General features: G+C 71.7%; 53 protein-coding genes (1 of these 53 cut by a window edge). 32 read left to right on the forward strand and 21 right to left on the reverse strand.

The features are described from left to right. Nucleotides 1–44: 44 nt before the first annotated feature. From pssA to ACFU5F_RS28675, 9 genes are all read right to left on the reverse strand, one after another. Nucleotides 45–863, reverse strand: coding sequence for a CDP-diacylglycerol--serine O-phosphatidyltransferase (gene pssA / locus ACFU5F_RS28635; protein ID WP_383893282.1), 819 nt, complete (start codon nt 861–863; stop codon nt 45–47). A 37-nt stretch (nt 864–900) separates the two neighbouring features. Then, entirely contained in the window at nt 901–1,557 is a 657-nt protein-coding gene (locus ACFU5F_RS28640) for a phosphatidylserine decarboxylase (protein ID WP_078531507.1), read from the reverse strand. A gap of 191 nt (nt 1,558–1,748) precedes the next feature. Further along, the gene (locus tag ACFU5F_RS28645) at nt 1,749–2,954 is read right to left on the reverse strand and encodes an acyl-CoA dehydrogenase family protein (RefSeq protein ID WP_383893137.1); all 1,206 of its coding nucleotides are present in this window, start codon (nt 2,952–2,954) and stop codon (nt 1,749–1,751) included. A 2-nt stretch (nt 2,955–2,956) separates the two neighbouring features. After that, a complete protein-coding gene (locus ACFU5F_RS28650) occupies nt 2,957–3,469 on the reverse strand; it encodes a MaoC family dehydratase (RefSeq protein WP_383893140.1) in 513 nt (170 codons plus the stop codon). 5 nt (nt 3,470–3,474) lie between these two features. Next, complete coding sequence (locus ACFU5F_RS28655) at nt 3,475–4,449, reverse strand: HpcH/HpaI aldolase/citrate lyase family protein (RefSeq protein WP_383893143.1); 975 nt, start codon at nt 4,447–4,449, stop codon at nt 3,475–3,477. Next, nucleotides 4,446–6,521: a protein meaA gene (locus ACFU5F_RS28660; RefSeq protein ID WP_383893146.1), complete on the reverse strand. Its 2,076-nt coding sequence runs from the start codon at nt 6,519–6,521 to the stop codon at nt 4,446–4,448. Before ACFU5F_RS28660 ends, ACFU5F_RS28655 begins: the two co-directional genes overlap by 4 nt. Nucleotides 6,522–6,530: 9 nt before the next feature. Further along, on the reverse strand, nt 6,531–7,868 hold the full coding sequence (gene ccrA / locus ACFU5F_RS28665; RefSeq protein WP_383893149.1) for a crotonyl-CoA carboxylase/reductase: 1,338 nt from the start codon (nt 7,866–7,868) through the stop codon (nt 6,531–6,533). Nucleotides 7,869–8,291: 423 nt separating this feature from the next. Beyond that, entirely contained in the window at nt 8,292–9,101 is an 810-nt protein-coding gene (locus tag ACFU5F_RS28670; protein ID WP_383893152.1) for a TetR family transcriptional regulator, read from the reverse strand. Nucleotides 9,102–9,375: 274 nt separating this feature from the next. Beyond that, nucleotides 9,376–11,190: a 3-hydroxyacyl-CoA dehydrogenase family protein gene (locus ACFU5F_RS28675; protein ID WP_383893155.1), complete on the reverse strand. Its 1,815-nt coding sequence runs from the start codon at nt 11,188–11,190 to the stop codon at nt 9,376–9,378. Nucleotides 11,191–11,563: 373 nt separating this feature from the next. On the opposite strand from ACFU5F_RS28675, the gene ACFU5F_RS28680 reads away from it, so the two are divergent. Then, nucleotides 11,564–12,139, forward strand: a complete 576-nt coding sequence (locus ACFU5F_RS28680; RefSeq protein ID WP_383893158.1) for an adenylosuccinate lyase — start codon at nt 11,564–11,566, stop codon at nt 12,137–12,139. Here ACFU5F_RS28680 and ACFU5F_RS28685 read toward each other — a convergent pair. From ACFU5F_RS28685 to ACFU5F_RS28695, 3 genes are all read right to left on the reverse strand, one after another. After that, entirely contained in the window at nt 12,136–12,690 is a 555-nt protein-coding gene (locus ACFU5F_RS28685) for a GNAT family N-acetyltransferase (RefSeq protein ID WP_383893161.1), read from the reverse strand. The two genes, ACFU5F_RS28680 and ACFU5F_RS28685, sit on opposite strands and share 4 nt — an antisense overlap. Nucleotides 12,691–12,754: 64 nt before the next feature. Next, nucleotides 12,755–14,326, reverse strand: a complete 1,572-nt coding sequence (locus tag ACFU5F_RS28690; protein WP_383893163.1) for an alpha/beta hydrolase — start codon at nt 14,324–14,326, stop codon at nt 12,755–12,757. A 150-nt stretch (nt 14,327–14,476) separates the two neighbouring features. Continuing rightward, nucleotides 14,477–15,520, reverse strand: a complete 1,044-nt coding sequence (locus ACFU5F_RS28695) for an Rv2578c family radical SAM protein (RefSeq protein WP_383893166.1) — start codon at nt 15,518–15,520, stop codon at nt 14,477–14,479. Between the two features lie 209 nt (nt 15,521–15,729). Between ACFU5F_RS28695 and ACFU5F_RS28700 the strand changes: the two genes are divergently transcribed. From ACFU5F_RS28700 to ACFU5F_RS28745, 10 genes are all read left to right on the forward strand, one after another. Then, nucleotides 15,730–16,173: an SRPBCC family protein gene (locus tag ACFU5F_RS28700; RefSeq protein WP_012999610.1), complete on the forward strand. Its 444-nt coding sequence runs from the start codon at nt 15,730–15,732 to the stop codon at nt 16,171–16,173. A 192-nt stretch (nt 16,174–16,365) separates the two neighbouring features. Beyond that, complete coding sequence (locus tag ACFU5F_RS28705; protein WP_383893170.1) at nt 16,366–18,738, forward strand: MFS transporter; 2,373 nt, start codon at nt 16,366–16,368, stop codon at nt 18,736–18,738. Between the two features lie 244 nt (nt 18,739–18,982). Beyond that, nucleotides 18,983–21,448: a SpoIIE family protein phosphatase gene (locus tag ACFU5F_RS28710; protein ID WP_383893285.1), complete on the forward strand. Its 2,466-nt coding sequence runs from the start codon at nt 18,983–18,985 to the stop codon at nt 21,446–21,448. Nucleotides 21,449–21,660: 212 nt separating this feature from the next. After that, nucleotides 21,661–22,386 (forward strand): class I SAM-dependent methyltransferase, encoded by a 726-nt coding sequence (locus ACFU5F_RS28715; protein ID WP_383893173.1) that lies wholly within the window; start codon nt 21,661–21,663, stop codon nt 22,384–22,386. Between the two features lie 113 nt (nt 22,387–22,499). After that, nucleotides 22,500–23,333 (forward strand): M55 family metallopeptidase, encoded by an 834-nt coding sequence (locus ACFU5F_RS28720; protein ID WP_383893175.1) that lies wholly within the window; start codon nt 22,500–22,502, stop codon nt 23,331–23,333. After that, nucleotides 23,326–24,672 carry a M20/M25/M40 family metallo-hydrolase gene (locus ACFU5F_RS28725; RefSeq protein ID WP_383893178.1) on the forward strand — a complete coding sequence of 449 codons (1,347 nt, stop codon included), beginning with the start codon at nt 23,326–23,328 and terminating at the stop codon, nt 24,670–24,672. Before ACFU5F_RS28720 ends, ACFU5F_RS28725 begins: the two co-directional genes overlap by 8 nt. Nucleotides 24,673–24,711: 39 nt before the next feature. After that, the gene (locus ACFU5F_RS28730) at nt 24,712–26,682 is read left to right on the forward strand and encodes an LpqB family beta-propeller domain-containing protein (protein ID WP_383893181.1); all 1,971 of its coding nucleotides are present in this window, start codon (nt 24,712–24,714) and stop codon (nt 26,680–26,682) included. Continuing rightward, nucleotides 26,679–27,608: an LD-carboxypeptidase gene (locus tag ACFU5F_RS28735; protein WP_383893184.1), complete on the forward strand. Its 930-nt coding sequence runs from the start codon at nt 26,679–26,681 to the stop codon at nt 27,606–27,608. Before ACFU5F_RS28730 ends, ACFU5F_RS28735 begins: the two co-directional genes overlap by 4 nt. A gap of 70 nt (nt 27,609–27,678) precedes the next feature. After that, nucleotides 27,679–27,927 carry a lipopolysaccharide assembly protein LapA domain-containing protein gene (locus ACFU5F_RS28740; RefSeq protein WP_383893187.1) on the forward strand — a complete coding sequence of 83 codons (249 nt, stop codon included), beginning with the start codon at nt 27,679–27,681 and terminating at the stop codon, nt 27,925–27,927. A 26-nt stretch (nt 27,928–27,953) separates the two neighbouring features. Beyond that, on the forward strand, nt 27,954–28,601 hold the full coding sequence (locus tag ACFU5F_RS28745; RefSeq protein ID WP_383893191.1) for a GNAT family N-acetyltransferase: 648 nt from the start codon (nt 27,954–27,956) through the stop codon (nt 28,599–28,601). Here the strand turns inward: ACFU5F_RS28745 and ACFU5F_RS28750 are convergent. Together ACFU5F_RS28750 and ACFU5F_RS28755 are read right to left on the reverse strand one after the other, a co-directional pair. Continuing rightward, nucleotides 28,540–28,893, reverse strand: a complete 354-nt coding sequence (locus tag ACFU5F_RS28750) for a VOC family protein (RefSeq protein WP_383893195.1) — start codon at nt 28,891–28,893, stop codon at nt 28,540–28,542. The two genes, ACFU5F_RS28745 and ACFU5F_RS28750, sit on opposite strands and share 62 nt — an antisense overlap. Before the next feature lie 210 nt (nt 28,894–29,103). Then, nucleotides 29,104–30,066: an LLM class F420-dependent oxidoreductase gene (locus tag ACFU5F_RS28755; RefSeq protein WP_383893197.1), complete on the reverse strand. Its 963-nt coding sequence runs from the start codon at nt 30,064–30,066 to the stop codon at nt 29,104–29,106. Nucleotides 30,067–30,345: 279 nt separating this feature from the next. Here ACFU5F_RS28755 and ACFU5F_RS28760 point away from each other — a divergent pair, with 279 nt between their 5' ends. The 13 genes from ACFU5F_RS28760 to ACFU5F_RS28820 all read left to right on the forward strand — a co-directional run bounded on the left by ACFU5F_RS28760 (nt 30,346) and on the right by ACFU5F_RS28820 (nt 40,140). Beyond that, a complete protein-coding gene (locus tag ACFU5F_RS28760) occupies nt 30,346–31,722 on the forward strand; it encodes an NAD(P)/FAD-dependent oxidoreductase (protein ID WP_383893200.1) in 1,377 nt (458 codons plus the stop codon). Further along, complete coding sequence (locus ACFU5F_RS28765; RefSeq protein WP_383893203.1) at nt 31,719–33,566, forward strand: transketolase; 1,848 nt, start codon at nt 31,719–31,721, stop codon at nt 33,564–33,566. Before ACFU5F_RS28760 ends, ACFU5F_RS28765 begins: the two co-directional genes overlap by 4 nt. A 28-nt stretch (nt 33,567–33,594) precedes the next feature. Continuing rightward, the gene (gene ligD, locus ACFU5F_RS28770; RefSeq protein WP_383893206.1) at nt 33,595–34,545 is read left to right on the forward strand and encodes a non-homologous end-joining DNA ligase; all 951 of its coding nucleotides are present in this window, start codon (nt 33,595–33,597) and stop codon (nt 34,543–34,545) included. Between the two features lie 77 nt (nt 34,546–34,622). Further along, on the forward strand, nt 34,623–35,039 hold the full coding sequence (locus ACFU5F_RS28775; protein ID WP_383893209.1) for a gas vesicle protein: 417 nt from the start codon (nt 34,623–34,625) through the stop codon (nt 35,037–35,039). Between the two features lie 111 nt (nt 35,040–35,150). After that, a complete protein-coding gene (locus tag ACFU5F_RS28780) occupies nt 35,151–35,576 on the forward strand; it encodes a gas vesicle structural protein GvpA (RefSeq protein WP_383893212.1) in 426 nt (141 codons plus the stop codon). After that, entirely contained in the window at nt 35,573–36,325 is a 753-nt protein-coding gene (locus ACFU5F_RS28785) for a GvpL/GvpF family gas vesicle protein (protein ID WP_383893215.1), read from the forward strand. Before ACFU5F_RS28780 ends, ACFU5F_RS28785 begins: the two co-directional genes overlap by 4 nt. A gap of 66 nt (nt 36,326–36,391) precedes the next feature. After that, a complete protein-coding gene (locus ACFU5F_RS28790) occupies nt 36,392–36,655 on the forward strand; it encodes a gas vesicle protein GvpG (protein WP_383893218.1) in 264 nt (87 codons plus the stop codon). Next, on the forward strand, nt 36,652–37,320 hold the full coding sequence (locus tag ACFU5F_RS28795; RefSeq protein ID WP_383893221.1) for a DNA primase: 669 nt from the start codon (nt 36,652–36,654) through the stop codon (nt 37,318–37,320). Before ACFU5F_RS28790 ends, ACFU5F_RS28795 begins: the two co-directional genes overlap by 4 nt. Then, nucleotides 37,313–38,530 carry an SRPBCC family protein gene (locus ACFU5F_RS28800; protein WP_383893224.1) on the forward strand — a complete coding sequence of 406 codons (1,218 nt, stop codon included), beginning with the start codon at nt 37,313–37,315 and terminating at the stop codon, nt 38,528–38,530. The genes ACFU5F_RS28795 and ACFU5F_RS28800 overlap by 8 nt, the downstream gene beginning before the upstream one ends. Continuing rightward, complete coding sequence (locus ACFU5F_RS28805) at nt 38,527–38,895, forward strand: gas vesicle protein (RefSeq protein ID WP_383893227.1); 369 nt, start codon at nt 38,527–38,529, stop codon at nt 38,893–38,895. The genes ACFU5F_RS28800 and ACFU5F_RS28805 overlap by 4 nt, the downstream gene beginning before the upstream one ends. After that, nucleotides 38,892–39,677, forward strand: coding sequence for a GvpL/GvpF family gas vesicle protein (locus ACFU5F_RS28810; RefSeq protein ID WP_383893230.1), 786 nt, complete (start codon nt 38,892–38,894; stop codon nt 39,675–39,677). The genes ACFU5F_RS28805 and ACFU5F_RS28810 overlap by 4 nt, the downstream gene beginning before the upstream one ends. Continuing rightward, on the forward strand, nt 39,674–39,862 hold the full coding sequence (locus ACFU5F_RS28815) for a gas vesicle protein (protein ID WP_059082263.1): 189 nt from the start codon (nt 39,674–39,676) through the stop codon (nt 39,860–39,862). Before ACFU5F_RS28810 ends, ACFU5F_RS28815 begins: the two co-directional genes overlap by 4 nt. After that, nucleotides 39,859–40,140 carry a gas vesicle protein K gene (locus ACFU5F_RS28820; protein WP_005482371.1) on the forward strand — a complete coding sequence of 94 codons (282 nt, stop codon included), beginning with the start codon at nt 39,859–39,861 and terminating at the stop codon, nt 40,138–40,140. The genes ACFU5F_RS28815 and ACFU5F_RS28820 overlap by 4 nt, the downstream gene beginning before the upstream one ends. A gap of 20 nt (nt 40,141–40,160) precedes the next feature. Here the strand turns inward: ACFU5F_RS28820 and ACFU5F_RS28825 are convergent, their stop codons facing one another. From ACFU5F_RS28825 to ACFU5F_RS28835, 3 genes are all read right to left on the reverse strand, one after another. Then, entirely contained in the window at nt 40,161–40,331 is a 171-nt protein-coding gene (locus tag ACFU5F_RS28825; protein ID WP_383893233.1) for a hydrophobic protein, read from the reverse strand. A gap of 43 nt (nt 40,332–40,374) precedes the next feature. After that, nucleotides 40,375–41,196, reverse strand: coding sequence for a class I SAM-dependent methyltransferase (locus ACFU5F_RS28830; protein WP_383893234.1), 822 nt, complete (start codon nt 41,194–41,196; stop codon nt 40,375–40,377). A gap of 113 nt (nt 41,197–41,309) precedes the next feature. Next, nucleotides 41,310–42,803 carry a bifunctional phosphatase PAP2/diacylglycerol kinase family protein gene (locus ACFU5F_RS28835; protein WP_383893236.1) on the reverse strand — a complete coding sequence of 498 codons (1,494 nt, stop codon included), beginning with the start codon at nt 42,801–42,803 and terminating at the stop codon, nt 41,310–41,312. A gap of 163 nt (nt 42,804–42,966) precedes the next feature. Here ACFU5F_RS28835 and ACFU5F_RS28840 point away from each other — a divergent pair, with 163 nt between their 5' ends. The 8 genes from ACFU5F_RS28840 (at nt 42,967) to ACFU5F_RS28875 (ending at nt 51,349) form a co-directional block, all read left to right on the forward strand. Further along, nucleotides 42,967–43,773 carry a sensor histidine kinase gene (locus ACFU5F_RS28840; protein WP_383893239.1) on the forward strand — a complete coding sequence of 269 codons (807 nt, stop codon included), beginning with the start codon at nt 42,967–42,969 and terminating at the stop codon, nt 43,771–43,773. Beyond that, the gene (locus ACFU5F_RS28845) at nt 43,770–44,546 is read left to right on the forward strand and encodes a response regulator transcription factor (RefSeq protein ID WP_383893242.1); all 777 of its coding nucleotides are present in this window, start codon (nt 43,770–43,772) and stop codon (nt 44,544–44,546) included. Before ACFU5F_RS28840 ends, ACFU5F_RS28845 begins: the two co-directional genes overlap by 4 nt. A gap of 161 nt (nt 44,547–44,707) precedes the next feature. Beyond that, nucleotides 44,708–45,778, forward strand: a complete 1,071-nt coding sequence (locus tag ACFU5F_RS28850; protein ID WP_383893245.1) for an ABC transporter substrate-binding protein — start codon at nt 44,708–44,710, stop codon at nt 45,776–45,778. After that, nucleotides 45,775–47,523: an ABC transporter permease gene (locus ACFU5F_RS28855; protein WP_383893247.1), complete on the forward strand. Its 1,749-nt coding sequence runs from the start codon at nt 45,775–45,777 to the stop codon at nt 47,521–47,523. Before ACFU5F_RS28850 ends, ACFU5F_RS28855 begins: the two co-directional genes overlap by 4 nt. Beyond that, complete coding sequence (locus ACFU5F_RS28860; RefSeq protein ID WP_383893250.1) at nt 47,520–48,653, forward strand: ABC transporter ATP-binding protein; 1,134 nt, start codon at nt 47,520–47,522, stop codon at nt 48,651–48,653. The genes ACFU5F_RS28855 and ACFU5F_RS28860 overlap by 4 nt, the downstream gene beginning before the upstream one ends. Nucleotides 48,654–48,808: 155 nt before the next feature. Beyond that, nucleotides 48,809–50,428 (forward strand): ABC-F family ATP-binding cassette domain-containing protein, encoded by a 1,620-nt coding sequence (locus ACFU5F_RS28865; RefSeq protein WP_383893253.1) that lies wholly within the window; start codon nt 48,809–48,811, stop codon nt 50,426–50,428. Between the two features lie 97 nt (nt 50,429–50,525). Further along, nucleotides 50,526–50,759, forward strand: a complete 234-nt coding sequence (locus ACFU5F_RS28870) for a DUF6158 family protein (protein WP_383893256.1) — start codon at nt 50,526–50,528, stop codon at nt 50,757–50,759. Further along, on the forward strand, nt 50,756–51,349 hold the full coding sequence (locus tag ACFU5F_RS28875; protein WP_383893259.1) for a TIGR03086 family metal-binding protein: 594 nt from the start codon (nt 50,756–50,758) through the stop codon (nt 51,347–51,349). Before ACFU5F_RS28870 ends, ACFU5F_RS28875 begins: the two co-directional genes overlap by 4 nt. Nucleotides 51,350–51,492: 143 nt before the next feature. Here the strand turns inward: ACFU5F_RS28875 and ACFU5F_RS28880 are convergent, their stop codons facing one another. The 4 genes from ACFU5F_RS28880 to ACFU5F_RS28895 all read right to left on the reverse strand — a co-directional run. Continuing rightward, nucleotides 51,493–53,598: a catalase gene (locus ACFU5F_RS28880; protein ID WP_383893262.1), complete on the reverse strand. Its 2,106-nt coding sequence runs from the start codon at nt 53,596–53,598 to the stop codon at nt 51,493–51,495. Continuing rightward, a complete protein-coding gene (locus ACFU5F_RS28885) occupies nt 53,595–54,140 on the reverse strand; it encodes a type 1 glutamine amidotransferase domain-containing protein (protein ID WP_383893264.1) in 546 nt (181 codons plus the stop codon). The genes ACFU5F_RS28880 and ACFU5F_RS28885 overlap by 4 nt, the downstream gene beginning before the upstream one ends. Before the next feature lie 25 nt (nt 54,141–54,165). After that, nucleotides 54,166–54,606, reverse strand: a complete 441-nt coding sequence (locus ACFU5F_RS28890; RefSeq protein WP_383893267.1) for a CBS domain-containing protein — start codon at nt 54,604–54,606, stop codon at nt 54,166–54,168. A 92-nt stretch (nt 54,607–54,698) separates the two neighbouring features. Then, nucleotides 54,699–55,138 carry the 3' portion of a DUF2795 domain-containing protein gene (locus ACFU5F_RS28895; RefSeq protein WP_383893270.1) on the reverse strand. Its footprint extends 4 nt past the window's final position, so 440 of the gene's 444 nt are visible here — the last part of the coding sequence; its start codon lies beyond the right edge, outside the window; the stop codon is at nt 54,699–54,701.

A 55,138-nucleotide genomic window follows, 5' to 3' on the forward strand; every position in this document is an offset into this window, starting at 1 on the left:
GAGCCATGAAGGCTCGGGCCACACCCGTCAGTGCGGAGCGAAGGTCAGGGCAGCTGTGCCGCGCGGGCCTCGCGTCGGTTGTCGCGGAAGTTGTTCACGCGTCGAGCCGTGGCGAAGAGGGGGATCACCGCGCCCATGACGAGCTGCAGGGCGCAGCCGGTCTGGAGGAGCAGCTGACCGCCGGGGGCGTCGAAGGCCCAGGCCATCAGCAGACCCATCGACAGGACGATCCAGGAGAGCATCGCCACCGCGAGCGGACCTCGCGGCTTCGGGTACTCGACCCGGCTCACCATCAGCCACGCCGTACCGATGATCGCCAGGAGCGTCGCCACGAAGGGCAGCTCCAGGAGCACGATCGACACCACGGTCAGCGCGCCGAACGGCGACGGCATGCCCTGGAAGGTGCCGTCCTTCACCGTCACGCAGGAGAATCTGGCGAGCCTCAGCACCACGGCCAGCAGCACCACGATCGCCCCCACCGCCGCCACCCGCTGGTGCGCGTCGTCGGCGACCATGCCGTAGACGAGGACGAAGTACGCCGGCGCCAGGCCGAAGCTGATCAGGTCGGAGAGGTTGTCCAGCTCCGCGCCCATCGGCGAGGAGCGGAGCTTGCGCGCCACCAGCCCGTCGAAGAGGTCGAAGATCGCCGCGCACAGCATCAGGATCACGGCGGTGGCCGCGCTGTGGCGGGCCATGCCCGTCTCCTGGCTGCCGGTGAGGTGCGGGATCAGGATGCCGGTGGTGGTGAAGTACACCGCCATGAAGCCGCACGTGGCGTTGCCCAGGGTGAGGGTGTCCGCTATCGACAGACGGAGCGACAGCGGCATCTCCTCCGCGTCGTCCTCCACGTCGACCTCGGGCACCCAGCCCGCCCCGGTCTGGCCGGGCTGGGTCTCAGGATCAGTCACGGTCAATGCGAGTCACTCCAGCCACGGTCTTCTGCCCCACCTCGACGTCGATCTCCACACCCTCGGGCAGGTAGATGTCCACCCGCGAGCCGAAGCGGATCAGCCCGATCCGGTCACCCTGCTCGACCTTGGTGCCCTCGGGGATGTACGGGACGATACGGCGAGCCACGGCGCCGGCGATCTGGATCATCTCGATGTCACCGAGTTCGGTGTCGAAGTGCCAGACGACGCGCTCGTTGTTCTCGCTCTCCTTGTTGAACGCCGGTACGAACCCGCCCGGGATGTGCTCGACCGACGTCACCGTGCCGGACAGCGGCGCCCGGTTGACGTGGACGTTGAGCGGGCTCATGAAGATCGCGACGCGGGTGCGGCCGTCCTTCCACGGCATGATGCTCTGCACCACTCCGTCGGCGGGAGAGATGACCCGGCCCTGGGCGATCTCACGCTCGGGGTCGCGGAAGAACCACAGCATGCCCGCCGCCAGCGCGGTGGCGGGTACGGCCACGGCCCGTGCGGCACCGGAGCGGCGCGAACGGGCGAGGCTGAGTGCTGCGGTGGCGACGGTCGGGAGAAGCCACGGCGATGCTCCGCGCGCGAGCCGTACTCCGGCAAGGCTGTCACGAGGTGCAGAGGTTTGGCTGTGGGGCATGGATGACCTTCGTAGCGGATGATGCCGCGCGGTGACTGGGGACGGCGGCTTTCCGGGGATGGTACCGGTCGCGGACCGCAACTGGGCAAGCCAGGAAGCCGAGTCGACGGCCGAAGACTGCTCACGGGGTGTGATCTTCTTCTCGAAGAAAACACCCGCAAGCGGACAACCGGCCCTCGACCAGCCCTTGACTAACCCTGGAACCGATACTCCTCGAGCAGCCGACGACCGATGATCATTTTCTGGATTTCTGCGGTGCCTTCACCGATCAGCAGCATCGGAGCCTCGCGGTAGAGGCGCTCGATCTCGTACTCCTTGGAGAAGCCGTAGCCGCCGTGGATCCGGAAAGCGTCCTCCACGACTTCCTTGCAGTATTCGGAGGCGAGATACTTCGCCATCCCTGCTTCGAGGTCGTTTCGTTCGCCCGAGTCCTTTTTGCGTGCTGCGTTCACCATCATCGCATGGGCGGCCTCGACCTTGGTAGCCATCTCGGCCAGCTTGAACTGGATCGCCTGGTGCTGGGCGATCTGCTTGCCGAAGGTGTGGCGCTGCTGGGCGTACGAGACCCCGAGCTCGAACGCACGCTGAGCGACACCGCAGCCACGTGCGGCCACATTCACCCGGCCCACCTCGACGCCGTCCATCATTTGGTAAAACCCTCGGCCGGTGGTGCCGCCCAGGACACGATTGGCCGGAATGCGCAGTCCGTCCATGATGAGCTCGGTCGTGTCGACGCCCTTGTAGCCCATCTTGTCGATCTTCCCGGGGATGGTGAGGCCGGGGCGGACCTCTCCGAAGCCGGGCTCCTTCTCGACCAGGAAGGTCGTCATCGACTTGTGGGGTGCCGTGCCCTCCGGGTGTCCTTCGTCACTTCGGACGAGAACGGCGACCAGTGTTGACGTTCCGCCGTTCGTCAGCCACATCTTCTGACCGTTCAGGACGTACTCGTCGCCGTCCCTGACCGCCTTCGAGGTGATCGCCGACACGTCGGAGCCGAGAGCGGGCTCCGACATCGAGAACGCGCCCCGGATGTCGCCGGCCGCCATCCTCGGCAGGAAGTGGTCCTTCTGCTCCTGCGTGCCGTGCTGCTTCAGCATGTACGCGACGATGAAGTGCGTGTTGATGATGCCGGACACGGACATCCAGCCCCGGGCGATCTCCTCCACGCACAGCGCGTAGGTGAGCAGGGACTCGCCCAGACCGCCGTACTCCTCGGGGATCATCAGGCCGAACAGGCCCAGTTCCTTCAGCCCGTCGACGATCGCTTGCGGGTACTCGTCGCGATGCTCCAGCTCCGTCGCGACCGGGATGATCTCCTTGTCCACGAAGTCACGGACGGTGGACAGGATCTCCTGCTGGACGTCCGTGAGACCGTGGGTCTGGGCGAGTCGTGCCATGGCTACTTCTCCTGCTCCCTGAGCTCGGGGCGGCCCGGCTGCTCGCCGCCGCGCTCCTTGATGTAGGTCTCGGTGGGCACCATGACCTTGCGACGGAACACACAGACCAGCGTGCCGTCCTGCTTGTAGCCCTTGGTCTCCACGTACACGATGCCGCGGTCGTCCTTCGACTTCGACGGCCACTTGTCGAGCACGGTCGTCTGGCCGTACAGCGTGTCGCCGTGGAAGGTCGGCGCCACGTGCCGCAGCGACTCGATCTCCAGGTTGGCGATCGCCTTGCCCGAGACGTCCGGCACGGACATGCCCAGCAGCAGCGAGTAGATGTAGTTCCCGACCACCACGTTCTTGCCGAAGTCGGTCGTCTTCTCGGCGTAGTTGACGTCCATGTGGAGCGGGTGGTGGTTCATCGTGAGGAGACAGAAGAGGTGGTCGTCGTACTCCGTGACCGTCTTCCCGGGCCAGTGCTTGTAGACCGCCCCGACCTCGAACTCCTCGTAGGTGCGTCCGAACTGCATCGCGCTCAGCCCTCCGGGATCTCGAACTTCGACGTCCGCTGCATGCCGGCGGCCCGCCCCTTGCCGGAGATGACCAGCGCCATCTTGCGGCTGGCCTCGTCGATCATCTCGTCGCCGAGCATCGCCGAGCCCTTCTTGCCGCCGGCCTCGGACGTGCACCAGTCGTACGCGTCCAGGATCAGCTCGGCGTGGTCGAAGTCCTCCTGCGAGGGCGAGAAGATCTCGTTGGACGCCTCGACCTGGCCGGGGTGCAGCACCCACTTGCCGTCGAAGCCGAGCGCGGCGGCGCGCCGGGCGACCTCGCGGTAGCCGTCCACGTTGCGGATCTGCAGGTAGGGACCGTCGATCGCCTGGAGGTTGTTGGCGCGGGCCGCCATCAGGATCTTCATCAGGATGTAGTGGTAGGCGTCCGCCGGGTAGCCGGGGGGCTGCTCGCCCACGACCAGCGACTTCATGTTGATCGACGCCATGAAGTCGGCCGGGCCGAAGATGATCGTCTCCACGCGCTGGGAGGCGGTGGCGATCTCGTTGACGTTGTTCAGGCCCTGCGCGTTCTCGATCTGCGCCTCGATGCCGATCTTGCCGACCTCGAAGCCCATCGTCTTCTCGATCTGGGTGAGGAGCAGATCGAGGGCGACGACCTGCTGGGCCGTCTGCACCTTCGGCAGCATGATGCAGTCGAGGTTCTGGCCGGCGCCCTCGACGACGGTCACGACATCGCGGTACGTCCACTCCGTCGTCCAGTCGTTGACCCGCACGACCCGGGTCTTGCCGGTCCAGTCGCCCTCGTTGAGGAACTTGACGATGGTGTGGCGCGCCTCGGGCTTGGCGAGCGGGGCGCAGGCGTCCTCCAGGTCCAGGAAGACCTGGTCGGCCGGGAGGCCCTGGGCCTTCTCCAGGAAGCGGGGGTTGCTTCCCGGCACCGCGAGGCAGGAGCGCCGCGGACGAAGGCGGTTCACCTGCGGAACAGGGCTGGTCATGCGGGGACCTCCAGGGGGTCGAGCGTGTTGGCCTTGCGGATCTCGTCGACGATACGGCCGATGATCCCGGTGATGTCGAAGTCCTTCGGGGTGAACACGGCGGCCACTCCGGCGGCCCTGAGCTGCGCGGCGTCCGCGTTCGGGATGATCCCGCCGGCGATCACCGGGATGTCGTGGGCGCCCGCCTCCCGCAGCCGGTCCAGCACGTCCGGGACCAGCTGGGCGTGCGAGCCGGAGAGGATGGACAGGCCGACCGCGTGCACGTCCTCGGCGAGGGCCGCGTCCACGATCTGCTCCGGGGTGAGCCGGATGCCCTGGTAGACCACCTCGAAGCCCGCGTCACGGGCCCGCACGGCGATCTGCTCGGCCCCGTTGGAGTGCCCGTCCAGGCCCGGCTTGCCGACGAGGAAGCGGAGCTTGCCGACACCCAGGTCCTTCGCCGTCAGCTCCACCTTGCGGCGGACCTCCGACATCGCCGAGCCCTCCTCGGCCGGGACGGCCACCGGCGCCGACGAGACACCGGTCGGTGCCCGGAACTCCCCGAACACCTCGCGCAGGGCCCCGGCCCACTCACCGGTCGTGACCCCGGCGCGGGCGCACTCCAGGGTGGCCTCCATGAGGTTGTCCGTGCCCTTCGCGGCCTCCTTGAGCCGCTCCAGCGCCTTGCACGGACGCGGGTGGTTGAAGGGCGGCTGGTAGCGCGTGTCGCGCCAGTTCCGCAGCGACGCGATCACCCGAGCCTCGACCGCCGGGTCGACCGTCTGGATCGCCGCGTCCAGGTCGGCGGTCAGCGGGTTCGGCTCCGTCGACTCGTAGATGTTGACGCCGACGATCTTCTCCTGACCGGACTCGATCCGGGCGCGGCGCTCGGCGTGCGAGGAGACCAGCTGCGACTTGAGGTAGCCGGACTCGACGGCGGCCATCGCGCCGCCCATCTCCTGGATCCGCCCGATCTCGGCGAAGGACTCCTCGACCAGCGCGGCCACCTTCGCCTCGATGACGTGGGAGCCCTCGAAGATGTCCTCGTACTCCAGCAGATCGCTCTCGTGCGCCAGCACCTGCTGGATCCGCAGCGACCACTGCTGGTCCCAGGGCCGGGGGAGCCCCAGGGCCTCGTTCCAGGCCGGCAGCTGCACCGCCCTGGCCCGCGCGTCCTTGGAGAGCGTCACGGCCAGCATCTCCAGCACGATCCGCTGGACGTTGTTCTCCGGCTGCGCCTCGGTCAGCCCGAGGGAGTTGACCTGGACGCCGTAGCGGAAGCGCCGCTGCTTGGGGTTCTCGATGCCGTACCGCTCGCGGGTGATCCGGTCCCAGATCCGGCCGAACGCCCGCATCTTGCACATCTCCTCGACGAAGCGGACGCCCGCGTTCACGAAGAAGGAGATCCGGGCGACGACGTCACCGAACTTCTCGGCCGGGACCTGCCCGGAGTCCCGCACGGCGTCCAGTACCGCGATCGCCGTGGACATCGCGTACGCGATCTCCTGGACCGGCGTGGCGCCCGCCTCCTGCAGGTGGTAGCTGCAGATGTTGATCGGGTTCCACTTCGGGATGTGGGAGACCGTGTACGCGATCATGTCCGTCGTCAGCCGGAGCGAGGGTCCCGGCGGGAACACGTGCGTGCCCCGCGACAGGTACTCCTTGACGATGTCGTTCTGTGTCGTGCCCTGGAGCTGCGTGACGTCCGCACCCTGCTCCTCGGCGACGACCTGGTAGAGCGCCAGCAGCCACATGGCGGTGGCGTTGATGGTCATCGAGGTGTTCATCTGCTCCAGGGGGATGTCCTGGAACAGCCTGCGCATGTCACCGAGATGGGCCACCGGGACGCCGACCCGGCCGACCTCGCCGCGGGCGAGGACGTGGTCGGAGTCGTAGCCGGTCTGGGTCGGCAGGTCGAAGGCGACCGACAGACCCGTCTGCCCCTTGGCGAGGTTGCGCCGGTACAGCTCGTTGGACGCCTCGGCCGTGGAGTGACCGGCGTACGTCCGCATGAGCCACGGCCGGTCCCTCTCCTTCGGCGCCGGAGGCGTGGCCTCCCGCTTGCCGCCTGTGGCGGGCTGACGCTCACTCATGCCTCGACCTCAGATGTTCCGGAAGCGGTTGATGGCGTCGATGTGCTGGGCGCGCTTGGCGTGGTCGCGCACGCCGAGGCCCTCCTCGGGGGCGAGCGCGAGGACGCCGACCTTGCCCTGGTGGAGGTTGCGGTGCACGTCGTAGGCCGCCTGGCCGGTGTCCTCCAGCGAGTACACCTTCGACAGGGTGGGGTGGATCTTCCCCTTGGCGATGAGGCGGTTGGCCTCCCATGCCTCGCGGTAGTTCGCGAAGTGCGAGCCGATGATCCGCTTCAGCGACATCCACAGGTAGCGGTTGTCGTACTCGTGCATGTAGCCCGAGGTCGAGGCGCAGGTGGTGATGGTGCCGCCCTTGCGGGTGACGAAGACGCTCGCGCCGAAGGTCTCGCGGCCGGGGTGCTCGAACACGATGTCGATGTCCTCGCCGCCGGTGAGCTCGCGGATGCGCTTGCCGAAGCGCTTCCACTCCTTGGGGTCCTGGGTGGTCTCGTCCTTCCAGAACTTGTAGTCCTCGGCGGTGCGGTCGATGATCGCGTCGGCGCCCATCGAGCGGCAGATGTCCGCCTTCTGCTCACTGGAGACGACACAGACCGGGTTGGCGCCGCCCGCCAGCGCGAACTGGGTGGCGTACGAGCCCAGGCCGCCGCTGGCGCCCCAGATCAGCACGTTGTCGCCCTGCTTCATGCCGGCGCCGTTGCGGGAGACCAACTGCCGGTACGCGGTGGAGTTGACCAGCCCCGGAGCGGCGGCCTCCTCCCAGCTGAGGTGGTCGGGCTTCGGCATCAGCTGGTTGGACTTGACGAGCGCGATCTCCGCGAGCCCGCCGAAGTTGGTCTCGAAGCCCCAGATCCGCTGCTCGGGGTCGAGCATCGTGTCGTTGTGGCCGTCGGAGGACTCCAGCTCGACGGAGAGGCAGTGCGCGACGACCTCGTCACCGGGCTTCCAGGAGTTGACGCCCGGGCCGGTGCGCAGGACGACGCCCGCGAGGTCGGAGCCGATGATGTGGTACGGCAGGTCGTGGCGCTTGGCCAGCTCGCTGGTGCGGCCGTAGCGCTCCAGGAACCCGAAGGTGGACAGCGGCTCGAAGATCGAGGTCCACACGGAGTTGTAGTTGACCGAGGAGGCCATGACGGCCACCAGGGCCTCGCCCGGGCCGAGCTCCGGCAGCGGGACCTCGTCGAGGTGGATCGACTTGCGGGGGTCCTTGTCACGGGTGGTGAGCCCCGCGAACATCTCCGTCTCGTCCTTGTGCACGGTGATCGCGCGGTACGACTCGGGGAGCGGCAGAGCGGCGAAGTCGGCGGACGTGGAGTCCGGCGACTGGATCGCGTCCAGGATTTCCTTCACGGTGGTGCCTCCGGCGACGAGCGTCCTGAGGGAAGACGCTGCTGAGGGTTACGTCGGGTGCTGAACTGGTGGGCGTGGTGCCGTCGGTCCGGCGGAGGTGGTGCTGTGGCGGCGCTTTGTGGCGCGGAAGGGTGCCTGTGACGCAGGCGTCCGGGCGCGCGGACCGTGGTCTGCGGGGACAGTCGGCGTACGGGAGTTCTCCGCCCGCCGGCCGCCCGGACTCCCTTCAACGTATGGCACGCCGTGTCACCCCGCAAGGCACCGAGTGCCAGAAACTTCGCTCAGGTGAAATCTTTACGTAACACGTGAGCGATGATCGATCAGGCGGCGGTCGAAAAGGGCCTCTGACATGGCAAAACGGCCACCCCGCAGGGTGGCCGTCCTCACAGTTACCGATGAGTAAAAGGTGGTTCCGGGTCGGGCTCAGCGGTCGCGGAGCGCCTCTTCGATGGTCCGCATGACCTCGTCGAGGGGGGCATCGGTACGGGCGACCGTCACCAGGACCTCGCCGTGGGTGGAGGCCGTCGCGGCGGCCGGCTCGGGTGCCAGGGTGCGGCCGGCGCCGATGCCGGTGCCGAACGTCCGGCGCACGATGGCGAAGGCGTGGTCGAGCTGCGCCTCCACGTCGCCCTGCCCGCCGGACCTGAGCCACCGGCGCAGCACGTGGTTGTGCGCGGTGACGACCGCCGACGCGGCCACCTCGGCGAGCAGCGGATCGTCGTTGCCGGCGTCGTGGTGGGCGTTCTCGTCGAAGTGGCCCAGCAGGTAACGGGTGAACAGCCGCTCGTAGCGGGCCACGGAGGCGATCTCCGCCTCCCGCAGGGTGGGGACCTCGCGGGTCAGCTTGTAGCGGGCGACCGAGATCTCCGGCCGGGCCGCGTACATCCTCATGACTTCCTTGATGCCGCGGCACACCGTGTCGAGCGGGTGCTCGTGCGGAGGCGCCGCGTTGAGCACCGCCTCCGCCCGGATCAGGGTGTCGTCGTGGTCCGGGAAGATCGCCTCTTCCTTGGAGCGGAAGTGGCGGAAGAACGTGCGGCGGGCGACCCCGGCCGCCGCGGCGATCTCGTCGACGGTGGTCGCCTCGTACCCCTTGGTCGAGAACAGCTCCATGGCCGCGGCCGCCAGTTCCCGGCGCATCTTGAGGCGTTGGGCGGCGGCACGGCTCCCCGCGGCGCTCTCCGGAGCGTCGGGCGCAGCTGGCGTACGTGAGGACTTGGCGGGCTGGGACATGCCCCGAACGTACTGCATCCGTGCAGGAGAGTGCGCGTGTCCGGCCATCCCCCCGCCCTGCTCGGACGGGGGAGCGGCAGGGGCAGCGGAGGGCGGGACGGGGGACCGGCCGGCCGCGGGGGAGGCGGACCGGGCGTACGGGGGGCGGCTGCCCGGGCCGAGCAGCCCGCCCCAGTCCGTGCCCGCCGACGCGCGGCCCGCCCGGCCCCACCCCTCGGCCGGGCCCGGCGCGGACGCCGGGCCCGGGGGTGCTCCGTGCCCGGCGTCCGCCGGCTCAGCGCTTGGCATATTCGCGGAAGCCGCGGCCCGTCTTGCGGCCGAGGCAGCCCGCGGCCACCAGGTGCTCGAGCAGTGGCGCCGGGGCCAGTCCCGGGTCGCGGAACTCGCGGTGCAGGACCTTCTCGATGGCCAGCGAGACGTCCAGCCCGACCACGTCCAGCAGTTCGAACGGGCCCATCGGGTAGCCGCCGCCCAGCTTCATGGCCGCGTCGATGTCGTCCAGCGTCGCGTAGTGCTCCTGGACCATCTTGATCGCGTTGTTCAGGTACGGGAACAGCAGCGCGTTCACGATGAATCCGGCCCGGTCGCCGCAGTCCACGGGGTGCTTGCGGATCTTCGCGCACACCTCGCGGACGGTGGCGTGGACGTCGTCGGCGGTCAGGACCGTGCGGACCACCTCGACCAGCTTCATCGCGGGCGCCGGGTTGAAGAAGTGCATCCCGATCACGTCCTGCGGGCGCGAGGTGGCGCGGGCGCAGGCGACGACGGGCAGCGAGGAGGTGGTGGTGGCGAGGATCGCGCCCGGCTTGCAGACCTTGTCGAAGGCCGCGAACAGCTGCCGCTTGACCTCCAGGTCCTCGGCCACGGCCTCCAGCGCCAGATCGACGTCCGCGAAGGCGTCGTAGGAGCCGGCCGGGGTGATCCGGTCCAGGGTCTCGGCGGCGGCCTCGACCGTCATCCGCCCCTTGTCGACGGAGCGTGCCAGCGACTTGCCGATACGGGCCTTCGCGGCCTGCGCCTTCTCCTCGGTGCGTGCGGCCAGCACGACCTCGTACCCGGACTTCGCGAACACCTCGGCGATCCCGGACGCCATGGTCCCGGAGCCCGCGACACCCACCGAGCGGACGGTGCGCCCGGCGGCCGCGGCGGTCCCGTCCGACGGCGTCAGCGCGTCCGGCACGACGCCGGCGGAGCCGGGGGCCTCGTAGGTGTAGAAGCCGCGCCCCGACTTGCGGCCGGTCAGCCCCGCCTCACTGAGCTGCCGCAGGATCGGCGCCGGCGCGTGCAGCCGGTCGTGCGAGGCCGCGTACATGGCCTCCAGGACCGTGCGCGCGGTGTCGACACCGATCATGTCCAGCAGGGCCAGCGGACCCATCGGCAGACCGCAGCCGAGCCGCATCGCCGCGTCGATGTCCTCGCGGGAGGCGTACTTCGCCTCGTACATCGCGGCGGCCTGGTTGAGGTAGCCGAACAGCAGCCCGTCGGCGACGAATCCGGGCCGGTCGCCGACCGCGACGGGCTCCTTGCCGAGGTCGAGGGCGAGATCGGTGACCCGGGCGACCGCCTGGGGCGCGGTCAGCACCGAGGAGACGACCTCGACCAGCTTCATCGCGGGCGCCGGGTTGAAGAAGTGCAGCCCGAGCACCCGCTCCGGACGCGCCGACTCGGCGGCCAGCCGCGTCACCGACAGGGCGTTGGTGCCGGTGGCGAGGACGGCGTCGGGGCGCACGATCGCGTCCAGCTCACGGAAGACCTGCTGCTTGATCTCGTACGACTCCGGGACCACCTCGATCACCAGGTCGGCGTCGGCCGCCGCCTGGAGGTCGGTGAAGGTGCGGAAGCGGGCCAGGGCGTCGCCGCGCTCCTGCTCGGTGAGGCGCCCGCGGGCCACGGCACGCTCGGTGGCGGCCTCCAGCGCGGCGACGGCACGGGCCGCCGCGGCCTCGCTGATGTCGATGCCGACGACCTCGCGGCCGGCCCGGGCGAGCACCTCGGCGATACCGGTGCCCATGGTGCCGAGGCCGATCACGGCGATCGTCCTGAACGGGGACTGCGGGGACAACGACGAGTCGGAAAGGGGAGTGGCCATCGCGGGACTCCAGGATGTGGTGACGACTGAGGGAAGCGCCGCGGGTACGCGAAGTGCGCGCAACCGGCGCGTGGCGTGCGGGTGTTGGATGGTGCCGGGCTGATGAACGCACACGCCCGGTGCCGTCGCCGCGGGCATGCACACGCCCGGGGGAACGGCTGAACCGACCGGCCCTGTCCCGAGGCCGAACCGTACTGGTACTCCAGGTACCGAACCGACTGTGCTCTCGACGGCTGCGTCACCAAACCGTCGGGAGCGATCACGAGTGGGTAACTCGCTCGTCTGAGCTTAACCGGTGGGTAACGAGCACGCCAGCCCTCGTGTTTGTGACGTACGTCCCCCAAGCGTGCCCGGCGCCCGTACGCTCGTCGACATGGACGAGGAGTTGCGATCACTCACGGAGCGTGTGCGGAGCGAGTCGGGCGGCGCGGCGGGATGCGAGAGGCTCGTCCTGACCGAGAACCTGGACGAACTGGCGGGCGTGCTCGTGGAGCAGGGGCAGCCGCTCTGGGCGCGGGAGTTGGCCGCGTTCCGGCTGGGCCTCGCGGGGGACCGCCGGGCCTTCGAGTCCCTCGTCCTCCTGCTCAACCACCGCGATCCGCCGCGCTGCGCCTCCGCGGCCTACGCGCTGGCCCGGCTCGGGGACCCGCGCACCGCGCGCGCCGCGGCCGCCCTCGCGACGAACGAACTCCGGGTCGCCTACGCGCTGCACCCGGTGCGCCTGCTCACCGAACTCCGCGCCCCCGAGTCCGTCCCGGCGCTGATCACCACCCTCCGCCGCCGACTGGGACCGCACGACCCCTACCGCCGGGTGGCGCTCGCGTGCGTGGAGGGGCTGGGCGCCCTCGGGGACACCCGTGCCGGGCCCGTACTGAACGAGGCGCTCGCGCATCCGCGGCTCGCGGAGGCGGCGGTGCGGGCGCTGGCGCGCATCCCCGGGCAGCGCTAGGGCCTGTCGGCGCCGAGGGCCTTCACGTACCGGACCTCCGGCACCTTCGTCCCGTCGGCCTCGAACGGCTCCTCGGTGCCGTCCGCGGTGAAGCCGTGGTGCGCGTAGAAGCGGCGGGCGCGGGTGTTGTCCTTCAGTACCCACAGGAGCATGGCGCCGTGGCCTGCCGCCGCGCAGCGCTCGGTGGTCTCCCGCAGCAGCGCGGTGCCCACTCCGGTGCCCAGGTGGCCCGGCCGGGTGTACAGCGCGTACAACTCGGCGTCCCCGGTACGGATTTCGCCGTCGCGGTAGGGGCCGTACGCAGCCCAGCCGATGATGTCGCCGGCCCGCTCGGCGACCAGGTTCACCACGGGGTTGCCGGACTTCGCCAGCATCAGGCGGCGCTTCTCGGCGTCCTCCGCCACGTCCATCGCGTCGAGGTACGACCGCGGGACGAGACCGGCGTAGGCGCTGCGCCAGCCGCCCACGCGGATCTCGGCCACGGGGCGGCAGTCGGATGGTGTCATCGCGCGGACACGCAGGCCGAAGGGGCCGGTGGGGGTGCCGTTCATGGCGGCACCCTAGGCGGGGTGGCCGCGGGAGTCCCGTGGTTTTCCGGGGCGCCCGCGGCCGGGCTCAGCCGCGGAACCCCAGCAGGCCGTGCAGCGTCGAGCCCCGGGAGGAGGTGGACGCGGACTTGTTCTTCAGGGGTTTGGGATCGGCGAGCTTCTTGCAGGTGGCGTCGGTCAGGCCCTGGCCGCGCGGCACCGTGCCGTCGGTCAGGTAGGCCGCCAGGTGCTTGTCCAGGCAGGCGTTGCCGCTCAGCGAGATGCCGTGGTTCCCGCCGCCCTCCTCGACGACCAGACTGGAGCCGCGCAGCAGCTGGTGGGTGACGGCCCCGCCCTCGTACGGGGTGGCCGCGTCGTCCGTCGCCTGGAGGATCAGGACCGGCGGCAGTGCGGTGTTGGAGACGTCCACGGGGTCCAGGGACGCGGTGGGCCAGAACGCGCAGGGTGCGTTGTACCAGGCGTTGTTCCAGGTCATGAACGGCGCCTTCTCGTACATCGCCCAGTTGTCCTCGCGCCACTCGTTCCAGTCGCGGGTCCAGTGCGCGTCACGGCACTGGACCGAGGCGTAGACGCTGTAGCCGTTGTCGCCGGCCGCGTCGACGGCGCCGAAGTTCTCGTACGCCTCGACCAGCGGATCGTCGTTCTTCTTGTTCACGAAGGCCGCGAACGCCTCGGCGAGATAGGGCCAGTAGCCGTTGTAGTAGCCGCCCGGCATGAAGATGTCCTCCAGCTCGGAGGCGCCCACCCTGCCGTCCGCGGGCCGCTCGGCCAGCGCCGACCGCATCGCGTACCACTTGGCCTCGATCTTCTCCGGATCGGTGCCGAGCCGGTACGTCCCGTGGTGCCGGGCGATCCAGGCCATCAGGGCCCGGTGGCGGTCGTTGAAGGCCCGGTCCTGCTGGAGGTTGCCGTCGTACCAGACCCCCGTGGGGTCCACGACGGAGTCCAGCACCGCCCGCCGTACACGGTGCGGAAAGAGCTTGGCGTACACGGCGCCCAGGTAGGTGCCGTACGAGTACCCGAAGTAGTTGATCTTCTTGGCGCCCAGCGCCGCGCGGATGGCGTCCAGGTCCTTCGCCGCGCTGACCGTGTCGATGTACGGCAGCACGTCCGCGTACTTCTTGGCGCACGCCTTGGCGAAGGCCTTCGCCCGCGCGAGATTGGCCCGCTCGGCCTTCGGCGTGCTCGGCACGGAGTCCGGGCGCACCGCGGCGAAGTGGCCCGGCCGGCAGTTCAGCGCGGGCTTGCTGGCGCCGACGCCGCGCGGGTCGAAGCCGATGACGTCGTACTGCGCCGCCACCTTCTTCGGCAGCGAGGACGCCACGAACCCGGCGAGGGTGAGGCCGCTGCCGCCGGGCCCGCCCGGATTGACCAGCAGAGGGCCCTGGTACTTCTTCGCGGTGTGCGGGACGCGGGAGAGGGCGAGGGTGATCTTTCTGCCGTTCGGCTTCCCGTGGTCCAGCGGCACCTTCAGGGAGGCGCACTGGAGCTTCGGGTAGTCGGCGGTGGCGCACTTCTTCCAGGCCGGCTTCGCCATCGGGGCGGCGGCGGAAGCGCCGCTCGCGCCGGCCGGGACCGCGGTGACCATTCCGGCCAGCACGGCGACGGCACCGCACAGAGCAGCTGTGCGTTTCTTCATCGTCAGGCCTCCCAGGGACGGAGGATTTCGGGCCGTGCACGCCACGGCCTTCGTCGCATCGTCCCGAACCGGGCCCCGCGAAGAACGCGTTCCACCGACACTTGACCCGTTCGGGGCGGCAGAAGCGCCCGGATGCTCTCCGAGGCGGATTCAGAGGAGGGTCAGCTGGGTCGGTTCCGTGGGCGGGGCCGGCTCCGGCGCGGGACGCTCGCGCACCGGCAGCCGTCGCGGCGGCCCCGCGCGCCGGGCACCCATGCCGTACTCCTCGGCCAGTTCGTGGACCTGACGGGTGATCTGCCGCTGATACCACTTCGGGGCGTAGGCGCCCTCCGCGTACAGCAGCTCGTAACGCCGTACGAGACGGGGGTGATGGCGTTCCAGCCAGGCCATGTACCACTCACGTGCGCCGGGCCGCAGATGCAGCACCAGCGGGGTCACGGAGGTGGCGCCGGAGGCGGCGACGGCCCGGACCGTCTCGCGCAGCCGGTCGGGGTGGTCGCTGAGGAAGGGCAGTACGGGGGCCATCAGCACCCCGCAGCCGATGCCCAGTTCGGTGAAGGCGCGGACGACGTCCAGTCGGCGTTCGGGCGCGGGCGTGCCCGGTTCGACCGTGCGCCACAGGTCGTGGTCGGTGAAGCCGACGGAGACCGACAGGCCGACCTCGGTGACCTCCGCCGCCTGCCGGATCAGGTCCAGGTCGCGCAGGATCAGCGTGCCCTTGGTGAGGATCGAGAAGGGGTTGGCGTGGTCGCGCAGGGCCGCGATGATGCCCGGCATCAGGCGGTAGCGGCCCTCCGCGCGCTGGTAGCAGTCGACATTGGTGCCCATCGCGATGTGCTCGCCGTGCCAGCGCGGTGAGGCCAGCTGCCGGCGCAGCAGGTCGGGCGCGTTGACCTTCACGACGATCTGCGAGTCGAAGTCGAGGCCCGTGTCGAGGTCCAGATAGCTGTGGGTCTTGCGGGCGAAGCAGTAGACGCACGCGTGCGCGCAGCCCCGGTAGGGGTTCACCGTCCATTCGAACGGCATCCGGGAGGCTCCCGGCACCCGGTTCACGATCGTCCTCGCCCGGACCTCGTGGAAGGTCATGCCGCGGAACTCGGGAGTGTCGAAGGTGCGGCTCGTCACCAGGTCCGTGCCGAACAGTGCGGCGTCCCGGGCCGTGGCGGGGTTCTCGGCCAGATGGTCCCAGCGCATGGACGCCTCCTCGGTCGCTCTGTCCTCAGAATAGAACACATGTTCTCTTGATCGTGCGAACTGGCTTTCGAACATCGTGTGGAGGTCTCGTCGGGGGTCTTCCGGGCAGGCGGCCGCGGTCCCTTGGGGCACCCCGATTTGGGCCCTCCGGGCGGGGGGTGGTTGGCTTTCCGCACATCCCCGAGTTACCAAGTGCTGGAGGAAGTGCAATGGCGCAGGTCGAGGCCACGACCGAACGAGTCGTAGCGGCGGACGCGGAGACGGTGTTCGACACCCTGGCCGAGTACAACGGCGCGCGCGAGAAGCTGATGCCGCAGCACTTCAGCGAGTACGAGGTGCGCGAGGGCGGCGACGGCGAGGGCACCCTCGTCCACTGGAAGCTCCAGGCGACCAGCAAGCGCGTCCGCGACTGCCTGCTGGAGGTCACCGAGCCCTCCGACGGTGAACTCGTCGAGAAGGACCGCAACTCCTCCATGGTCACCGTCTGGCGGGTCACCCCGGCCGGCGAGGGCAGCTCCCGCGTCGTCGTCACCACCACCTGGCAGGGCGCCGGCGGCATCGGCGGCTTCTTCGAGAAGACCTTCGCCCCCAAGGGCCTCGCCCGGATCTACGACGCCCTGCTCGCCAACCTCGCCGCCGAGGTGGAGAAGTAGGCACCGCGGTCAGGGGCCGCCGGGCCCGCGGTGCCCCGCCCAACGGGCGCGCCCCGCGGGTGCGTTGCCGCCCTCACCGGTTCGGGTGGATCTCCGTGACGCGCGCCGGAATGCCGTAACTCGTCGCACTTGCCGACAGTTCCCGCTTATCGCGGGAATTGTGCGGTAAGTGCGACGAGGGGAGCGGTACGCATGGGCGCGATCACACTGGTGAAGGACGAACCGGCCACCACACCCGCTGCACCGCCACCGGCGGACGGACCTCCTCCGCACGGTCCGCACCGGGTCCGGCTGGTCTTCTGCGCCCTCCTCCTCGTCCTGCTCCTCGCCGCGCTGGAGCAGATGGCCGTCGCCACCGCCCTCCCCGAGATCGTCGGCGAGCTGCGCGGCGTCGACCGGATGTCCTGGGCGATCACCGCCTACCTCCTCACCGCCGCGGTCGCCGTGCCCGTCCATGCCGCACTGAGCGAACTCCGCGGCCCCAAGGGCGTGTTCCAGTGCGCGCTCGTGCTCTTCGTGGCCGGCTCCGCCCTCGCCGGACACGCCCGCACCATGGACCAGCTCATCGCGTTCCGCGCGCTCCAGGGAGCCGGCGCCGGCGGCCTCATGATCGGTGTGCAGGCGATCGTCGCCGAACTCGTGCCGTCCCGCAGCCGCGGCCGTCATCTGGGCGTCGTCGGGGCCGCGTTCGGCCTCGCCTCCGTCGTCGGCCCGCTCCTGGGCGGCTGGCTCACCGACCACCTCTCCTGGCGCTGGTGCTTCTACCTCAACGTGCCCTGCGGGCTCCTCGCGCTGGCCGTCGTCACCTTCGCGCTGCGGCCGGTCAGGACCGCCGCCAGGGGGCGCCTCGACATCCTGGGCACCCTGCTGCTCGCCGTCGTCTCGACCTGCCTGGTGCTGCTGGCAGGCTGGGGCGGCACCTCCTACGCCTGGAACTCACGGCCGGTCCTCGCCCTCGCCGCCGGAGCGGTCCTGGCGACCGCGCTGCTCCTCGTCGTCGAGCGGTTCGCGGTCCAGCCCCTGCTTCCCCTGCGGCTGTTCAGGGACCCGGTCTTCCTGGTGACGGGCCTCGTGGGGAGCACCGTCGGTGTCGCCCTCTTCGCCACCGCCGGCTACCTGCCGAACCAACTGCGGATGGTCGGCGGGATCTCCGCCACCGCGTCCGGGCTGCTCATGCTGCCGATGACGGCCGGCATCGTCGGCGCGTCCGTCGTCTGCGGTCGGCTCATCGCCCGTACCGGGCACTACCGGACGTACCCGGTGCTCGGCGGCGCCCTCGCCGCCCTCGGCGTCTGGTTGCTGTCCCGCCTGGGGCCGGACACCCCCCCGCTGCAGTTCGGCATCCGGACGGCCGTCCTCGGCGCGGGCATCGGCATGGTGATGCCGGTCCTGGTCCTCGCGGTGCAGCACTCCGTACGCCCCGCCGACGTCGGGGCAGCCACCGCCGCCGGCGACTACTTCCGGCAGATCGGGGGCGCCGTGGGTGTGGCGGCCGTCGGCGCGCTCCTCACCGCCCGCCTCGCCGACCGCCTGCCCGAGCGCGCGGGAGCCGTGCTCCCCGACCCCGGCTCCCTGACCCCGGACCTCGTCCACGCCCTGCCCGCCCCGCTGCGCGACACCTATGTCGCCGCCTACGCGGAGACCGTGCCGGAGCTCTTTCTGTACCTCACGCCGGTGCTCGTCCTCGGGGCCGTCGTGGCCTGCTTCCTCAGGGCGAGGACCCCGCTGCCCTGCGACGAGGTGCCCGCCGGGCCCGCCCCGGCACCCGTGCCCGCGGCCCGGGTGCCGCAGGCCCGTGCTCCCCACGAGGCCGGCGTCCCTGTCCTCGGCACGGTCCAGCAGTCCGACGGCTCGGTCGTGCCCCGCGCCGCGCTCACCCTGATCGACGCCGGAGGACGGCAGACCGGGCGGGGTGGCAGCGGCGAGGACGGGCGGTACGCGCTGTCGACCCCCGGGCCGGGGGCGTACGTGCTGATCGCGGCCGCCGGCGGTCACCAGCCGCAGGCCGTGAGCGTCACCGTCGGCGAGGGTCCCGTCGAGGTCGACATCGTGCTCGGCGGCGCGGGACGCCTGGCCGGGACCGTACGGACGGCGGACGGGCGGGCGGTCAGCGACGCGACCGTCACCCTCACCGACGCGCGCGGAGAGGTCGTCGTGACGACCCGCAGCGGAGCCGAGGGCGACTATCTCGTCACCGAGCTGGCGGCCGGCGACTACACCCTCGCCGTGAGCGCCCACTCCCGCCGTCCGGCCGCCTTCCCCGTCACCGTCCGCGCCGCCCGCGAGACCCGCCGGGACGTCGAACTGGCCGGGGGCGCCGTGCTGCTCGGTACGGTCCGCGCCGGGGGCGGCCGCCCGGTGGAGGACGCGCGCGTGACGCTCCTGGACGCCGCCGGGGACGTGGTCGACACGATCACCACCGGCGTCGACGGAACGTTCCGGTTCACCGACCTCACCGCCGGTGAGTACACCGTCATCGCCACCGGGTATCCCCCCGTCGCGACGGTGCTCCAGGTCGACGGCGGCGGGACGGAACGGGATGTGCGGCTGGGGCACGCGGACTGACTCGACGGTCATCGGAGCCCGGGGGAGCCGGCCGGCCGGTGAGTGCCGTGGGGCTGCGGTGGGGGTGTGGCGGGGCATCGACGAGGGGCGCGCGGGTGATCGCGCGCCGCCCGTGTGGCCTGCGCGTGCGCCGGAGGCTCCCACGGAGCAATTCGCGTATTGCCACACATCGCGACGCTACGCGGCCGTACGGTAGTGGGGGCGGCGCAGATCTTGGGAGCCGTGGGGAGAGAGGGCCTTGGCCATGGACCGTGGCACCGACACGGGCGCGACTACCGGCCTCGGAGCCGGTGACGGCACGGCGGAGGGGGCCGCGGGCGGCCGTATTCCTCTGGCCGTGGTCGTCGTCGACCGCGCCGGCCTCGTCTCGCACTGGAGCACCGGCGCACGCCGGCTGTTCGGCACCACCAGGGACGAGGCGACGGGCCGGCCCGCCCTGGACCTGCTGCCCGTCGCCGGCGCCCTCCCGGACGAGTACGACAGGCCGCCCCACGGGGTGTACGGCGGCGCCTACGACGCACTCGGGCACGACCTGGAGACCTCCCTCGACGGACACCTCGCCTACCCGGCGGCGGGCCGCGCCCGGCTCACCGTGGCCGGCCGCGACCGGACGGACGTCCTGTGGTGGGCGTACCCCCTGGTCGGCCCCGGCCGGGAGCGCCTTCTCGTGCTGGCGGCCGACGCCGAGGCGCTGCGTCGGCACGACGACGGGCCCGCCGTCGCCGTCGAACGCATCGCGCCCGGCTTCGCCCTGCACACCGACTTCCCCGGCGCCGAGGAGCTGGCCCGCAGGCTCCCCGAGATCCTGCCCAGCATGAGCGTCGGCGAGAGCGCCCGCATCGTCGCCCAGGTCCTCGAACTGGGCTATCCGGTGCTGGAGTTCAGCCAGAACGACCGGGTTCCGGTCACCCCCGACTGGGGCGTGCCCCGGCGCGCGGAGCGCCGGGCGCGTCGTGAGCGGGCCGCGCGCGCCGTCGCCGAGGGGCTGCCGGTCCCCCCGGAGGTGCTGGAGGAGGCGCAGGACCTCGAATACGTGGCCGTGCGCGAGCGCCTGGAGTTCCTGAACGAGGTCAGCGGGCGCATCGGCACCTCCCTCGATCTGTCGCAGACCATCGTCGAGGTCAGCCGGGCGGTCGTGCCCCGCTTCACCGACGTCGCCGGCACCTATCTGCGCGAGCAGGTCGTCGCGGGTGAGGGCTTCCCCGAGGGCGTGCCGGACACGACGACCATGTGGCACCGGGTCGCCCTGGAGCACACGGACGAGCCGGGCCGCTGGGACGACGTCGTCCCCGTGGGCGAGGCCATGCCGTTCCCGGCGCACACCCCGTTCTTCCAGTGCATGACCACCGGCGAGCCCGTCCTCGTGCCCCGTATCAGCGAGCAGATGGGGCACGCGATCGCCGCGCAGTTCGACAAGCGCGACATCCGGCCGCTGATCACCGGCCGCTCCATGCTGGTCGTCCCCCTGAAGGCCCGCAACGTGGTGCTCGGATTCATGATCCTGCTGCGCCACCCGGAGCGCGAGGTCTTCGACGACATGGACCGCGTGACCGGCGCCGAACTCGCCGCCCGTGCGGGCCTGGTCCTCGACAACGCCCGGATGTACACCTACCAGGAGAACGTCGCCGAGACGCTCCAGGACAGCATGCTCCCGCAGATCGATGCCCACATGGCGGGCTGCGACATCGCCACCCGCTACCTGCCGGGCACCCTCCTCGGGAGGGTCGGCGGCGACTGGTTCGACTCGGTGAAGCTGCCCGGCGCCCGTACCGCGCTGGTCGTCGGCGACGTCATGGGGCACGGCCTCAACTCGGCCGCGATGATGGGCCAGCTGCGCACGGCCGTGCAGACCATGGCCGCCCTCGACCTGCCGCCCGCGCAGCTCCTGCGCAACCTCGACGACCTCGCCCAGCGCCTGGGCGAGCACTACCTTGCCACCTGCCTCTACGCCGTCTACGACCCCATCGTGGGCGAGCTGCACCTCGCCAACGCCGGGCACATCCCGCCCGTGCTGGTTCGCGCGGTGGACGGCCGCAGCGAACTCCTCGACCTGCCCACGGGCGCCCCGATCGGTGTCGGAGGGGTGCCCTTCGAGGCGGTGCGCGTGCGTGTGGAGCCCGGCGACCGGCTCGTGATGTGCACCGACGGGCTGGTCGAGGTGCGCGGCGAGGACATCGGTGTCGGACTCGCCACCCTCTGCGAGTCCGCCGCCCACCCGGCCGCCTCCATGGACCATGCCTGCGACACCATCATTCGCGCCCTCAACACACGCGGCGGCCGCAAGGACGACGTGGCCCTGCTGATGGCCCGGCTCAACGGCATCGAGCCCGAGGACGTGGCCGAGTGGCGCCTGACCCGCGACCCGGTCGAGGTGGCCCGTGCCCGCGCCGTCGTCCGCGAACAGCTGTACGTCTGGGGACTCGACGGTCTCGCGGACACCACCGCGCTCCTGGTCGGCGAATTCGTCACCAACGCCGTACGGCATGCGCGCGGGCGTCATGTCGAACTCCGACTGGTCCGCGGGGACACCCTGCAGTGCGAGGTCTACGACGACGACCCCACCCTGCCGACCCTGCTCAGCGCGGCGCCCACGGACGAGTTCGGCCGCGGGCTGCGTGTGGTGACCACCCTGGCCCGGGAGTGGGGCACCACCCGGACGGGCGCGGGCAAGACGGTGTGGTGCGAGCTGACGTTGCCGAGGCGACGCTGAACGCGCGGGCACGCGGGGACGAGCCGGGGCACACCGCCCCTACGGAGGACGCAGGGCGTACGGGAAACACAGGGCGCACGGGGCAGGCAGGGCGCGCGGGTGCTGGACGCGGGGTGAAGGTGCGCGCACGGCGCTTGCCCCGGTGCTCCCGGCGCGGTAGACCGATCTGGGCCGCCGGAAGGGTGGGCCGCGACGCTGTTCGGGGGGTTGGCATGAGCGTGACGAGTCGATACCGGGAAGCCTGGGAGGGGTTCTGGCGGGAGGCTCCGGACGGACCGGGCGAGGTCTTCTGGGACGCAGGGCCCGAACGGACCGCCGCGGTCCATCTCGCCCTGTACGAGCCCCACCTGACGGCCCCCGGCCTGCCCCTGGTCGACCTCGGCTGCGGCAACGGCACCCAGACCCGCTACCTGGCCGACCGCTTCCCCCGGGTGATCGGCGTCGACCTCTCCACCGCCGCCGTCGACCTGGCCCGCCGCGCCGACCCCGACGGCCGGGCCACGTACCGAGCCCTGGACGCGGCCGACCGGGCGCAGGCCGAGGCCCTGCACGCCGACCTCGGCGACGCCAACGTCTACGTACGCGGCGTGCTCCACCAGTGCGAGCCCGACGACCGGCAGCGTCTCGTCGACACCGTGGCCACGCTGCTGGGCGAGCGGGGCCGGGTCTGCCTCGTCGAACTCGCCGAGGCCGCCCGGCCCGTCCTCATGGGCCTCGCTCAGGGCCCCGGCGGTCCGCCGGCCAAACTCGCCCCGGTGCTGCGGCACGGGATCGCCCCGGGCGAGGTCGGGGACGCCGCGGTCCCGCGGTATCTGCGGGCGGCCGGCCTGACCCTGGTCGCCGAGGGCGAGCTTCCGCTGGTCACCACCGAGCACACGGCGGACGGCGCCCGGATCGAACTGCCGTCGAGGTGGTACGTGGCGGGGCGCACCGCGTAGGGCCTGCCCCCCGGAGGGGGCCGGGCGCCCTCCCGGGGGCGTCCGTGGGCCGTGGCGGTGAGAGTTATCCACAGGTCTGCCACGGATCGGCGCGACCGCGTACGGTTCGAGCCATGAAGATCCTCATCAGCGCCGACATGGAGGGCGCCACCGGTGTCACCTGGCCGGCCGACGTCCTGCCGGGGACACCACAGTGGGAACGGTGCCGTTCGATGTTCACCTCGGACGTGAACGCCGCCGTGCTCGGTTTCCTGGACGGCGGCGCCGACGAGGTGCTGATCAACGAGGCGCACTGGACGATGCGCAATCTGCTGCTGGAGGAGCTGGACGAGCGCGCGCAGATGCTGACCGGACGGCACAAGGCGCTGTCCATGGTGGAGGGCGTGCAGCACGGTGACGTGGACGGCATCGCCTTCGTGGGCTACCACGCGGGCGCCGGCATGGAGGGCGTCCTCGCCCACACCTACCTGGCCAACTCCATCACCGGGGTGTGGGTGAACGGGGAGCGGGCCAGCGAGGGGCTGCTCAACGCGCATGTCGTGGCCGAGTACGGGGTACCGGTGGTGCTGGTGACCGGCGACGACGTGGCCTGCGAGGACGCCCTGGGGTATGCGCCCGAGGCGCTCAAAGTGGCGGTCAAGGACCATGTGTCGCGGTACGCGGCCGTGTGCCGCACCCCGGTGAGAACGGCCGCCGACATCCGCGCGGCGGCGAAGGAGGCCGCCGCGCTCGCCGTGCGGCACGCACCGGTCAGGGGCGGACCGTTCACCGTGGCGCTGGAGTTCGACGCCGAGCACCTGGCGATGGCCGCGACGGTCGTCCCGGGCGTGACCCGTACCGGTGAACGCAGGATCGCGTACACCAGCCCGACCATGTACGAGGGAATCCGTACGTTCAAGGCGGTCACCACGATCGTCTCGGCCGCGGTGGAGGAGACATATGGCTGAGCCCACGAGGGCCCCTGAGACGGAGTCCCTGGAGGGGCAGGCGCTGGACGAGGTCGTCCGGTTCACCTCCGACCTCATCCGTATCGACACCACCAACCGCGGCGGCGGGGACTGCCGGGAGCGGCCCGCCGCCGAGTACGCCGCCGCGCTGCTGGCCGAGGCAGGCCCGGAGCCCACCCTGCTGGAGCGCACCGAGGGCCGGACCAACTTGGTGACGCGGATCGAGGGCACCGACCCGTCGGCGGACGCACTGCTCGTCCACGGTCACCTGGACGTGGTGCCCGCGCAGGCGGCGGACTGGACCGTGCACCCGTTCTCCGGGGAGATCCGCGACGGGGTGGTGTGGGGCCGGGGCGCGGTCGACATGAAGAACATGGACGCGATGATCCTCGCGGTCGTCCGGCACTGGGCACGCACCGGCGTGCGGCCCCGCAGGGACATCGTGATCGCGTTCACCGCCGACGAGGAGGCGAGCGCCGTGGACGGCTCCGGCTTCCTCGCCGACGCGCACCCCGGTCTCTTCGAGGGCTGCACCGAGGGCATCAGCGAGTCGGGGGCGTTCACCTTCCACGACGGCGCGGGCCGCAGCATCTACCCGATCGCGGCCGGGGAGCGCGGCACCGGCTGGCTGAAGCTCACCGCCCACGGCCGGGCCGGTCACGGCTCCAAGGTGAACCGGACCAACGCGGTGACCCGGCTGGCGGCCGCGGTCGCCCGGATCGGCGCGCACGAGTGGCCGCTGCGGCTCACCCCGACCGTCCGCGCGGCGCTCACCGCCCTGGCCGCGCTGTACGGGGTCGACGCCGACCTCGACCACCCCGGCGGCGTCGACCGGCTCCTCGACAAGCTCGGTCCGGCCGCCGCCCTGGTCGAGGCGACCGTGCGGGGCAGCGCCAACCCGACGATGCTGGACGCCGGTTACAAGATCAACGTGATTCCGGGGGAGGCCGTCGCCCGCGTCGACGGGCGGTTCCTCCCCGGCGGCGAGGACGAGTTCCGGGAGACGCTCGACCTGCTCACCGGGCCGGACGTGGAATGGGAGTACGAGCACCGGGAGGTGGCTCTCCAGGCCCCGGTGGACTCGGTGACGTACGCGCGGATGCGGGCCGCCGTCGAGGAGTTCGCACCCGAGGGCCATGTGGTGCCGTACTGCATGGCGGGCGGCACCGACGCCAAGCAGTTCTCGCGGCTCGGCATCACCGGATACGGCTTCTCGCCGCTGAAACTGCCCGAGGGATTCGACTACGCCGCGATGTTCCACGGGGTGGACGAGCGCGTCCCGGTCGAGGCGCTCCATTTCGGCGTCCGCGTACTCGACCGCTTCCTGCGGACGGCCTGAGCGATGGCACACGGGGGACCGTGGGAGATGGGGGACAGGATGCAGACCCTGGCGTACGGTGCGTGGCCCTCGCCGATCGACGCGGCGCTCGCCGCGGCGCACGACGGCCAACCCGAGTTCGTGGGCTTCGTCGGCGACGAGGCCTGGTGGACCGAGCCCCGGCCCGCCGAGGGTGGCCGGCGCACCCTGGTCAGGCGGACGGCGGACGGCACGGAGGAGTCGGTGCTGCCGGCCCCGTGGAACGTGCGCAGCCGGGTCATGGAGTACGGAGGCATGCCCTGGTCCGGCGTCATGCGGGACACCGGCCCTCTCGTGGTCTTCGTGAACCACGCCGACCAGCGACTCTACGGGTTCGAACCGGGCGGTGAGCCCGTCCCGCTCACCCCGGTCTCGCCCGTGGGCGGCGGCCTGCGCTGGGTGGACCCGCAGCCGCACCCGGAACGGGGCGAGGTGTGGTGCGTCCTGGAGGAGTTCACCGGCGAGGGACCCACCGACGTCCGGCGGGTCGTCGCCGCGGTTCCGCTGGACGGCTCGGCGGCCGAGGACCGGCGCGCCGTCCGCGAACTCACCGACGACACCCGGCGGTTCGTCACCGGCCCCCGCCTCTCGCCCGACGGCCGCCGCGCCGCCTGGCTGGCCTGGGACCATCCGGGCATGCCGTGGGACGGCACCTCGCTGCTGGTCGCCGAGGTGACGGAGGACGGCCGGCTGGGCGAGCCCCGGACGGTCGCGGGCGGCCCGGAGGAGTCGGTCGCCCAGGCCGAGTGGGCGACCGACGGGACCCTGATCCACTCCAGCGACACCACCGGCTACTGGAACCTCTACCGGCTCGATCCCGACAGCGGGGACCGCACCGCCCTGTGCGCGCGGGAGGAGGAGTTCGGCGGGCCGCTGTGGAAGATCGGCTGGCGCTGGTTCGCGCTCCTGGACGACGGGCTCGCCGCCGTGGTGCACGGGCGGGGCGCCACCGCTCTCGGCATCCTCGACCTGGACACCGGTCAGGTCGTCGACGCCGCCGGGCCGTGGACCGAGTTCGCCCCGTCGCTCGCCGTGCACGGCAGCCGTGTCATCGGCATCGGAGCCAGCCCCCGCAGCGCCTACGAGGTGGTCGAGCTGGACGCGGCCACCGGCGACGCGCGTGTGATCGGGGCCGCGCACGACGACCCGGTGGACCCCGCCTTCTACCCCGAACCCCAGATCCGTTCCTTCCTCGGCCCCGCCGGACGCGAGATCCACGCGCACGTCTATCCGCCGCACCACCCCGGCTGCGTCGCCTTCAGCACCGAACTGCCGCCGTACGTGATCTGGGCGCACGGCGGGCCCACGAGCCGGGCACCCCTGGTCCTCGACCTGGCGATCGCCTACTTCACCTCACGCGGCATCGGGGTGGCCGAGGTCAACTACGGAGGGTCGACCGGGTACGGGCGGGAGTACCGCAACCGGCTGCGCGAACAGTGGGGGGTCGTGGACGTCGAGGACTGCGCGGCGGTGGCACTCGCCCTCGCGGACGAGGGCACCGCCGACCGGACCAGGCTCGCTATCAGGGGCGGCAGCGCCGGTGGCTGGACCGCCGCCGTCTCCCTCACCACGACCGACGTCTACGCCTGCGGAACGATCCTGTACCCCATCCTCGACCTCACGACCTGGGGGTCGGGGGAGACCCACGACTTCGAGTCGCAGTACCTGGAGAGCCTGGTGGGACCGCTCGCGGACGAGCCGATGCGGTACGCGGAGCGGTCGCCGAGCGAGCACGCCGACCGGATCACCGCTCCCTTCCTGCTGCTCCAGGGCCTGGACGACGTGATCTGCCCGCCCGCGCAGTGCGAGCGGTTCCTGGCCAGGATGCAGGAGCGGCGGGTGCCGCACGCCTACCTCGCCTTCGAGGGGGAGGGACACGGATTCCGGCGGGCGGAGACGACGGTGCGGGTGCTGGAGGCGGAGCTTTCGCTGTACGCGCAGGTCTTCGGGTTGAATCCTCCGGGAATCCCTACTCTGGAGCTCACCAAGTGACACCACTGACCCGACCCGCCCGTCTCGCCCCCGGTGCCCGTGTGGCCGTCGTCGCCCCCAGCGGGCCGGTGGCCGAGGAGCGGCTGAGCGCCGGGCTGGACATCCTGCGCGGCTGGGACCTCGACCCCGTCGTCGCCCCGCACACGCTCGACCGGCACCCCGACTTCCCCTACCTCGCCGGTACGGACGCCGACCGGGCCGCCGATCTCCAGGCCGCATGGTGCGACCCGTCCGTGTCCGCCGTGCTCTGCGCCCGCGGCGGCTACGGCGTCCAGCGCATGGTCGACCTGCTCGACTGGGACGCCATCCGCGCGGCGGGCCCCAAGGCACTCGTGGGGTTCAGCGACATCACGGCACTCCACGAGGCGTTCGCCACCCGCGCCGCGGTGGCCACGCTGCACGGCCCCATGGCGGCGGGCGTCGACTTCATCAAGAACGCCCGGGCCCAGGATCATCTGCGCGCCACCCTGTTCGCCCCCGAGACGGTCCGCACGATCCGGGCCGCCGAGGCGAGCACCGCCCTGGTGCCGGGCCGCGCCCGGGGCGTCCTCCTCGGCGGCTGCCTCTGCCTGCTCGCCGCCGAGCTCGGCAACCCGCACGCCCGCCCCTCCGCCCGGGGCGCACTCCTCTGCCTGGAGGACGTCGGCGAGGAGAACTACCGCCTGGACCGCTACCTCACCCAGCTCCTGCGCGCGGGCTGGCTCGACGGCGTCGCCGGCATCGTTCTCGGTTCCTGGGCGGAGTGCGAACCGTACGAGAAGGTGCGGGCCCTGCTCGTGGACCGGATCGGGGGGCTCGGGGTGCCGATGGTGGAGGAGTTCGGTTTCGGGCACGGGGAGGGGGCGCTGACGATCCCGTTCGGGGTGACGGCGGAGCTGGACACGGAGGCGGGGACCCTGACGCTGGACGAGCCGGCGCTGATCTGACCACCGGCCGCCCACGTCGGCCGGGACGTCCCACCGGGCGGGCCGCGGCGACCCGCGTCATCCTGGAGGCATGAGCCCGAAGACATCGGAACGGGTGAGGACGCACCGGCGCAGGCGGTGGGGCGACCTGCTGACACCCGGCCGGGTTCTCGTGGGTCTGCTCGCGGCCCTCGCGCTGGTCTTCGTCTTCCAGAACACCCAGAACACCGAGATCGAACTGCTGGTCACCGAGGTCACCATGCCGCTGTGGATGGCGCTGCTGGGGACGGGCCTGGTCGGGGCGGTGTGCGGAGCGTTCTTCATGAGACGGCGCAGGTGACACCCGGCCCGACGTACCGTGGCGGGGTGTCCGGACACGTTCGTCACCTCATCACTGGATCCCGCGTCGGGATCCGTCACTTCACGCCCGAGGACGGCTCCGAGTTCACCGCGCGCGTGCGGGAGAGCAGGGACCTGCACCACCCGTGGCTGTTCCCCCCGACCACGCCCGCCGCGTACGCCGCGTACGCGGGGCGGCTCAACGGGGATCCGACGAAGGTCGGGTTCCTGGTGTGCGAGTTGGACGGCGGGGGGATCGCCGGGTTCATCAACATCAACAACATCGTGGAGGGCGGCTTCCGCAGCGGCGCCCTCGGCTACGGGGCCTTCGCGCATGCCGCAGGGCGGGGGCTCATGGGGGAGGGGCTCGGACTGGTCATCGATTACGCGTTCGACTTCATGGGGCTCCACCGGCTGGAGATCAACGTCCAGCCGGGCAACGCCGCCTCGATCGCGCTGGCCCGGCGGTGCGGCTTCCGGCTGGAGGGGTTCTCGCCGGACTTCCTCTTCATCGACGGCGCGTGGCGGGACCACCAGCGATGGGCACTGACGGTGGAGATGGGACGACCGGGACCGGTACGGGGTGCCGGTCCCGGGGCCCGGAATCCGGGCCCTAGCCCGTTGCCCTGCGATCCGCGTACTCGTAGACCGAGCCGTCGGGGTGGACCGCGATGAGGTTGCGGCCGACGGGGGTGGGGATCGGGCCGGCCAGCACCTGGGCGCCGGAGGCGGTGAGGACCCGGTTGGCCTCGTCCACGTCCTCGACGGCGATGGTGGCGGTGACCTTCCGCAGGACCTCAAGCTCCGACTCCGGGCCGCTCATCAGCAGGAAGCAGCCCACGGCGGCGACCTGGACGCCCCCGCGTTCGAAACGCATCGCCGGTCCGCCCGAGAGTCTCTCGTAGAAGGGGACCGCCGCTTCCAGGTCCTCGACGCAGATGCGGAGCGTGGTACCGAGAATCTCCATGCGTACGAGCGTAGTTGGGGGCGAGCGGGGACGGTGATCGAAACGCGGGGATCGAGTGGGGATCGCCGAAGGGGGGTGCCTTCTTGTCGGCGGGTGCGGGTGCGGGTGCGGGTGCGTCGTCGGCGCGCGGCCCCACTTTTTCAGGGGCGCGGGGGAACTGCGCGAGAAGTCCCACGCACCCGCACCCGCACCCGCACGGCGCCCCTCGGCTCAGCCCGTGTCCCGCAGCCGCGGCAGCACCTTCGTGCGGTAGAAGTCGAAGAATCCACGCTGGTCCGGCCCGATCTGGCTGACGTAGACGCGGTCGAAGCCGGCGTCGGCGAACGCCCGCAGTTCGGCGACGTGTTCGTCGACGTCGTCGCCGCAGACCGTGTTCTCGCCCACCATCTGCTCGGTGACCAGCGGCTCCAGCTGCTCGAAGTGGCTCGGGGTGGGCAGGATCTGAGCCATCTCGCCGGGCAGGAGCTGGCTCGACCAGAGGTGACGGACGCGGCGGACGGCCGCGTCACGGTCGGTGCCCCAGCACACCTTGGTCCCGCCGCTGACGGGGTTCGCGCCCCCGCCGCCCTTGCGGTACTGCGTGACCAGCTCCTCGTCGGGGCCCATGGTGATGAAGCCGTCGCCGACACGGGCCGCGAGTGCGGTGGCCTTCGGGCCGAAGCCGGAGATGTCGATCGGGACGGGCTGGTCGGGAAGGGTGTAGAGGCGGGCGTTCTCCACCGTGAAGTGCGGGCCGCGGTGGGTGACCTCCTCGCCGGTGAACAGCCGCCGCATCACCTGGACCGACTCCTCCAGCATCTCCAGCCGGACGTCCGCCGACGGCCAACGGGTGCCGAGGATGTGCTCGTTGAGCGCCTCGCCCGAGCCGATGCCGAGGCGGAAGCGGCCGCCGGCCAGCACCGCGCTGGTCGCCGCCGCCTGCGCGACGATCGCCGGGTGGATCCGCACGGTCGGGCAGGTCACCGCCGTCTCGACGGGCAGCGACACGGCCTCGGAGAGCGCGCCGATCACGGACCACACGAACGGGCTCTGGCCCTGGGCGTCGTTCCACGGGTGGAAGTGGTCCGAGATCCACAGGCAGTCGAATCCGGCCTGTTCGGCCATCCTCGCCTGCTCGATCAGCTGCGCGGGACCGAACTCCTCGGTCGCCAGGAAGTATCCGTACTCGGGCATGGGGGGCACCTCCGCGACCTGTGCGGTCGGGACGGGGTCGGGTTCGCGGTCCGGGTACCCGGGGACCGGGGCGGAAACCCGTGGACGGGCCGGGCCCGGGCGGTTTGGGCGTCTTGACCAGGGGGACGCGGAAGGTCCGTACGCCAACAGGATCCGCACGCCACAGGATCTGTACGCCGACAAGATCCGCGCGCCACAAGATCCGTACGCCACAGGACCCGACCCAGAGCCTCAAGGACGCTGAGGACCCCGTATGCGCGACCCCGCCGGAGGCGAACCGTGAGCCGACCCCGCATCGTGATCGTCGGCGCCGGCTTCGCCGGCTACCGGACCGCCCGCACCCTCGCGCGGCTGACCCGCGGCAAGGCCGACATCACCCTGCTCAACCCCACCGACTACTTCCTGTATCTGCCCCTGCTGCCCCAGGTCGCCGCCGGTGTCCTGGAACCACGCCGGGTGACCGTCTCCCTCACCGGCACCCTGCGCCATGTCCGCCTGGTGCTCGGAGAGGCCGGGGACATCGACCTCGACGCGCGCACCGTGCGGTACACGGATCCCGAGGGCGGGGACGGCACGCTGACCTACGACCGGCTGGTGCTCGCGGCCGGCAGCGTGAACAAACTGCTGCCGATCCCGGGCGTCGCCGAGCACGCCCACGGCTTCCGGGGTCTCCCCGAGGCGCTGTACCTCCGGGACCACGTGACCCGGCAGGTGGAGCTGGCGGCCGGCAGCGAGGACTCCGAGAGCTGCCGCGCGCGCTGCACCTTCGTGGTGGTCGGCGCCGGCTACACCGGCACCGAGGTGGCCGCCCAGGGCCAGATGTTCACCGACGCGCTGGTCCGGCAGCAGCCGCTGCGCGGAGGCGTACGGCCCCGATGGATGCTGGTCGACATCGCGAAACGCGTGCTGCCCGAGATGGACGAGAAGTTGTCGCGGACCGCCGACGAGGTGCTGCGGCAGCGGGGCGTCGACGTGCGCACGGAGACCTCCGTGAAGGAGGCGACCCCGGACGGAGTGCGCTTGAGCGACGGGGAGTTCGTCGACACGCGCACCCTGGTGTGGTGCGTCGGCGTACGGCCCGATCCGCTCGCCGAGTCGCTGGGACTGCCGATGGAGCGTGGCCGGCTGCTGGTGGAGCCCACGCTCCAGGTGCCCGGCAGGCCCGAGGTGTTCGCCTGCGGGGACGCGGCCGCCGTGCCCGATCTGACCAAGCCGGGCCAATACACCCCGATGACCGCGCAACACGCCTGGCGGCAGGGCAAGGTGGCCGCGCTCAACGTCGCCGCCTCCCTCGGCCGGGGTGAGCCGAAGGCCTACCGCCACAGCGATCTGGGCTTCGTCGTGGATCTCGGCGGTGTCAAGGGCGCCGCCAACCCCCTCGGCGTACCGCTGTCCGGGCCGGTCGCCGGCGCGGTCGCCCGCGGCTACCACCTCGCCGCCATGCCCGGCAACCGTGTCCGGGTCGCCGCCGACTGGCTCCTGGACGCCGTACTGCCCCGCCAGGGCGTCCAGTTGGGCCTCGTACGGTCCTGGTCGGTTCCCCTGGACACGGCGTCACCGGAGCTGGCGAGGATGCCGGTGGGAGCGCCGGGTGCGGACGCGGACCGTGAGCGCAGCCGGCCCCGACACGCCGAACGTTCGGAAGGAGCGTCATGAACAGCCGTCGACTCAGCGAGCTGGCACAACAGTTGAGGGTGGACAGCGTGCGCGCGTCCGGCGCCGCGGGCTCCGGGCACCCGACGTCCTCGATGTCGGCCGCCGAACTGATGGCGGTGCTGCTCGCGAAGCACCTGCGGTACGACTTCGAACGCCCGCAGCACCCCGGGAACGACCGTTTCGTGCTTTCCAAGGGGCACGCCTCGCCCCTGCTGTACTCCGCGTACCGGGCCGCCGGGGCGATCAGCGAGACCGAGCTGATGACCTTCCGCAAGCTGGGCAGCAGGCTCGAAGGGCATCCCACGCCCCGGCGGCTGCCGTGGGTGGAGACGGCCACCGGCTCGCTCGGCCAGGGCCTGCCCGTCGGCGTCGGCATCGCGCTGGCCGGGAAACGGCTGGACCGCACCGGCTACCGGGTGTGGGTGCTGTGCGGCGACAGCGAACTCGCCGAGGGCTCGGTGTGGGAGGCCGCCGAGCACGCCGCGTACGAGCATCTGGACAATCTGACGGCGATCGTCGACGTCAACCGGCTCGGGCAGCGCGGACCCACCCGGCACGGGCACGACCTGGACGCCTACGCCCGCCGTTTCGCCGCCTTCGGCTGGCACACGATCACGGTCGACGGACACGACGTGGACGCCGTCGACCGTGCCTACGGCGAGGCCGCGTCCACCAAGGGTCAGCCGACCGTGATCCTCGCCCGCACCCTCAAGGGCAAGGGCGTCGAGGCCGTCCAGGACCGCGAGGGCCTGCACGGCAAGCCGCTGAAGGACGCGGACGAGGCGATCGCGGAACTCGGCGGCGTCACCGACCTGCGCGTCGAGGTCCGGCAGCCGCCCGCCGCCCGGATGCTGCACGCCGTACGCACCGGACACCTGGAGCTGCCGCGCTTCGAGACCGGCGACGAGGTCGCCACCCGTGACGCCTTCGGGCAGGCGCTCGCCGCGCTCGGAAACGCCCGCGGCGACATCGTCGCCCTGGACGGCGAGGTCGGCGACTCCACCCGCGCCGAGTTCTTCGCCAAGGAACACCCCGAGCGGTACTTCGAGTGCTACATCGCCGAGCAGCAGCTGGTGGCCGCGGCGGTCGGGCTCGCGGCGCGCGGCTGGGTGCCGTACGCCTCCACGTTCGCGGCGTTCCTCACCCGGGCCCACGACTTCATCCGCATGGCCTCGGTCAGCGGGTCCGGCCTCAATCTCGTCGGCTCCCACGCGGGCTGCGCCATCGGCCAGGACGGGCCCTCGCAGATGGGCCTGGAGGATCTGGCGATGATGCGCGCGGTGCACGACTCGACGGTGCTGTACCCGTGCGACGCCAACCAGACCGCCCGGCTCGTCGCCGGCATGGCCGGCCTCGAGGGCATCCGCTATCTGCGGACGTCCAGGGGCGCTCTGCCCGTCCTCTACAGCCCCACCGAGGAGTTCCCGGTGGGCGGCAGCAAGGTGCTGCGCGCCTCGGACACCGACCGGCTGACGGTCGTCGCCGCCGGGGTCACCGTCCACGAGGCCCTCAAGGCCGCCGAGGCGCTGGACGCCGAGGGCATCCAGGTCCGGGTGATCGACCTGTACTCGGTCAAGCCCGTCGACCGCCGCACCCTGCGCGAGGCCGCCGAACGCACCGGCTGCATCCTCACCGTCGAGGACCACCGAGAGGAGGGCGGTCTCGGCGACGCGGTGCTCGACGCCTTCCTCGACGGCCGCCCCGTGCCCCGCCTGGCCCGCCTCGCCGTCCGTACGATGCCGGGCTCGGCCTCCCCGGAGGAGCAGCTGCGCGAGGCGGGCATCGACGCCGAGTCGATCGCGGCGGCCGGGCGGCTCCTGGTGGAGTACGCGATCGCGCCCTGAACCCCGCGTCCACGGAAGGGAGTCGGAGATGGGGAACACGCACCCGATGAGGGTCGGCCGCCGGACCGTCGAGATCCACCGGCCGGACAAGGTGCTGTTCCCCGCCGCCGACGGGGACGGTGAGGGCGGTGGTGGTGACGGCGGCGGCAGAAAGTACACCAAGGCCGATCTCGTCGCCTACCACCGGGCCGTCGCCCCGTTCATGCTGCCGCATCTGCGCGGGCGCCCGCTGATGCTGGAACGACACCCCGACGGCGTCGACGGGCCCATGTTCATGCAGAAGAACACCCCGGAGCACTACCCGGAGTGGATCGAACGCGTCGAGGTCCCCAAGGAGGGCGGCACGGTCGTCCACCCCGTGTGCGAGGACGCCGCCACCCTCGTCTACCTGGCCGACCAGGCCTGCCTCACCCTGCACCGCTGGCTCTCCCGGACCCGTGACGTCCACCGGCCCGACCGCCTCGTCTTCGACCTCGACCCGGCGGTGGACGACTTCGCCCGGGTCCGGGACGCCGCCGTCCTCCTGCGGGAGCTGCTCGACGAGCTGAGGCTGCCGTCCGTGCCGATGACCACCGGATCCAGGGGCGTCCACGTCGTCGTACCGGTGAACGGCCGCGAGGACTTCGACGAGGTCCGCGCCTTCGCCGGGGAGATCGCCGAGACCCTGGTCCGCGCCCGACCCGAGCGGCTGACCACCGAGGCCCGCAAGAAGGACCGCGGCGACCGGCTCTACCTCGACATCCAGCGCAACGCCTACGCCCAGACCGCCGTCGCCCCCTACACCGTGCGCGCCCGGCCCGGCGCGCCCGTGGCCATGCCCCTCACCTGGGAGCAGCTCGCCGACCCGGCCGTCGACGCCCGACGCTGGACCCTCGCGGACGCCGTGGAGCAGGCCCGCACCGACCCCTGGGCGGGGGCGATGAGCAGGGGGCGGGCCCTGGGGCCGGCCCGGCGGCGGCTTGCGGCGCTGCACGGCTGAGACGGGCGGCGAGGACGCGTACCGGCCGGGAGAGGTTTGGTCAACGGACGTGGGGCCACTCGGTGTTCGAGGTGGCCATGTCGAACACATCCAGCACGGCAAAAACACAGAAAACACAGAACTCGCGTACATCCCGAAAAGCCGACGAGCCCGACGAGGCGGACGAGGCACGGGAGCCGACGGAGGAGCAGGAGCAGGAAGCGGAGGAGGCGCGGGAACCGGCGGAGGACCGGCCCAGCCCCATGCAGGTGCTGCGTCATGCGCGGACCCAGCTCGCGGAGCTGACCGGCATGGCGCCCGAGTCCGTGTCGTCGTTCGAGCAGACCGAGGACGGCTGGACGCTGGAGGTCGAGGTCCTGGAGATCGCCAGGGTCCCCGACACGATGAGCCTGCTCGCCAGCTACCGCGTGGAGCTCGACCCCCGCGGCGAGCTGACCGGCTACCGGCGCGTCCGCCGCTACGAGCGCGGGAGGGCCGACCCGCACCGCCGGTAGGCCCGCGTCCCGCGGAGACACCCACAGTCAAGATCCACAGCCAAGAGTCACAGTCAAGAGTCACAGCCAAGATCGACAGTCAAGATCCACAGTCAAGGAGGATCGGCCGGCATGACCGTAGTACCGGCACAGCAGTCCGGCGGCGGAGGCGGCAGTAGCGGCCTGTACGACGTCCTGGAACTCATTCTCGACAGGGGGCTCGTCATCGACGCCTTCATACGAGTCTCCCTGGTCGGCATCGAGATCCTGAAGATCGACGTCCGGGTCGTCGTCGCCAGCGTCGACACCTATCTGCGCTTCGCCGAGGCGTGCAACCGGCTCGACCTGGAGGCCGGGCCGCGCAAGAACCCCGGCCTGCCGGACCTCGTCGGTGAGATGACCGAGTCCGGCGCGCGCGGCAAGTCCAAGGGGGCGCTGTCCGGCGCGGCCGAGACGATCTCCGACGCGTTCAAGCAGTCCCGCGAGGAGAGCCAGTCCGAGGCGCGCCCGCGGGCCCGCAGGACCACCAGCTCGCGCAAGAAGGAGGAACAGGAGTGAGCACGTACGTCTACGGCATCACCGCCGGCTCACATCCCGCCCTCCCCGAGGGCATGGGCGGCGTGGGCGAGCCCCCGCGTCCGGTGCGCGTCCTGAAGGAGGGCGACCTCGCGGCCGTCGTCAGCGAGGCACCCGAGGGGCTGCGCCCCAAGCGCAAGGACCTGCTCGCCCACCAGAACGTGCTGAGCGAGGCGGGGGCGGGCGGCGCTCTGCTGCCCATGCGGTTCGGCAGTGTCGCACCGGACGACGCGTCCGTCACCGCGGTGCTCGCCGAACGCGCGAAGCACTACCTGGAACGGCTCGGCGCCCTCGACGGCAAGGTCGAGTACAACGTGAAGGCCAGCCACGACGAAGAGGCCGTGCTGCACCGCGTGATGGGCGAGAACCCCGAGCTGCGCGCCATGACCGAGGCCAACCGGCAGGCGGGCGGCGGCACCTACGAGGACCGGCTGCGGCTCGGCGAGATGGTCGTCGCCGCGGTGCAGGCCCGCGAGGCCGAGGACGCGGCGGAGCTGCGGCGGGCGCTGGAGCCGGCCGCGGACGACGTCAGCGCGGGGCCCGACTCCACCGGCTGGCTGGCCAATCTGTCCTTCCTCGTGGCCCGGGACTCGGCCGCGGGGTTCGTAGACGCCGTGGAGGAGGTCCGCAAGAGCCATCCGCACCTGGAGGTGCGTGTGAACGGGCCGCTGCCGCCGTACAGCTTCGTCGAACCGGGGCCCGCGCAGCCCGCCGGTACCACCACGCACTGACGACACGTTCCACACAGGTCCACGGCGCGCCGGAGCACGGCGTTCCCCGGTCGAGGAGGCGAGTACATGGGACTGATCACCGAGGTGCTGCTGCTGCCGTTCGCACCGGTGCGCGGCAGTCTCTGGACGGTGCGGCAGGTGCTCACCGAGGCCGAGCGCCAGTACTACGACCCGGCGGCCGTCCGTGCCGAACTCGCCCGCCTGGAGCAGCGGCTGGAGGCGGGCGAGATCGGCGAGGAGGAGTTCGACCGTCTGGAGGACGAACTGCTGGACCGGCTGGAGATCAGCACACAGAGAAGCACTGGAACCGGCAACGGGACGACACCATGAATCGAATCGGGCTTGGCCTCGCCGTAGGGGCCGGATACGTCCTCGGACGTACGAAGAAGATGAAACTCGCGTTCGCGGTCGGCACGATGGTGGCCGGAAAGCGGATGCAGCTGAGCCCGCGCGCGCTCGCGGACCTGGTCTCCCAACAGCTGCTGAACAACCCGCAGTTCAAGGAGATCGGCGACCAGCTCCGCGGGGACCTGCGCGGGGTCGGCAAGGCGGCCACCGGCGCGCTGGTCGAGCGGCAGATCGAGGGACTCGCCGACCGCCTGCACGGACGCACCTCGCAGGTGCGCGACCAGCTCGCCGGTGAGGCGCCGGACCTGCCGGGACGCGGCGGGAAGGGCCGTGACGACGACGCGTACGAGGACGAGGACGAGGACGAGCCGGAGTCGTCCGACGCCCGTGACGAGGATGAGGAGCCCGAGGAGCCCGAGGAGAAGCCCTCGCGCAGGCGCCCGGCGAAGAAGTCGCCCTCCCGGGCCGACGCGAAGCCGGCCGCGAAGAAGACGGCTCCCGCGAAGAAGACCGCCGCTCCGGCGCGCAAGACCGCGAGCAAGCGGGCGGCGGCGAAGAAGACGGCGCCCGGCAAGGCCCCGGCGAAGAAGACCGCGCGCAAGGCCACCGGCTCGCGGCCCACGAGGGGAGGCGGTGGCGATGACTGAGACCCTCGGCACATCAAACGGACGTGCGACGGATCGGGCGCAGGACGCGACGACGAGCAACCCGCTCAGCGACGTGGTCCACGGTGAGGCCGTCGACCGCCTCAAGGAGGAGGCCCGGGAGTATCTGGCCGCCCAGGTCCAGCGGATGCTGGTCGGCGCCGGGCGCAAGCTCGGCGAGACCACCGGCAAGCTCAACGACATCGCGGAGGGCAACAGCCCCGGCTTCGCCCAGCTCGCCCTCGACGGCGGCCGCAAGCTCGCCGAGGGCAAGGGGCCGCTGCGCACCGCCCTGGAGGTGGGCGCGGGCCGCGCCAAGGACAACGTGCTCGGCGGGCTCAAGAATCTCTTCGGCGGCAAGGGCAAGGGCAAGGGCGGCTCGGGCAGCAAACCCACGGTGATCATCGAGTCCATCGACGTCGGGGTGCCGGTGCGCACCGCGTACGACCAGTGGACCCAGTTCCAGAGCTTCAGCACCTTCGCCAAGGGGGTGAAGAGCGCCAACCGGGCCGACGACACCCACTCCGACTGGCAGATGAAGGTCTTCTGGTCCAACCGCAGCTGGAAGGCGCACACCACCGAACAGGTGCCCGACCAGCGGATCACCTGGACGTCGGAGGGCGCCAAGGGCACCACGAAGGGCGCGGTCACCTTCCACTCCCTCGCCGACGACCTCACCCGGGTCCTGCTGGTCATCGAGTACTACCCGCAGGGCCTCTTCGAGAAGACCGGCAACATCTGGCGCGCCCAGGGCCGCCGGGCCCGGCTCGACCTCAAGAACTTCGCCCGCTTCATCACCCTCAGGGGCGAGGCCGAGGACGCCTGGCGCGGCGAGATCCGCGACGGCGAGGTCGTCGTCAGCCACGAGGACGCCCTCGCGGAGGAGGAGCAGGAGGAGGAGCGCGACGGGCGACCGGAGGACGAGGCGCCGGAGGACGACGAGCCCGAGGCCGAGTACGCGGACGACGAGCCGGAACCCGGCGAGGACGAGCCCCGCGACGTCGACGAGACGGACGAGCCGGACGAGACCGACGAGGCCGCAGAGTACGACGAGGAGGACGACGAAGGCGAGCCGGAGGACGCGGAGGAGGTCCCCGAGGACGAGTACGAGGACGTTCCCGAGGCCGAGGGCGACGCCGAGGAGGACATCGAGGAGGAACCGTACGAGGATGAGGACGAGGAACCGGCCGCCGCGGGCAGGGGCCGTCGATGACCTTCCCCAGCCGGGTCCCCGAGCCGTACGGCCAGAGCGGCGGGAGTGCCAATCTGGCCGACATCCTGGAGCGTGTACTCGACAAAGGTCTGGTGATCGCGGGTGACATCCGCATCAACCTGCTCGACATCGAACTGCTCACCATCAAGCTGCGCCTGATCGTCGCCTCCGTGGACAAGGCCAAGGAGATGGGGATCGACTGGTGGGAGACCGACCCGGCGCTGTCGTCCCACGCCCGCCGCGACGAACTCTCCCGGGAGAACGCCGAGCTGCGTGCCCGGCTCGCCGAGCTGGACGAGGGCGCGTACCGGCGGGAGCCGGAGCCGGCCGTCGAGCGCGGTCGCGCCAGAGAGGAGCCCACATGACCGGACTGCGTTACGTGTACGCCGTCTGCCGCCCCTTCGACGCGGCGCTCCAGTCCCAGCTCACCGGGGTCGCGGGAGCGCCGCCCCGGCAGCTGCGCCACCACGATCTGATCGCCGTCGTCAGCGAGGTGCCCGCAAGCGACTTCGCGGAGCAGCCGCTGCGCGCCCATCTGGAGGACCTGGACTGGCTGACCGCGACCGCCCGTGCCCACCAGAGCGTGATCGACGCCCTCACCGTCGTCACCACACCCCTGCCGCTCCGGCTCGGCACCGTCTTCCGCGACGACAGCGGTGTACGGGTGATGCTGGAGGCCCGCGAGGACGGCTTCCGGCGCACCCTGGACCGGCTGGAGGGCCGCGTGGAGTGGGGTGTCAAGGTGTACGCGGAGTCCGAGGAGCAGGAGCGTCCCCAGGAGCCCGCGAAGGTCTCCAGCGGGCGTGACTACCTGCGGCAGCGGCGGCGCAGCCACCGGGCCCACGAGGAGATGTGGGAGACCGCCGACCGGTTCGCGCGCTCCCTGCACGCCACCCTCGCGGAGTTCGCCGAGGACACCCGGCTGCACGCCCCGCAGAACTCCGCGCTCTCCGGCGCCCCGGGACGCAATGTTCTGAACGCGGCCTACCTCGTGCCGCGCGCCCATTCCGAGGAGTTCGTGGAACTGGTGGACCGCACCAAGGGCGAGGAACCGGGGCTGCGGGTGGAACTCACCGGCCCGTGGGCGGCCTACTCCTTCAGCGGTGAGGGCGACACCGGCCAGGAGAACGTGGAGGGCGGCCCGTGACCGTGATCGAACGCCGTGAGGTGGCCCTGGTGGACCTCCTCGACCGGCTGCTCGCCGGCGGGGTCGTGATCACCGGCGACCTCACCCTGCGGATCGCGGACGTCGATCTCGTCCGCATCGACCTGAACGCCCTGATCAGCTCCGTGAACGAACAGGTTCCCGCACCCTGGGGAGGCGTCGAGTGACCGGCCGCAACCGCGTCGAACTGGAGCCCGACACGGTGGAGAGGGACCTGGTCAAGCTGGTCCTGACCGTCGTCGAGCTGCTCCGTCAGCTCATGGAGCGGCAGGCGCTGCGCCGGTTCGACACCGGCGAGCTCTCGGAGGACCAGGAGGAGCGCATCGGGCTCACCCTGATGCTGCTCGACGACCGGATGACCGAGCTGCGCGAGCGCTACGGCCTGCGGCCCGAGGACCTCAATCTGGACCTCGGGCCGCTGGGACCGCTGCTGCCGCGGGAGTGAACGAACCGTCGCCGGTGGGTTCACCACCTGTACCAGCGTCCCCTTCCTCCGGAGGCGGACTTGCCGCGCACCAGGAATCCGAGGAGCCACAGCACCAGAACGACCAGTGCCACATACCAGAGAACCTCGACCGCGAATCCGGCGCCGAAGAGAATCAGCACCAGAAGCAGTACCAGCAGGATGGGAACCATTTCGCAAACCTCCTGCTGGTGCGGGTCTCCCGGTTGCACCGATTCAGGCCGATTTGCGGCAGAGAATTTCTCCGTGCAGCACGGCGAACCAGCCGTCCTCCCGCCGGCCCCACTCCCGCCAGGCCGCCTCGATCTCCCGAAGTCGCTCCATCGTGGCGTGACCGCTTTCGGTCGCCCGCTCGGCGTACGCGGAGGTGACCGTCCGGTCCGCCCACAGTCCGCTCCACCAGGCCCGCTCCTCCGCCGTGGTGTAGGTCCAGGTGGCGGAGGTGGCCGTGATGTCGGTGAGCCCGGCGCGCAGGGCCCAGGACTTCAGCCGGCGCCCCGCGTCGGGCTCGCCGCCGTTGGCACGGGCCACCCGGCGGTACAGGTCCAGCCAGTCGTCCATGCCGGCCGACTCCGGGTACCAGGTCATCGCGGCGTAGTCCGAGTCCCGGACGGCGATGATCCCGCCCGGCCTGGTCACCCGGACCATCTCGCGCAGCGCCTGCACCGGGTCGCCTACGTGCTGCAGCACCTGGTGGGCGTGCACCACGCGGAAGGTGTCGTCCGGGAAGTCCAGTGCGTGGACGTCGGCGACCGCGAAGTCCAGATTGGTCAGGCCGCGTCCGGCGGCCGTGGCGCGGGCCTGCTCCAGGATGCCGGGCGCATGGTCGACGCCGGTGACGTGACCGTCCGGGACCAGGGCGGCCAGGTCCGCGGTGATGGTGCCCGGGCCGCAGCCGATGTCCAGGACCTTCATGTCGGGTTCCAGCGAACCGAGGAGATAGGCCGCCGAGTTGGCGGCCGTCCGCCAGGTGTGCGAGCGCAGCACCGACTCATGGTGTCCGTGCGTGTAGACGGCGGTCTCCCGTGCCTTCGACATGGCCGTTCCCCTTCCACGAGGTCCGTGAGGTCCACGAGTTCGTGCTCGAACCGTACGCGACCGTGCCGAATTATGAGACCGCCGTCTTGAATGGTGGACATACCCGGAAGGGCTCAGTGCATCGGCACCGGCCGGTAGACCGTCAGCGCCTCCGGGAGCTTCCGCAGTGTCAGGTCGCCCTGCGCCTCGGCGACTTCACCGTCGTAGGCGAGGAGGGTGCCCGGCGCGATGCCGTCCACCCGGAGCCGTCGTACGCGGACCGCCGCGTGGGCCGGGGTGCGGGTCAGCGGGCCGGCGAGGGCCGCCGCCAGCAGCCGCAGGGCCGGGCGGCGGCCGCCGTGCACGACCCGGACGTCCAGCAGGCCGTCGGCCAGGTCGTAACGCCGGGCCGGGGCGAGACCGAGCCGGTGATAGGTGCCGTTGCCCGCGAACAGCAGCCAGATCGGGCGGGGCCTGCCCTCGAAGGTGGCCTGGAGCGGATGACGGTCGGCCCGCAGGACCCGCAGGGCCGCGATCACCCCCGCCGGCCAGCCGCCGACCGCCTTCTCCCAGCGTTCGCGCTCCCGCACCAGCTCGGGGTACACGCCCAGGCTGAACGTGTTGACGAAGTGCCCCTCCGTCTCGCCGGTCCGGAAGTGGCCGAGGTCCACCCGGACGGCCTCGCCCTGGCGCACCGCGCGGCCCAGGTCGCGCACGTCCTCCACGCCCAGGTCGAACGCGAAGTGGTTGAGCGTGCCGCCCGGGAGCACGGCGAGGGGGAGGCCGTGGCGCAGGGCCACCTCGGCGGCGGCGTTCACCGTGCCGTCGCCGCCGCACACGCCGAGCACACGCGCGTGGGCGGCGGCCTTCTCCAGTTCGGCGCGCACGTCCTCCGGCTCGCACTCCACGGTCTCGGCACCCGGGAGCACGTCCCGCAGGGCGCGCACCCGGTCCGACGTGCCGGAGGCGCGGTTGGCGACCACGACCAGGCCGTCCCCCTCCGGCAGCGCCGGCGCGTCCACGTACGGACGGCCAGGCGGCGGCAGCTGGTCACGGGTCGGCACCATGCCCCGTACGGCGTAGGCGGCGCCCACGCCCAGTGCGGCGCCCACCAGGACGTCGCTCGGGAAGTGCACGCCCGTGTACACGCGGGACAGGGCCACGGCCGTCGCCAGCGGCGCCACCGCCGCGCCCCAGCCGCGTGACTCCAGGGCGACGCCGGCCGCGAAGGCCGCGGCGGAGGCGGAGTGGCCGGACGGGAACGACGTGGTGATCGGCTGCCGTTTCAGCTGCCGGGGCAGCGGGACGTTGTCCAGCACAGGGCGCGGGCGGCGGACGGTCCGCTTGCCGAGCGTGTTGATCGTCGCCGAGGCCAGGGCGAGCGAGGCGACGCCCCGGACGGCCGCCCTGCGAGCGCGCGGACTGCGGGTCGCCGCGATCGCCGCCGCCGTCGCGAACCACAGCACCCCGTGGTTCGCGGCGCGGCTCAGCTTCGGCAGGAGGGGGTGCGCGCCCGGCCAGTCGCGGGTCGCCACCGCGTTGAAGATGCGGCTGTCCGCGGCGAGGAAACGGTCCCGGAGGATGTGGTGGCCCGGGGGGCGGACGGTGAGGTCGACGTCTGGGGTCATGGTCCACGGGTACCCCATGGCGCCGCGAGCCTGTCGGGCGGGGTGGAAACCGTCCCTGATATGTCGGGTAGCGAACTGATTGTCGTACCGGTAATGGCCGTGCAGAATGCACGGGACCGCCCTCGCCCCTCACCTGAGGGCGGCTTTTCGAGGAGGACGGGCCATGGTCACCGTCTGGTGGTTGTCGGTGGCCGCGCTCGGTGGCGCGGGAGTCGCCGCCCTGTCGACGTTCCTGCGGATGCGCGGGGCCGCCACGGCCCGGATCGCGGAACTGGGACAGCTGGAGCGGCTCGTGGAGCGGCGGGCGGAGCAGGTGACCGCGCTCAGTCACGAGCTGCGCACACCGCTCAGCATGGTCAAGGGTGCGGTGGACCTGTTGCGCGAGGGGACGCCGGGTCCGCTGACGGCGGCGCAGGAGCGGCTGCTGCAGGTCGCCGACCACCAGTCCACGCAGGTCATCGGTCTGTGCGAGAGCCTGCTGATCCAGGCCAAGATCGAGGCCGGTCTCTTCACCCCGCGGATGGAGAAGGTCGACGTGTCGGTGCTGGTGCGGGACGTCGTCACCGCGATGCGGCCGCTGTGCGCCCAGCGCGAGCAGCGGATCGGTCTGGACGTGCCGCAGGTGATGCCGAGGATCCCGGCGGACCCGATGCTGCTGACCCAGGCGCTGACGAACCTGCTGTCGAACGCCAGCCGGTTCACCACCACGGGCGGCAGCATCGACGTCCGGGTCGCGCTGATCGACACCGGCGTCGCGGTGTACGTCACCGACGACGGTGCCGGGATGACACGGGCGGAACGGCACCGGCTGTTCCACCGCTTCGCGACCGGACGCCCCCTGGCCGACGGGACCGGCCTCGGCCTGGTGATCACCAAGACGGTGGTGGAGCTGCACGGAGGCGAGATCATGGTGCACACCGCGTCGTCCCGGGGGACGACGTTCCTGCTGACCCTGCCGGACGCGTCATGACGGTGGAGACGCGGACGGCGGTGGGGCCCACCGTGCTGGTGGTGGACGACGAGCCCCAGATGACGATCATCATCGAGTTCGCCCTGGAGACCCAGGGCTTCACGGTGCTCACGGCACACGACGGGGCCACCGCCCTGAACCTGCTGCGCACCCGCGCCGTCGACCTGGTCGTCCTGGACGTGATGATGCCGGCGATGGACGGGCTCACCCTGTGCGGACGGATCCGGGCCCGCTCGGACGTCCCGGTCATGCTGCTCACCGCGCTGTCCCAGCACGACGACGTGATCGCCGGTCTGGAGCACGGCGCGGACGACTACGTGACCAAGCCGTTCCACCCGCGAGAGGTGGCCCTGCGCGCCCAGGCCCTGGTCCGACGGCACCGCCGGGGCAGCGGGGCCGCGCTGCGCGTGGGCCGGCTGGTGATCGATCCGGTGGCGCAGTCGGCGAGTCTGGGCCCGCACCGGCTCGACCTGCCGTTCACGGAGTTCAAGCTGCTGACCCACCTCGCGTCCCGGCGGGGCGTGCCGCAGTCCTGGCAGGACCTGCTGCGGGAGGTCTGGGGCACCTCGGACCTGCTGGGCGGCCGGGACGTGGTCAAGTCCACGGTGTACCGGCTGCGCTCGCGGCTGGCCGGAGTGCCGGGCGGCGCCGCGTACATCCGCACCCTGCGCGGGGTCGGCTATCTGATGCCGGACCTGTCGGCGGACGACGAGGGCGCCGAGGGCGCCGAGGGTGGCCCCACCGCCGTACCGGACGGTCCGCCCGCCGGGTGACCGGCCCCGGCGGCACAGGTGACGTCCTCGGTGACGGCGCTGTCACCGGGGCTCACTCCGCCGTCACCGGGGCCCCGTTCACCCGCTCCTAATCTGGCCGAAACATCGCCCGGCCGAGCCGTACCAGGCCTGAGAATGCGGAGGTCAACGCCGTGACAGTCGTGACTAGAGGAAGACGCGTACGCCGTGGCGCGGCATGGACGACGGCCCTCGCGGCGCTGGCCGTGGCCGTCGCGAGCGGCTGCGCCCGCGACACCGTCGAGGCCGGCTCCGGACAGGACGGCGGCGTCGTGCACGTGGCCTGTGGCGCGACCGAGGAGTGGTGCGCCGCCACCACGGAGCGGTTCGCCGAGACCACCGGCGTGAAGGCCGACTTCGTCCGCCTCTCCAGCGGCGAGGCCCTCGCCCGCATCCAGGCGGGCAAGGGCAACGCCGAGTTCGACGTCTGGTACGGCGGCCCAGCCGACGGGTACGCGGCCGCCGGCGACCAGGGCCTGCTGGAGCCCTACGTGTCGGAGAACGCCGCGGCCATCCCCGCCAAGTACAAGGACGTCTCCGGGCTGTGGACCGGCGTCTACGTCGGCGCGCTCGGCTTCTGCAGCAACAGGGAACTCCTGAAGGAGAAGGGTCTCGACGCCCCGAAGTCCTGGGCCGACCTCCTCGACCCCGAGCTCAAGAAGGACATCGGCATCGCGCACCCCTCCACCTCGGGCACCGCGTACACGGCCCTGTGGACGCAGGTGCAGCTGGCCGGCGGCGACGAGTCCAAGGCGCTCGACTACATGCGCGACCTGCACCCGAACGTGCTCCAGTACACCAAGTCAGGCGCGGCCCCCGCGCAGATGACGGCCCGCGGCGAGGTCGCCGTCGGCGTGATCTTCTCCCACGACTGCATAGCCACCCAGGAGGCCGGTTTCCCCGACCTCGAAGTGACCTTCCCGTCCGAGGGCACCGGCTACGAGACCGGCGGGGTCGCGCTGGTCAAGGGCGCGAAGAACCTCACGAGCGCGAAGACGTTCGTCGACTGGGCGCTGACCCCCGAGGCCCAGGAGATCGGCCCGAGCGTCAAGGCGTACCAGTTCCCGACCAACCCCGCCGCCAAGGTCTCGGACAAGGTCGTCGACCTGGCGAGCATCAAGGTCGTGGACTACGACGCCGCCGAGGCCGGGACGCGGAAGTCGGCGCTGACCAAGTGGTTCGACGAAGAAGTCGCGCAGGCGCCCAAGTCATGACCGCGATCCTCTCCGACCGTGAGCCGTCCACCCCCGCGCGGGTGGCGGCTCCGCGCCGGCGCCGCCGGGCCGACCTGGGGGTCCGGGTGCTGATCGCCGCCGTCGCCCTGCTCGTGGTGGTCGGCTCCGTGGTGCCGCTGGCCGCCGTGCTCGCCACCGCCTTCGCGCCCGACGCGCTGCCCCGCTACGCCGAGTTCTTCACCTCCTGGGTCGATCTCGTCGTCCTGCGCAACACGCTCGTCCTCGGCGCCCTCGTCGGCCTCTGCGGGACGGCGCTCGGCTTCCTGTTCGCCTTCGTGCAGACCCGCCTCGACGTGCCCGGCAAGAAGATCCTGCACGTCATCGCCCTGTTGCCGATCGTCAGCCCGCCCTTCGCGATCGCCACCGCCACGGTCGTGCTCTACGGCCGGCGCGGTGTCGTCAGCAACGGTGTCTTCGGGGTGGAGTACGACGTCTACGGCCTGGACGGGCTCGTGTTCGTGCTGTCGCTGTCCCTCTTCCCGGTGGCGTACCTGGGTCTGCTCGGCATGCTGCGCGGGCTGGACCCGGCGCTGGAGGAGGCCGCCATGAACATGGGCGCCTCGCGGTGGCGGATCCTGCGGACGCTGATCCTGCCGCTGGTGGCGCCCGGGCTGGTCGCCCCGTTCCTGCTGCTGTTCGTCGAGGCCATCGCCGACCTCGCCAACCCGCTGGTGCTCGGCGGCGACTACACCGTCCTCGCCAGCCGCGCCTATCTCGCGGTCACCGGCGAGTACGACATCACCGGCGCCGCCGTCTACTGCGTGATCCTGCTGGTGCCGTCGCTCGCGATGTACTTCGGGCAGCGGCACTGGATGAGCCGCAAGGTCCGCACCACCATCACCGGCCGTCCCTCCGGGAGCGTCCACCTGATCACCGGCTGGTCGCGCTGGCCCTTCTACGGCCTGGCCCTGCTGGCCGCCGCGGTGATCCTCAGCCTCTACGGCACGGTCCTCGTCGGCTCGGTGACCCGGGTGTTCGGCGTCGACAACACCTTCACCCTCGACTACCTCAAGGAGGTCGTCGCCGGGGTGGGAGTGGAAGCCGTCCTGGACACCCTCCGGTTCGCCGCCATCGCCACCCCCGTCGCCGGGATCGTCGGCCTTGTCATCGCCTGGCTGGTCGTCCGGCACCTGGACCGCACGGCCTGGCTGCTTGACCTCGGCGGCACCCTCGGCGTCGCCGTCCCCGGCACCGTGCTCGGCATCGGCTTCGTCCTCGCCTACCGGCCCGACCGCTGGGTCGGCCCCGTCCACGCCTTCCCCAGCCTGGTCGGCGGCAGCGCGGTCGCCGGCGGGGCAGTCGCCATCGTCCTGGCCTACGTCGTCCGCAGCGTCCCGGCGGGCCAGCGCACCGCCGTCGGCTCGCTCACCCAGCTGCACCCCTACATCGAACAGGCGTCCACGGACCTGGGTGCCGGCCCGCTCCAGACGTTCCGCCGGGTGACCCTCCCGCTCATCCGCCCGGCCCTGCTGACCGGGCTGAGCTACAGCTTCGCCCGCAGCATGACGTCCGTCTCGACGATCGTCCTGTTGGTCACCCCCCAGACGAAGATCATCACCTCCCAGGTCCTCAGCGCCGCGGGCACCGGCCGCTACGGCGTCGCCTTCGCCTACTGCACCGTGCTGACCGCGCTGGTCCTGGCGGGCTTCGCCCTCATCCGCGTCCTCGTCGGCACGGGCGCCGCCCTCCAGCGCACCGCCACCTCCGAAAGGCAGAAGTCATGACCGCCGCCGCGCCCGAACTCACCCTCGCGCCGACGCGCGAGACCGACAGCGGACATCTGCGCCTCGACGCCCTGACCAAGCGGTTCACCGGCCGCTCCGGCACCGTCACGGCCGTCGACAGCGTCTCGCTCGACATCGAACCCGGCGAGTTCATCACCCTGCTCGGCCCGTCCGGCTGCGGAAAGACCACCACCCTGCGCATGGTCGCCGGGTTCGAGGACTCCTCCAGCGGCAGTATCCTCCTCGACGGCCGGGCCATCGACGCCATGCCGCCGCAGCGCCGGCCCATGGCCATGGTGTTCCAGAGCTACGCGCTGTTCCCGCACATGACGGTCGCGGAGAACATCGCCTACGGGATGCGCCTGCAGCGGCGTACCCGCGACGACATCGCCACCAGCATGCGGATGGCCGTCACCAGCATGAACCTGGTCGGCCTGGAGGACCGCAGCCCGCACGAGCTGTCCGGCGGCCAGCAGCAGCGGGTGGCGCTCGCCCGCGCCCTGGTCGTCCAGCCGAAGGTCCTGCTCTTCGACGAGCCGCTGTCCAACCTGGACGCCAAGCTGCGGGACGCGATGCGGGCCGAGATCCGGCGCATCCAGAAGATGTTCGGCATCACCAGCCTCTACGTCACCCACGACCAGGACGAGGCGATGAGCATGTCCGACCGGATCGTGGTGATGAACAAGGGCCGGGTCGAGCAGGCCGCCACACCGGGCGAGATCTACGCCCGGCCGGCCAGCGTGTTCGTCGCCGACTTCATCGGCCGGGCGAACTTCCTGGAGACGGTGCCCGAGCGGGTCGCCGACGGGCGGGGCACCGTGACCGTCCTCGGCCGGCGGCTCACCGTCGCCGCGCACCCCAAGGTGACCGCCAAGTCCGTCGGCGCCTACCTGATGGTGCGGCCGGAGACGGCGCGGCTGTCCGCCGTCACCGACGGCGGCACGGGCATCGGCGCGGTCCTCCGCTCCACCTTCCACGGCGCGACGATCGACTACGAGGTGGAGACGACCGGCGGCACCGTCACCGTCACCGAGGCGGGCGTCGACCCCCGTGACGCCCTGACCGAGGGCACCAACGTCGACGTCACCTTCGACCCGGACCGCGCCTATCTGCTCACCCAGGACCGGTGACGCGCCAGGGGCTGTCGCCGGCCACCGCGGGACGGCCCCCGCGCGGCGGTTTCTCCCACCCGGGTCACCTGCCGCGACGGCCCGCGGGACCGGCGGGGCGGGGCGGCGGGAAATGGATTTGCCCGGGCGTTCGTCCGCCTCGGACAATGCGCCCCATGGGACATCTCGAAGCCGCTCACCTGGAGTACTACCTGCCGGACGGGAGGGCTCTGCTCGGGGACGTGTCCTTTCGGGTGGGGGAGGGGGCCGTCGTCGCGCTCGTCGGCCCCAACGGCGCCGGCAAGACGACCCTGCTGCGGCTGATCTCCGGCGAGCTGAAGCCGCACGGCGGGTCGGTGACCGTGTCCGGCGGGCTCGGGGTGATGCGGCAGTTCGTGGGGTCCGTGCGGGACGAGTCGACCGTGCGGGACCTGCTGGTGTCGGTGGCGCAGCCGAGGATCAGGGAGGCCGCGAAGGCGGTCGACGCCGCCGAGCACGGGATCATGACCGTGGACGACGAGGCAGCCCAGATGCGGTACGCGCAGGCCCTCTCCGACTGGGCCGAGGCGCGGGGCTACGAGGCCGAGACGCTGTGGGACATCTGCACCACGGCCGCGCTCGGGGTGCCCTACGAGAAGGCCCAGTGGCGGCAGGTGCGGACCCTCTCCGGCGGCGAGCAGAAGCGGCTCGTGCTGGAGGCGCTGCTGCGCGGCACCGACCAGGTGCTCCTGCTCGACGAGCCCGACAACTACCTCGACGTGCCCGGCAAGCGCTGGCTGGAGGAGCGGCTGAAGGAGACCCGCAAGACCGTCCTCTTCGTCTCGCACGACCGGGAGCTGCTGTCGCGCTCCGCCGAGAAGATCGTGAGTGTGGAACCGGGACCGGCGGGCGCGGACGCCTGGGTGCACGGCGGCGGGTTCGCCACGTACCACGAGGCGCGGTCGCGGCGGTTCGAGCGCTTCGAGGAGCTGCGCAGGCGCTGGGACGAGAAGCACGCCCAGTTGAAGAAGCTGGTGGCGACGCTGCGCCAGATCGCGGAGAACAGCCCGGACATGGCCTCGCGCTACCGGGCGGCCCAGACCCGCCTGCGCAAGTACGAGGAGGCCGGGCCGCCCCCGGAGCCGCCGCGCGAGCAGGACATCACGATGCGGCTCAAGGGCGGGCGCACCGGCGTGCGGGCCGTCACCTGTGAGGCCCTTGAGCTGACCGGGCTGATGAAACCCTTCGACCTGGAGGTCTTCTACGGCGAACGGGTCGCCGTCCTCGGCTCCAACGGCTCGGGCAAGTCCCACTTCCTGCGGCTGCTCGCCGGCGGCGACGTCGCCCACACGGGGGAGTGGAAGCTCGGCGCCCGGGTCGTGGCGGGGCACTTCGCGCAGACGCACGCCCATCCGGAGCTGATGGGCCGGACGCTGCTCGACATCCTGTGGAAGGAACACGCCCAGGACCGGGGCGCGGCCATGTCCCGGCTGCGGCGCTACGAGCTGACGGGGCAGGCCGAGCAGTCCTTCGACCGTCTCTCCGGCGGCCAGCAGGCCCGCTTCCAGATCCTGCTCCTGGAGCTCCAGGGTGTCACCGCCCTCCTCCTCGACGAACCCACCGACAACCTCGACCTGGAGTCGGCGGAGGCCCTGCAGGAGGGGCTGGAGGCGTTCGAGGGCACGGTCCTCGCGGTCACCCACGACCGCTGGTTCGCTCGTTCGTTCGACCGCTATCTGGTCTTCGGCTCCGACGGCCGCGTACGGGAGACCCCGGAGCCCGTGTGGGACGAGCGGCGCGTCGAGCGCGCCCGCTGAATCCCGTCCTGCCGTCCCCGGCCCCCGCCCGCGCGGGGGCCCGGGGCCCCGGATCTTCGTACAGTGGAGGGAGGACCACCGAGATCGGGGTACCACCATGACCGGAGTGCACCCGGACCAACTGGACGACCAGCAGTTGATGAAGGAACTGGAGTCGATCCACCGCACGCGGCACGACACCCTGCTGCACGGGTCGACCGAGGCGCTGCGCACCCACAACGAACGGATGGCCCAGCTGGAGGGCGAGTATCTGCGCCGCCACCCGCGCCGGCGGGTCGTCCCGGGCCGTACGCGCGACGGCGCGCGGGATCGAGGGCCGGCGGCGACATGAGATCCGGCGCGAGCGCGCGGACGCGTGCGCTGCTCGACCGGCACGCCGAGGCCCAGGACCTCTTCGGCGCCCGGGTCCACGCCGTCCGGGACGACCAGTGGGGCGCGGACACGCCCTGCGCCGAGTGGTCGGTCCGTGACCTCGTCAACCACCTCGTCTCCGAGCAGCTGTGGGTGCCCTCGCTGGTCCGGGACGGCTGCATGATCGAGGAGGTCGGCGACACGTTCGAGGGGGACCTGCTGGGGCCCGACCCGGCCGCCTCCTGGGACACCGCCGCACACTCCGCGCGGGAGGCGCTCACCGCGCCCGGCGCGCTGGAACGCACGGTCCACCTGTCCTACGGCGACACGCCGGCGACCGCCTACTGCGCGCAGATGGTCGCCGATCTCGTCGTGCACGCGTGGGATCTGTCGCGGGCGATCGGGGCGGACGAGCGGCTGCCGGGGGAGTTGGTGCGGTTCGCGGTCGACGAGATCGCTCCGTACGCCGGTGACCTGGAGAAAAGCGGGCTGTTCGGGGCGCCGGTGGCTCCGCCGGTGGGGGCGGACGCGCAGACCGGGTTGTTGTGTCTGCTCGGGCGGCGGCCTTAGGACCGGTCAGGGGGCGGGGCTCGTCGTGCGTCGCGGGGTGCGGGTGCGTCGTGGTTGATCACGCGGTTCCCCGCGCCCTCGGACGGGAAGGGCCTTGGGCGCCCCTTGCCGGGAGGCGCCCAAGGCCCTGTGATCGTCGTTCGTCAGCAGCGCGCCGGTGGGCGGTCCCAGTGGCGGTGGGCCGCGATCGCCGCCACGAACTCCCTGGTGAAGTCCTCGCTCGCGGTGCCCTGGGCCGTGTCCGTCACCACGCCCCGGTCCGCCACCACATGGTGGAACTCGGAGGAGAGCCGGACGCCCTCGGGCCGCAGGGCGGCGACGACACCCACGCCGGACCCGAGGGCGCCGATCGGCTTGCCGTGCCGGTAGGCGTCCCGCACGAAGCGCATGGCATCGGGGTCGGCCGCCTGGGACGGGGTGCCGACGGGCCCGCCGGGCAGGAACACCGCGTCGTACAGGACGGACGCCACCGTCGGCAGGGCCCGGTCGACGGTGTACTCCGCGCCGTCAGCGCCGCGTACGGTGCCGTCCTGGGCCGCGAGGGCCTCCACGATCGCGCCCTCCGCCGCCAGCGCCTCCCGCACACCGGTCACCTGCTCGGCGTCCACACCGTCGGAGACCAGTACCGCGATCTGCCGGGTGCGGATCGAACCGGGGCCGCGCTGCGCCTCCAGGCTGAGGGCCGGAGAGCTGAGCTTGTACGCTCCCGGCGCGGCGTCCGACGGGACAGGCACCCCGATGCCCTTCGCCACCTCGGCCGCCAACTCCGGGTCCACCTTGACCAGTTGCTCCACCGTACGGGCCCGGACGGCGAGGGCGCCGACCTTGCCCAGTTCGAAGCGGAAGGCGGCCACGATGTGCTGCCTCTCCCAGGGCGCCATGCTGTTCCAGAACAGGGCCGGCTGGCTGTGGTGGTCCTTGAAGCTCTCGCTGCGGCGGCGGATCTTGGCGCCGTCGACGCGCTCGGCGAGGTGCGTGTAGGCGTGCGGGTCGACGCCCGCGTGGGCCGGGCAGCCCCCGCCGAGGGAGTTGGGGAAGTAGTTGGTGCCGCGGTGGATCGCCGACTGGTGGTAGCCGTCCCGGTGGTTGGTGCGCACCGGGGCCACGGGGCGGTTGACCGGCAGCTGGCTGAAGTTGGGGCCGCCCAGGCGGATCAGCTGGGTGTCCAGGTAGGAGAAGTTACGGGCCTGGAGGAGCGGGTCGTTGGTGAAGTCGATGCCCGGGACGACGTTCGCCGTGTGGAAGGCGACCTGTTCCGTCTCCGCGAAGAAGTTCTCGGGGTTGCGGTCCAGCACCATACGGCCGATCGGCCGTACCGGCACCTGCTCCTCCGGGATGAGCTTCGTGGCGTCGAGCAGATCGAAGTCGAAGGCGAACTCGTCCTCCTCCGGCACGAGTTGAACACCCAGCTCCCACTCCGGGAACTCACCGGCCTCGATGGCGTCCCACAGGTCCCGGCGGTTGAAGTCCGGGTCCCGGCCCTGGCACTCCTGCGCCTCGTCCCACACCAGCGAGTGCGTGCCCAGCTTCGGCTTCCAGTGGAACTTCACGAACGTGCCCCGCCCGTCGGCGGTCACGAAGCGGAAGGTGTGCACGCCGAAGCCCTGCATCATGCGGTAGCTGCGCGGGATCGCCCGGTCGGACATCAGCCACATGATGGCGTGCAGGGTCTCCGGCTGGAGCGAGACGAAGTCCCAGAGCGTGTCATGGGCCGAGGCACCGGTCGGAATGTCGTTGTGCGGCTCCGGCTTCACCGCGTGCACGAAGTCGGGGAACTTGATGCCGTCCTGGATGAAGAAGACCGGGAAGTTGTTCCCGACAAGGTCGTAATTTCCCTCGGACGTATAGAACTTGGTCGCGAAGCCGCGCACGTCCCGCACGGTGTCCGCCGAGCCGCGAGGCCCCTGCACGGTCGAGAACCGCACGAAGACCGGGGTGCGGACCGACGGGTCCTGGAGGAACGCGGCGCGGGTGAACTCCGCGCAGGACTCGTACGGTTCGAAGTATCCGTAGGCGCCCGCGCCCCGGGCGTGGACCACTCGCTCCGGGATCCGCTCGTGGTCGAAATGGGTGAGCTTCTCCCGGAAGTGGAAGTCCTCCATCAGGGTGGGGCCGCGCTCGCCGACGGTCAGCGAGTCGTCGGTGTGGTCGACGGCCACACCCTGGTCGGTGGTGAGGGGGCCCGACGCCGGATCGACCGGGTGGGCCGCCTCGCGCTGCTCCTGCTTGCGGTCCATGGGTGAGCTCATCGGGCTGCCTCCTGGGAGAACACGTCGAGGAACGCCTCGCAGAACGCCTTGAGGTCGTCCGGTTTGCGGCTGGTGACGAGCTTGGCGGGACCGTGGTCGCAGATCTTCACCTGCTCGTCGACCCAGGTGCCGCCCGCGTTGCGGATGTCCGTCCGCAGGCTCGGCCACGAGGTCAGGACCCGGCCCCGGACCACGTCCGCCTCGACCAGCGTCCACGGCGCGTGACAGATCGCGGCGACCGGACGGCCCCGTTCGAAGAACTCCCGGACGAAGGAGACGGCTCCCTCGTCCATGCGCAGGAAGTCCGGATTGGCCACTCCGCCGGGCAGGACCAGCGCGTCGAACGACTCGGCCGCGACCTTGCCCACCACGGCGTCCACCGGGAACGTGTCCGCCTTGTCGAGGTGGTCGAAGCCCTGCACCATGCCGGACTCCGTCGACACCAGTACGGGTTCGTGCCCGGCGTCCTTCGCCGCCTGCCAGGGCTCGGTGAGTTCGATCTGCTCGACACCCTCGGGTGCGGTCAGGAATGCGATACGCATGACTCCTCGGTCTCCTCTCGTCGCGTCAGGTCGGGGTGGTGCCAGGACGGGCGTCCGGCTCCGCGCGGCTGATGTGGGCGAGCGCCGACTCCGGCTGCCGCGAGACGGCGAGGTCGCCGAGGCTGACCATGCCGACCGGGTGCCCGTCCTCCACGACGGGGAGCCGGCGTATTGCGTGCTCGCGCATCAGGCCCAGGGCGGCGGTCACCGTGTCGTCCGGGCCGATCACGATCGGGTTCGGGGTACAGACGGACCGGGCGCTCACCCTCAGCGGGTCCGCGCCGGCGGCGACCGCGCGCAGCGTGATGTCGCGGTCGGTCAGGACGCCGACGACCTGCCCGTGCGTCGCGACGAGGACGTCCCCGACGTCCCGGGCCCGCATCAGCCGCGCCGCCTCGACGAGCGAGGCGCCCGGGAGGACCGCCACCACCCCTGCTGTCATGACGTCCCTGACGAACTCGGCCATGGGGCCCTCCGGGCCTTGCGTCGCGGCACCCCGGTCGCGGGGGCCACGCCCATGTCGGCGTGGTCCTGCCGCAGTACCCGTGAGCAGGGGGCCTATGTGTCCCGCTCGTGTGCGGATTCCGTGCCGTCGGCCGAGGGCCGTGCGGCGCCGTCCTCCGCCGCGTCCGTGTCGACCACCGCCTGCGCGAGCCGGTGCGCCGAGTCGTAGCGCGCGGTCCGCGGCAGCCGCTCCAGGGGCTCCACGAGCGCGTCCGGTGCATGCCGGTCCCGCAGCACCCCGATCAGCTCCCGGGGGCCCGCGGGGAAGGACGTACGGCCCAGGATCCGGGCCAGCTCCAGTTGCAGCGCCGCCACCCGCGTGGGAGCGCGGCCGGGTGTCACCGGCCCGTACGCGACCTCCGGGTCGTCCTCGGCGTAGGGCTCGGGGTCGTGCCACTCCTCCGTCCGTGTGGGATGCCCGGATCGGAGCAGTCCCTGTAGTTCCTGCTTCATCTCGTCGTCGCGGTGGGCGCTCAGCCGGTCACTGCCTCGCT

Origin of the sequence: Streptomyces sp. NPDC057438 (assembly GCF_042802995.1) — a bacterium.
Taxonomy (GTDB): domain Bacteria; phylum Actinomycetota; class Actinomycetes; order Streptomycetales; family Streptomycetaceae; genus Streptomyces.

Bases quoted from the DNA above. Each gene is read 5' to 3' on its own strand.
- ACFU5F_RS28825 (WP_383893233.1), bottom strand. From the start codon at position 40,331: ATGGTTCCCATCCTGCTGGTACTGCTTCTGGTGCTGATTCTCTTCGGC.
- ACFU5F_RS28870 (WP_383893256.1), top strand. From the start codon at position 50,526: ATGACCGGAGTGCACCCGGACCAACTGGACGACCAGCAGTTGATGAAG.
- ACFU5F_RS28875 (WP_383893259.1), top strand. From the start codon at position 50,756: ATGAGATCCGGCGCGAGCGCGCGGACGCGTGCGCTGCTCGACCGGCAC.
- ligD (WP_383893206.1), top strand. From the start codon at position 33,595: ATGGGGAACACGCACCCGATGAGGGTCGGCCGCCGGACCGTCGAGATC.
- ACFU5F_RS28690 (WP_383893163.1), bottom strand. From the start codon at position 14,326: ATGAAGAAACGCACAGCTGCTCTGTGCGGTGCCGTCGCCGTGCTGGCC.
- ACFU5F_RS28780 (WP_383893212.1), top strand. From the start codon at position 35,151: ATGACCGTAGTACCGGCACAGCAGTCCGGCGGCGGAGGCGGCAGTAGC.
- ACFU5F_RS28715 (WP_383893173.1), top strand. From the start codon at position 21,661: ATGAGCGTGACGAGTCGATACCGGGAAGCCTGGGAGGGGTTCTGGCGG.
- ACFU5F_RS28775 (WP_383893209.1), top strand. From the start codon at position 34,623: ATGTCGAACACATCCAGCACGGCAAAAACACAGAAAACACAGAACTCG.
- ACFU5F_RS28810 (WP_383893230.1), top strand. From the start codon at position 38,892: ATGACCGGACTGCGTTACGTGTACGCCGTCTGCCGCCCCTTCGACGCG.
- ACFU5F_RS28885 (WP_383893264.1), bottom strand. From the start codon at position 54,140: ATGCGTATCGCATTCCTGACCGCACCCGAGGGTGTCGAGCAGATCGAA.
- ACFU5F_RS28835 (WP_383893236.1), bottom strand. From the start codon at position 42,803: ATGACCCCAGACGTCGACCTCACCGTCCGCCCCCCGGGCCACCACATC.
- ACFU5F_RS28650 (WP_383893140.1), bottom strand. From the start codon at position 3,469: ATGCAGTTCGGACGCACCTACGAGGAGTTCGAGGTCGGGGCGGTCTAC.
- ACFU5F_RS28750 (WP_383893195.1), bottom strand. From the start codon at position 28,893: ATGGAGATTCTCGGTACCACGCTCCGCATCTGCGTCGAGGACCTGGAA.
- ACFU5F_RS28645 (WP_383893137.1), bottom strand. From the start codon at position 2,954: ATGGCACGACTCGCCCAGACCCACGGTCTCACGGACGTCCAGCAGGAG.
- ACFU5F_RS28800 (WP_383893224.1), top strand. From the start codon at position 37,313: ATGACTGAGACCCTCGGCACATCAAACGGACGTGCGACGGATCGGGCG.
- ACFU5F_RS28640 (WP_078531507.1), bottom strand. From the start codon at position 1,557: ATGCCCCACAGCCAAACCTCTGCACCTCGTGACAGCCTTGCCGGAGTA.
- ACFU5F_RS28725 (WP_383893178.1), top strand. From the start codon at position 23,326: ATGGCTGAGCCCACGAGGGCCCCTGAGACGGAGTCCCTGGAGGGGCAG.
- ACFU5F_RS28740 (WP_383893187.1), top strand. From the start codon at position 27,679: ATGAGCCCGAAGACATCGGAACGGGTGAGGACGCACCGGCGCAGGCGG.
- ACFU5F_RS28795 (WP_383893221.1), top strand. From the start codon at position 36,652: ATGAATCGAATCGGGCTTGGCCTCGCCGTAGGGGCCGGATACGTCCTC.
- ACFU5F_RS28860 (WP_383893250.1), top strand. From the start codon at position 47,520: ATGACCGCCGCCGCGCCCGAACTCACCCTCGCGCCGACGCGCGAGACC.
- ACFU5F_RS28840 (WP_383893239.1), top strand. From the start codon at position 42,967: ATGGTCACCGTCTGGTGGTTGTCGGTGGCCGCGCTCGGTGGCGCGGGA.
- ACFU5F_RS28670 (WP_383893152.1), bottom strand. From the start codon at position 9,101: ATGTCCCAGCCCGCCAAGTCCTCACGTACGCCAGCTGCGCCCGACGCT.
- ACFU5F_RS28805 (WP_383893227.1), top strand. From the start codon at position 38,527: ATGACCTTCCCCAGCCGGGTCCCCGAGCCGTACGGCCAGAGCGGCGGG.
- ACFU5F_RS28660 (WP_383893146.1), bottom strand. From the start codon at position 6,521: ATGAGTGAGCGTCAGCCCGCCACAGGCGGCAAGCGGGAGGCCACGCCT.
- ACFU5F_RS28720 (WP_383893175.1), top strand. From the start codon at position 22,500: ATGAAGATCCTCATCAGCGCCGACATGGAGGGCGCCACCGGTGTCACC.
- ACFU5F_RS28890 (WP_383893267.1), bottom strand. From the start codon at position 54,606: ATGGCCGAGTTCGTCAGGGACGTCATGACAGCAGGGGTGGTGGCGGTC.
- ACFU5F_RS28710 (WP_383893285.1), top strand. From the start codon at position 18,983: ATGGACCGTGGCACCGACACGGGCGCGACTACCGGCCTCGGAGCCGGT.
- ACFU5F_RS28855 (WP_383893247.1), top strand. From the start codon at position 45,775: ATGACCGCGATCCTCTCCGACCGTGAGCCGTCCACCCCCGCGCGGGTG.
- ACFU5F_RS28765 (WP_383893203.1), top strand. From the start codon at position 31,719: ATGAACAGCCGTCGACTCAGCGAGCTGGCACAACAGTTGAGGGTGGAC.
- ACFU5F_RS28675 (WP_383893155.1), bottom strand. From the start codon at position 11,190: ATGGCCACTCCCCTTTCCGACTCGTCGTTGTCCCCGCAGTCCCCGTTC.
- ACFU5F_RS28830 (WP_383893234.1), bottom strand. From the start codon at position 41,196: ATGTCGAAGGCACGGGAGACCGCCGTCTACACGCACGGACACCATGAG.
- ACFU5F_RS28755 (WP_383893197.1), bottom strand. From the start codon at position 30,066: ATGCCCGAGTACGGATACTTCCTGGCGACCGAGGAGTTCGGTCCCGCG.
- ACFU5F_RS28730 (WP_383893181.1), top strand. From the start codon at position 24,712: ATGCAGACCCTGGCGTACGGTGCGTGGCCCTCGCCGATCGACGCGGCG.
- ACFU5F_RS28845 (WP_383893242.1), top strand. From the start codon at position 43,770: ATGACGGTGGAGACGCGGACGGCGGTGGGGCCCACCGTGCTGGTGGTG.
- ACFU5F_RS28655 (WP_383893143.1), bottom strand. From the start codon at position 4,449: ATGACCAGCCCTGTTCCGCAGGTGAACCGCCTTCGTCCGCGGCGCTCC.
- ACFU5F_RS28865 (WP_383893253.1), top strand. From the start codon at position 48,809: ATGGGACATCTCGAAGCCGCTCACCTGGAGTACTACCTGCCGGACGGG.
- ACFU5F_RS28680 (WP_383893158.1), top strand. From the start codon at position 11,564: ATGGACGAGGAGTTGCGATCACTCACGGAGCGTGTGCGGAGCGAGTCG.
- ACFU5F_RS28790 (WP_383893218.1), top strand. From the start codon at position 36,392: ATGGGACTGATCACCGAGGTGCTGCTGCTGCCGTTCGCACCGGTGCGC.
- ACFU5F_RS28880 (WP_383893262.1), bottom strand. From the start codon at position 53,598: ATGAGCTCACCCATGGACCGCAAGCAGGAGCAGCGCGAGGCGGCCCAC.
- ACFU5F_RS28695 (WP_383893166.1), bottom strand. From the start codon at position 15,520: ATGCGCTGGGACCATCTGGCCGAGAACCCCGCCACGGCCCGGGACGCC.
- ACFU5F_RS28700 (WP_012999610.1), top strand. From the start codon at position 15,730: ATGGCGCAGGTCGAGGCCACGACCGAACGAGTCGTAGCGGCGGACGCG.
- ACFU5F_RS28705 (WP_383893170.1), top strand. From the start codon at position 16,366: ATGGGCGCGATCACACTGGTGAAGGACGAACCGGCCACCACACCCGCT.
- ACFU5F_RS28685 (WP_383893161.1), bottom strand. From the start codon at position 12,690: ATGAACGGCACCCCCACCGGCCCCTTCGGCCTGCGTGTCCGCGCGATG.